The sequence below is a fragment of the Pseudomonas sp. S30 genome, assembly GCF_016518545.1.
Classification (GTDB): domain Bacteria; phylum Pseudomonadota; class Gammaproteobacteria; order Pseudomonadales; family Pseudomonadaceae; genus Aquipseudomonas.
This window is the reverse complement of sequence record NZ_JACVTO010000026.1, coordinates 1-55,896: the sequence shown is the minus strand read 5'-3', so window position 1 is coordinate 55,896 and position 55,896 is coordinate 1. Positions and strand designations below refer to the sequence as shown.

Annotated in this window: 56 protein-coding genes and 1 pseudogene (1 of these 57 only partly in view); 27 read left to right on the top strand and 30 right to left on the bottom strand. The window is 64.2% G+C overall.

The window, feature by feature from the left end:
* A protein-coding gene (fahA, locus tag IAE34_RS22225; protein ID WP_200141108.1) for a fumarylacetoacetase crosses the window boundary here: on the bottom strand, positions 1-557 show its beginning. Its footprint begins 736 nt before the window's first position; only the first 557 of its 1,293 coding nucleotides appear in the window; it begins with the start codon at positions 555-557; its stop codon lies off the left edge, out of view.
* 3 nt (positions 558-560) lie between these two features.
* Complete coding sequence (gene hmgA / locus IAE34_RS22220) at positions 561-1,862, bottom strand: homogentisate 1,2-dioxygenase (RefSeq protein WP_200141118.1); 1,302 nt, start codon at positions 1,860-1,862, stop codon at positions 561-563.
* Positions 1,863-2,049: 187 nt separating this feature from the next.
* On the opposite strand from hmgA, the gene IAE34_RS22215 reads away from it, so the two are divergent.
* Positions 2,050-2,829: an IclR family transcriptional regulator gene (locus tag IAE34_RS22215; RefSeq protein ID WP_200141107.1), complete on the top strand. Its 780-nt coding sequence runs from the start codon at positions 2,050-2,052 to the stop codon at positions 2,827-2,829.
* A 6-nt stretch (positions 2,830-2,835) separates the two neighbouring features.
* Here the strand turns inward: IAE34_RS22215 and IAE34_RS22210 are convergent, their stop codons facing one another.
* The 5 genes from IAE34_RS22210 to IAE34_RS22190 all read right to left on the bottom strand — a co-directional run bounded on the left by IAE34_RS22210 (position 2,836) and on the right by IAE34_RS22190 (position 9,524).
* A complete protein-coding gene (locus tag IAE34_RS22210; RefSeq protein ID WP_200141106.1) occupies positions 2,836-6,066 on the bottom strand; it encodes a DUF6543 domain-containing protein in 3,231 nt (1,076 codons plus the stop codon).
* Between the two features lie 269 nt (positions 6,067-6,335).
* Entirely contained in the window at positions 6,336-7,256 is a 921-nt protein-coding gene (locus IAE34_RS22205; RefSeq protein WP_200141105.1) for an SDR family oxidoreductase, read from the bottom strand.
* Between the two features lie 115 nt (positions 7,257-7,371).
* On the bottom strand, positions 7,372-8,277 hold the full coding sequence (locus tag IAE34_RS22200; RefSeq protein ID WP_200141104.1) for an alpha/beta fold hydrolase: 906 nt from the start codon (positions 8,275-8,277) through the stop codon (positions 7,372-7,374).
* 184 nt (positions 8,278-8,461) lie between these two features.
* Entirely contained in the window at positions 8,462-9,148 is a 687-nt protein-coding gene (locus tag IAE34_RS22195; protein WP_200141103.1) for an LrgB family protein, read from the bottom strand.
* On the bottom strand, positions 9,138-9,524 hold the full coding sequence (locus IAE34_RS22190) for a CidA/LrgA family protein (protein WP_200141102.1): 387 nt from the start codon (positions 9,522-9,524) through the stop codon (positions 9,138-9,140). Before IAE34_RS22190 ends, IAE34_RS22195 begins: the two co-directional genes overlap by 11 nt.
* Before the next feature lie 96 nt (positions 9,525-9,620).
* Here IAE34_RS22190 and IAE34_RS22185 point away from each other — a divergent pair, with 96 nt between their 5' ends.
* Positions 9,621-10,514 (top strand): LysR family transcriptional regulator, encoded by an 894-nt coding sequence (locus IAE34_RS22185; RefSeq protein WP_200141101.1) that lies wholly within the window; start codon positions 9,621-9,623, stop codon positions 10,512-10,514.
* Positions 10,515-10,517: 3 nt separating this feature from the next.
* Here IAE34_RS22185 and IAE34_RS22180 read toward each other — a convergent pair whose 3' ends face one another.
* Positions 10,518-10,973, bottom strand: a complete 456-nt coding sequence (locus tag IAE34_RS22180) for a flavodoxin (RefSeq protein ID WP_200141100.1) — start codon at positions 10,971-10,973, stop codon at positions 10,518-10,520.
* 122 nt (positions 10,974-11,095) lie between these two features.
* On the opposite strand from IAE34_RS22180, the gene IAE34_RS22175 reads away from it, so the two are divergent.
* Positions 11,096-11,512 carry a PAS domain-containing protein gene (locus IAE34_RS22175; RefSeq protein WP_200141099.1) on the top strand — a complete coding sequence of 139 codons (417 nt, stop codon included), beginning with the start codon at positions 11,096-11,098 and terminating at the stop codon, positions 11,510-11,512.
* Positions 11,513-11,600: 88 nt separating this feature from the next.
* Complete coding sequence (locus IAE34_RS22170; RefSeq protein WP_200141098.1) at positions 11,601-12,215, top strand: hypothetical protein; 615 nt, start codon at positions 11,601-11,603, stop codon at positions 12,213-12,215.
* Positions 12,216-12,266: 51 nt separating this feature from the next.
* Here IAE34_RS22170 and IAE34_RS22165 read toward each other — a convergent pair whose 3' ends face one another.
* Positions 12,267-13,217, bottom strand: a complete 951-nt coding sequence (locus tag IAE34_RS22165) for a MerR family transcriptional regulator (RefSeq protein WP_200141097.1) — start codon at positions 13,215-13,217, stop codon at positions 12,267-12,269.
* 194 nt (positions 13,218-13,411) lie between these two features.
* Here IAE34_RS22165 and folM point away from each other — a divergent pair, with 194 nt between their 5' ends.
* From folM to IAE34_RS22150, 3 genes are read left to right on the top strand one after another with little or no spacing between them, the layout of a single operon-like run.
* Positions 13,412-14,104: a dihydromonapterin reductase gene (gene folM, locus IAE34_RS22160; RefSeq protein WP_200141096.1), complete on the top strand. Its 693-nt coding sequence runs from the start codon at positions 13,412-13,414 to the stop codon at positions 14,102-14,104.
* A gap of 9 nt (positions 14,105-14,113) precedes the next feature.
* Positions 14,114-14,410, top strand: a complete 297-nt coding sequence (locus IAE34_RS22155; protein ID WP_200141095.1) for a DUF1244 domain-containing protein — start codon at positions 14,114-14,116, stop codon at positions 14,408-14,410.
* Complete coding sequence (locus tag IAE34_RS22150; protein WP_200141094.1) at positions 14,403-14,744, top strand: HopJ type III effector protein; 342 nt, start codon at positions 14,403-14,405, stop codon at positions 14,742-14,744. The genes IAE34_RS22155 and IAE34_RS22150 overlap by 8 nt, the downstream gene beginning before the upstream one ends.
* Positions 14,745-14,767: 23 nt before the next feature.
* On the opposite strand, the gene IAE34_RS22145 is transcribed toward IAE34_RS22150, so the two are convergent.
* The 5 genes from IAE34_RS22145 to IAE34_RS22125 all read right to left on the bottom strand — a co-directional run bounded on the left by IAE34_RS22145 (position 14,768) and on the right by IAE34_RS22125 (position 19,450).
* Positions 14,768-15,448 (bottom strand): N-acetyltransferase, encoded by a 681-nt coding sequence (locus tag IAE34_RS22145; protein ID WP_200141093.1) that lies wholly within the window; start codon positions 15,446-15,448, stop codon positions 14,768-14,770.
* 160 nt (positions 15,449-15,608) lie between these two features.
* The gene (gene fabV, locus IAE34_RS22140) at positions 15,609-16,820 is read right to left on the bottom strand and encodes an enoyl-ACP reductase FabV (protein WP_200141092.1); all 1,212 of its coding nucleotides are present in this window, start codon (positions 16,818-16,820) and stop codon (positions 15,609-15,611) included.
* A gap of 136 nt (positions 16,821-16,956) precedes the next feature.
* On the bottom strand, positions 16,957-18,633 hold the full coding sequence (locus IAE34_RS22135) for a phosphoethanolamine transferase (protein ID WP_200141091.1): 1,677 nt from the start codon (positions 18,631-18,633) through the stop codon (positions 16,957-16,959).
* A 14-nt stretch (positions 18,634-18,647) separates the two neighbouring features.
* On the bottom strand, positions 18,648-19,184 hold the full coding sequence (locus tag IAE34_RS22130; protein ID WP_200141090.1) for a cytochrome b/b6 domain-containing protein: 537 nt from the start codon (positions 19,182-19,184) through the stop codon (positions 18,648-18,650).
* Positions 19,184-19,450, bottom strand: a complete 267-nt coding sequence (locus tag IAE34_RS22125; protein WP_200141089.1) for a PepSY domain-containing protein — start codon at positions 19,448-19,450, stop codon at positions 19,184-19,186. Before IAE34_RS22125 ends, IAE34_RS22130 begins: the two co-directional genes overlap by 1 nt.
* Before the next feature lie 144 nt (positions 19,451-19,594).
* Here IAE34_RS22125 and IAE34_RS22120 point away from each other — a divergent pair, with 144 nt between their 5' ends.
* The 6 genes from IAE34_RS22120 to IAE34_RS22095 all read left to right on the top strand — a co-directional run bounded on the left by IAE34_RS22120 (position 19,595) and on the right by IAE34_RS22095 (position 28,180).
* Complete coding sequence (locus IAE34_RS22120) at positions 19,595-20,260, top strand: response regulator (RefSeq protein ID WP_200141088.1); 666 nt, start codon at positions 19,595-19,597, stop codon at positions 20,258-20,260.
* Positions 20,257-21,606 (top strand): ATP-binding protein, encoded by a 1,350-nt coding sequence (locus IAE34_RS22115; RefSeq protein ID WP_200141087.1) that lies wholly within the window; start codon positions 20,257-20,259, stop codon positions 21,604-21,606. The genes IAE34_RS22120 and IAE34_RS22115 overlap by 4 nt, the downstream gene beginning before the upstream one ends.
* A gap of 101 nt (positions 21,607-21,707) precedes the next feature.
* Positions 21,708-22,886: an acetyl-CoA C-acetyltransferase gene (locus tag IAE34_RS22110; protein ID WP_200141086.1), complete on the top strand. Its 1,179-nt coding sequence runs from the start codon at positions 21,708-21,710 to the stop codon at positions 22,884-22,886.
* A gap of 139 nt (positions 22,887-23,025) precedes the next feature.
* Positions 23,026-24,519, top strand: coding sequence for a methylenetetrahydrofolate reductase C-terminal domain-containing protein (locus tag IAE34_RS22105; protein ID WP_200141085.1), 1,494 nt, complete (start codon positions 23,026-23,028; stop codon positions 24,517-24,519).
* Positions 24,520-24,612: 93 nt separating this feature from the next.
* Positions 24,613-25,566, top strand: coding sequence for an arsenic resistance protein (locus IAE34_RS22100; protein WP_200141084.1), 954 nt, complete (start codon positions 24,613-24,615; stop codon positions 25,564-25,566).
* A gap of 115 nt (positions 25,567-25,681) precedes the next feature.
* Positions 25,682-28,180 (top strand): PAS domain-containing protein, encoded by a 2,499-nt coding sequence (locus IAE34_RS22095; protein ID WP_442793241.1) that lies wholly within the window; start codon positions 25,682-25,684, stop codon positions 28,178-28,180.
* Here the strand turns inward: IAE34_RS22095 and IAE34_RS22090 are convergent.
* Entirely contained in the window at positions 28,177-28,506 is a 330-nt protein-coding gene (locus IAE34_RS22090) for a hypothetical protein (RefSeq protein WP_200141083.1), read from the bottom strand. The two genes, IAE34_RS22095 and IAE34_RS22090, sit on opposite strands and share 4 nt — an antisense overlap.
* Positions 28,507-28,510: 4 nt before the next feature.
* On the opposite strand from IAE34_RS22090, the gene IAE34_RS22085 reads away from it, so the two are divergent.
* Both IAE34_RS22085 and IAE34_RS22080 read left to right on the top strand, forming a co-directional pair.
* Positions 28,511-29,056: a hypothetical protein gene (locus IAE34_RS22085; RefSeq protein WP_233631302.1), complete on the top strand. Its 546-nt coding sequence runs from the start codon at positions 28,511-28,513 to the stop codon at positions 29,054-29,056.
* Positions 29,057-29,198: 142 nt separating this feature from the next.
* Positions 29,199-29,984, top strand: coding sequence for an EAL domain-containing protein (locus tag IAE34_RS22080; RefSeq protein WP_200141082.1), 786 nt, complete (start codon positions 29,199-29,201; stop codon positions 29,982-29,984).
* Positions 29,985-29,994: 10 nt separating this feature from the next.
* On the opposite strand, the gene IAE34_RS22075 is transcribed toward IAE34_RS22080, so the two are convergent.
* Both IAE34_RS22075 and IAE34_RS22070 read right to left on the bottom strand, forming a co-directional pair.
* The gene (locus IAE34_RS22075; protein ID WP_200141081.1) at positions 29,995-30,330 is read right to left on the bottom strand and encodes a DUF7716 domain-containing protein; all 336 of its coding nucleotides are present in this window, start codon (positions 30,328-30,330) and stop codon (positions 29,995-29,997) included.
* A gap of 22 nt (positions 30,331-30,352) precedes the next feature.
* A complete protein-coding gene (locus IAE34_RS22070; RefSeq protein WP_200141080.1) occupies positions 30,353-30,706 on the bottom strand; it encodes a hypothetical protein in 354 nt (117 codons plus the stop codon).
* A 321-nt stretch (positions 30,707-31,027) separates the two neighbouring features.
* Here IAE34_RS22070 and IAE34_RS22060 point away from each other — a divergent pair, with 321 nt between their 5' ends.
* From IAE34_RS22060 to IAE34_RS22025, 7 genes and pseudogenes are all read left to right on the top strand, one after another.
* Entirely contained in the window at positions 31,028-31,678 is a 651-nt protein-coding gene (locus IAE34_RS22060; protein ID WP_200141078.1) for a class I SAM-dependent methyltransferase, read from the top strand.
* Between the two features lie 142 nt (positions 31,679-31,820).
* On the top strand, positions 31,821-32,555 hold the full coding sequence (locus IAE34_RS22055) for a hypothetical protein (protein WP_200141077.1): 735 nt from the start codon (positions 31,821-31,823) through the stop codon (positions 32,553-32,555).
* Between the two features lie 52 nt (positions 32,556-32,607).
* Positions 32,608-33,594: an ABC transporter ATP-binding protein gene (locus IAE34_RS22050; RefSeq protein WP_200141076.1), complete on the top strand. Its 987-nt coding sequence runs from the start codon at positions 32,608-32,610 to the stop codon at positions 33,592-33,594.
* Positions 33,591-34,397 (top strand): ABC transporter permease, encoded by an 807-nt coding sequence (locus tag IAE34_RS22045; protein WP_233631301.1) that lies wholly within the window; start codon positions 33,591-33,593, stop codon positions 34,395-34,397. Before IAE34_RS22050 ends, IAE34_RS22045 begins: the two co-directional genes overlap by 4 nt.
* Positions 34,319-35,182 (top strand): annotated as a pseudogene (locus IAE34_RS24400) (ABC transporter permease). Before IAE34_RS22045 ends, IAE34_RS24400 begins: the two are co-directional and overlap by 79 nt.
* A gap of 65 nt (positions 35,183-35,247) precedes the next feature.
* A complete protein-coding gene (locus IAE34_RS22030) occupies positions 35,248-36,021 on the top strand; it encodes an amidohydrolase family protein (protein WP_200141073.1) in 774 nt (257 codons plus the stop codon).
* A 216-nt stretch (positions 36,022-36,237) separates the two neighbouring features.
* A complete protein-coding gene (locus tag IAE34_RS22025; RefSeq protein ID WP_200141072.1) occupies positions 36,238-37,647 on the top strand; it encodes a M28 family peptidase in 1,410 nt (469 codons plus the stop codon).
* Positions 37,648-37,825: 178 nt separating this feature from the next.
* On the opposite strand, the gene IAE34_RS22020 is transcribed toward IAE34_RS22025, so the two are convergent.
* The gene (locus IAE34_RS22020; protein ID WP_200141071.1) at positions 37,826-39,799 is read right to left on the bottom strand and encodes a methyl-accepting chemotaxis protein; all 1,974 of its coding nucleotides are present in this window, start codon (positions 39,797-39,799) and stop codon (positions 37,826-37,828) included.
* A 249-nt stretch (positions 39,800-40,048) separates the two neighbouring features.
* On the opposite strand from IAE34_RS22020, the gene IAE34_RS22015 reads away from it, so the two are divergent.
* A complete protein-coding gene (locus IAE34_RS22015) occupies positions 40,049-40,279 on the top strand; it encodes a hypothetical protein (RefSeq protein WP_200141070.1) in 231 nt (76 codons plus the stop codon).
* Between the two features lie 156 nt (positions 40,280-40,435).
* Here the strand turns inward: IAE34_RS22015 and accC are convergent, their stop codons facing one another.
* The 7 genes from accC to IAE34_RS21980 form a co-directional block, all read right to left on the bottom strand.
* Entirely contained in the window at positions 40,436-41,797 is a 1,362-nt protein-coding gene (gene accC, locus IAE34_RS22010) for an acetyl-CoA carboxylase biotin carboxylase subunit (RefSeq protein WP_200141069.1), read from the bottom strand.
* Positions 41,798-41,806: 9 nt separating this feature from the next.
* Complete coding sequence (gene accB, locus IAE34_RS22005; protein WP_200141068.1) at positions 41,807-42,241, bottom strand: acetyl-CoA carboxylase biotin carboxyl carrier protein; 435 nt, start codon at positions 42,239-42,241, stop codon at positions 41,807-41,809.
* A 34-nt stretch (positions 42,242-42,275) separates the two neighbouring features.
* Positions 42,276-43,040 carry a LamB/YcsF family protein gene (locus IAE34_RS22000; protein ID WP_200141067.1) on the bottom strand — a complete coding sequence of 255 codons (765 nt, stop codon included), beginning with the start codon at positions 43,038-43,040 and terminating at the stop codon, positions 42,276-42,278.
* Positions 43,033-43,977, bottom strand: coding sequence for a biotin-dependent carboxyltransferase family protein (locus tag IAE34_RS21995; RefSeq protein WP_200141066.1), 945 nt, complete (start codon positions 43,975-43,977; stop codon positions 43,033-43,035). The genes IAE34_RS22000 and IAE34_RS21995 overlap by 8 nt, the downstream gene beginning before the upstream one ends.
* Entirely contained in the window at positions 43,974-44,744 is a 771-nt protein-coding gene (pxpB, locus tag IAE34_RS21990; protein WP_200141065.1) for a 5-oxoprolinase subunit PxpB, read from the bottom strand. Before pxpB ends, IAE34_RS21995 begins: the two co-directional genes overlap by 4 nt.
* 22 nt (positions 44,745-44,766) lie before the next feature.
* The gene (locus IAE34_RS21985) at positions 44,767-46,077 is read right to left on the bottom strand and encodes an MFS transporter (RefSeq protein ID WP_325101007.1); all 1,311 of its coding nucleotides are present in this window, start codon (positions 46,075-46,077) and stop codon (positions 44,767-44,769) included.
* A 385-nt stretch (positions 46,078-46,462) separates the two neighbouring features.
* Positions 46,463-46,888, bottom strand: coding sequence for a VOC family protein (locus IAE34_RS21980; RefSeq protein WP_200141063.1), 426 nt, complete (start codon positions 46,886-46,888; stop codon positions 46,463-46,465).
* Positions 46,889-47,032: 144 nt separating this feature from the next.
* Here IAE34_RS21980 and IAE34_RS21975 point away from each other — a divergent pair, with 144 nt between their 5' ends.
* Positions 47,033-47,926, top strand: coding sequence for a LysR family transcriptional regulator (locus tag IAE34_RS21975; protein WP_200141062.1), 894 nt, complete (start codon positions 47,033-47,035; stop codon positions 47,924-47,926).
* 42 nt (positions 47,927-47,968) lie between these two features.
* Positions 47,969-48,436, top strand: a complete 468-nt coding sequence (locus tag IAE34_RS21970; protein ID WP_200141061.1) for a GNAT family N-acetyltransferase — start codon at positions 47,969-47,971, stop codon at positions 48,434-48,436.
* A gap of 129 nt (positions 48,437-48,565) precedes the next feature.
* Here the strand turns inward: IAE34_RS21970 and IAE34_RS21965 are convergent, their stop codons facing one another.
* Positions 48,566-48,994 (bottom strand): helix-turn-helix domain-containing protein, encoded by a 429-nt coding sequence (locus IAE34_RS21965; RefSeq protein ID WP_200141060.1) that lies wholly within the window; start codon positions 48,992-48,994, stop codon positions 48,566-48,568.
* An 81-nt stretch (positions 48,995-49,075) separates the two neighbouring features.
* Here IAE34_RS21965 and IAE34_RS21960 point away from each other — a divergent pair, with 81 nt between their 5' ends.
* Positions 49,076-49,579 (top strand): DUF2938 domain-containing protein, encoded by a 504-nt coding sequence (locus IAE34_RS21960; RefSeq protein WP_200141059.1) that lies wholly within the window; start codon positions 49,076-49,078, stop codon positions 49,577-49,579.
* Positions 49,580-49,796: 217 nt separating this feature from the next.
* On the opposite strand, the gene IAE34_RS21955 is transcribed toward IAE34_RS21960, so the two are convergent.
* The 4 genes from IAE34_RS21955 to IAE34_RS21940 form a co-directional block, all read right to left on the bottom strand.
* Complete coding sequence (locus IAE34_RS21955; RefSeq protein ID WP_200141058.1) at positions 49,797-50,021, bottom strand: hypothetical protein; 225 nt, start codon at positions 50,019-50,021, stop codon at positions 49,797-49,799.
* A 1,157-nt stretch (positions 50,022-51,178) separates the two neighbouring features.
* Positions 51,179-51,568: a hypothetical protein gene (locus IAE34_RS21950; RefSeq protein WP_200141057.1), complete on the bottom strand. Its 390-nt coding sequence runs from the start codon at positions 51,566-51,568 to the stop codon at positions 51,179-51,181.
* Positions 51,561-52,961, bottom strand: a complete 1,401-nt coding sequence (locus IAE34_RS21945) for a PAAR domain-containing protein (RefSeq protein ID WP_200141056.1) — start codon at positions 52,959-52,961, stop codon at positions 51,561-51,563. The genes IAE34_RS21950 and IAE34_RS21945 overlap by 8 nt, the downstream gene beginning before the upstream one ends.
* A gap of 556 nt (positions 52,962-53,517) precedes the next feature.
* Positions 53,518-54,411 (bottom strand): LysR family transcriptional regulator, encoded by an 894-nt coding sequence (locus IAE34_RS21940; protein ID WP_200141055.1) that lies wholly within the window; start codon positions 54,409-54,411, stop codon positions 53,518-53,520.
* A 94-nt stretch (positions 54,412-54,505) separates the two neighbouring features.
* Between IAE34_RS21940 and IAE34_RS21935 the strand changes: the two genes are divergently transcribed.
* On the top strand, positions 54,506-55,672 hold the full coding sequence (locus IAE34_RS21935; RefSeq protein ID WP_200141054.1) for an MFS transporter: 1,167 nt from the start codon (positions 54,506-54,508) through the stop codon (positions 55,670-55,672).
* Positions 55,673-55,896: the final 224 nt, after the last annotated feature.

Genomic DNA, 55,896 nt, shown 5'->3' with positions numbered 1-55,896 from the left:
GCCGGCAACGTCTGGCCCTTGGGCCGGCGCACCTCGGTTCCCGAAGGGCGCAAGGTGGAGGCGCGGCCGTGGTAGGCGATGGGCACGTGCTTGTAGTTGGGCAGCAGCGGGTTGTCGGGGCGGAATAACTTGCCGACGTTCTTCGCATGTTCGATGCCGACGTAGAAATCGGTGTAGTCGCCCACCTTGGCTGGCAGGTGCATCTGGCACTCGCTGGCCGGGTACAGCGCCGCCTGCAACTCGCCGCGGTGCTCGCCAGGCTCGCCCAGCAGCTCGAGCAGACGCTCGCGCAGGGCCACGCGGGCCGCGGTGCCGAGCGCGAAGAAGGCATTCAGGGCACCACCACGGGTGGCCTCGACGGCAGTCCTGGCCAGGCCGTCGAACAGCCCCAGCTCCAGCACCCGCTGCAGGTCGAGGATGGCGTCGCCGATGGCCACGCCACAGCGCGGCGCCTGGCTCTGGCGACTGAAGATGCCCAGTGGCAGGTTCTGCAAGGGGAAGTCGCGGTGGCCATTGGCATGTTCGACCCAGCTACGGGCCATGGCGCTATCGTTCATCGATCATCTCCGGTTCGGATTGAAGGTGCTCGGCAGGCTTGCCCAGCAGCTGTCGTAATCGGCCTGCAGGTAGGGGCTGTCGAGGGCCTGCCGGCTCGGGCGCAGCACCTGGCTGGTTTCGAACATGAAGGCCATGGTCTGCTCGATACGGTGAGGCGCCAGTTGCGCGGCGATGGCTTTCTCGCAGGTCTCGGCATCCGGACCGTGGGCACTCATCACCCCGTGCAGGGACGCCCCGCCGGGCAGGAAGCCGTCGGCCTTGGCATCGTAGACGCCGTCGATCAGGCCCATGAATTCGTTCATCAGGTTGCGGTGGAACCAGGGCGGGCGGAACGTGTTTTGCGCCACCATCCAGCGCGGCGGGAAAATCACGAAGTCCATGTTGGCCAGGCCCGGCACGCTGCTGGGCGAGGTCAGCACGGTGAAAATGGACGGGTCCGGGTGGTCGAAGCTCACCGTGCCCAGGGTGTTGAAGCGGCGCAGGTCGTAGCAGTAAGGCACGTTGCTGCCATGCCAGGCCACCACGTCGAGGGGGGAATGCTGCAACTCGCAGCCCCAGTGCTCGCCGAGAAATTTCTGCACCAGTTGCACCGGGCCCTGGGTGTCCTCGTAGTGCGCCACGGGGGTGAGGAAGTCACGCGGGTTGGCCAGGCCGTTGCTACCGATTGGCCCCAGGTCGGGCAGGCGCAGGGGCGCACCATGGTTTTCGGCGATGTAGCCACGCGCCTCGCCGTCCGGCAGCTCGACGCGAAATTTCATCCCGCGGGGAATCACCGCGATCTGCTGCGGCTCGACCTGCAGCACGCCCAGCTCGGTGGCAATGCGCAAGCGGCCCTGCTGCGGCACCAGCAGCAGCTCGCCGTCGGCATCGAAGAACACCCGCTGCATCGAGCGGTTGGCGCCGTAAAGGTAGATGCTCACGCCAGCGGGCCGATCGGCCGGCGCGTTGGCCACCATGGGCTGCCAGCCGTCGATGAAATCGGTGGGCTCGCCGGGAATGGGCCGAGGATTCCACCGCAGGCGATTGGGGTTGGCCGCCGCCAACCCACCCGCCAGCGGCTGCTGGGCCAGGCGCTCGAAGCGCGGATGCAGGGCCGAAGGTCGGATGCGGTACAGCCAGCTGCGCCGCAGCTCGTGACGCGGCATGGTGAAGGCGGTACCTGACAACAGCTCGGCGTACAGCCCGTAGGGCGCCCGCTGTGGGGAGTTCTGGCCGACCGGTAGCGCACCGGGCAGCGCCTCGCTGGCGAACTCGTTGCCAAAGCCGCTGAGGTAAGTGGGTTCGCAGAGGGTGTCGCAGGTCATCGGGGCCTCCGGGCTCGAGGAGCCTTGGCTGCCGATACGGGCACGGCTCGCGGCTGGCGAGGACAGTGAGCCGAAGGCAGCGTTGGACATTGTATTTTTCGTAATCCAATTACGCATAACGTAATTTGCTCCGTCGCAGGCGTCAAGCTATAAAGGCGCCACGATGATCCCCCGGACCCACCCCGCGATGTCCAAAGACAAGCCCACTCCTGACCACAACAAACAGAAAGTCCGCTCGGCCGAGGTCGGGACCGACATTCTCAAGGCTCTGGCCGAACTGTCGCCCTCCACTTCCCTGTCGCGTCTGGCCGAACATGTACAGATGCCCGCAAGCAAGGTGCACCGTTACCTGCAGGCACTGATCGCCAGCGGCTTCGCCGAACAGGACGCGGCCACCAATCACTACGGCCTGGGCCGCGAGGCCTTGCGGGTGGGACTGGCGGCGCTGGGCAGCATCGACGTGCTCAAGGTCGCCGCCCTGCCGCTGTCCGAACTGCGCGATGCGCTGAACGAGACCTGCTTCATCGCGGTATGGGGCAATCGGGGCGCGACGGTGGTGAGCATCGAGCCTGCGGTGCGCGCGGTCACCGTGGTCACGCAGATCGGCTCGGTGCTGCCACTGCTCAGTTCGTCCACCGGGCTGGTGTTCGCCGCGCACCTGCCCGAGCGCGAAATCCATGAGCTGCGTGACCAGGAACTGGCTGCGCGCGGGCAGGCGAGCGAAGACTACGCGCCCGTACTGGCGCACATCCGCGAACGCGGCCTGCACCATGTCCATGGCTTGCTGATGCCGGGTGTGGATGCGCTGTCCGCCCCGGTGTTCAACGCCCTGGGCCAGGTCGCCGCGGTGATGACCGTCGTCGGCCCGACCTCGATGTTCCACGCCGACACATCGGGCCCGGCCGCAGAGCGACTGCTGGAGGCCAGCCAAGCCGTGAGCCGACGAATGGGCTGGGACTCGCGCTGACGCACCTCAGCGCCAGGTGCGGTGCTCGATCAGCCGCAACAGCTGCGTATCGAATCCTTCGTAGAGTGCGGGAAACATTTCCGAGGCGGCGTCGAAGCCGATCTCGTCGGCCAGCTGCTTCATCCACTTGGCCACCGTCATCTTCTCCATCGCCACCGCCTGCACGGCCTGGCGCACACCCAGCAGCTGCCTGGCCGACTGCAACGCCTTGCTCAGCACGCGCCCCAGTGCGCCGCTGGAGGCGAACACGCCGAGCGCGCCCGTGGCGAACTGGGTCATGGCACTGGTGCGGTCACCGTCTCTCCATGCCTGGCCGGCATTGACGAACGACCTGACCGCACAGCCAATGCCGATCAGCATGTTCGCTGGCGGAATCGGAATGGTCAGAAGACTCGCTACCACGATCACCCACTCGACCACCACCGAAGACACCCGCTCAGCCACGCTCACGGCCTGCCGGTCGGCATCGGCGATCAGACGCTGTACGCGCGGCGGCAGGTCGTCGGCAAGGTCCGTCAGCGGCTGGTCCTTGTAGGGTTGCAGGGCCGCCATCGCCAGCGCGGCGCCGCCCTCGCCCGCGTCGACGATGCGTTTGTGCAACGAGCCGAGGCGGGGCTGGTTGTTCCAGGACGCACGCCGGTAGAAATAATCGCCCAGGCCGTCATCGCCCCAGCTGTCGGCCACCTGCGCTCGGGAGCGATAGGCCGGCCCTCGCGGGACGTCCGGCAGATAGATCGCCTCACCGGCCTGAGGTCTGGAACGGCGATACAGTCTGTAGGCGCCCTCGATTCGAACGCCGTCCACACGCAGGTCGACCACCGCGAAATCCTCCAGGACGTTTGGGCCGGCAAGGCTCTCGACACCTGCCAGCATCCAGGCGGCGACGCGTTTCGGCACTTGGCCCTGCATGAGCTGGCTGAGTAGATCGCGACGCATCTTCAGTGAGATCAGCAGCCGGTGCAGCTCGCGTTGAGCCGCGTGGCCAGGAAACGAAGGATCGAGGAAGGTGCTCTGCAGCCGCTCGATGTAGCGCTCACCGAGCCTGGCGCTGCGGATGTAGCTGGCCAGCACCTCACGGCTCAGGTGCGAGACGTCCTGCCCGTCGACACTGTCGATACGCGCGAACTGGGCGAAGTTGAACGACGCGGCGTAGCCCTCGATCACCGCCTGGGTCAAGGTTCGGCGCTCCGAGTCGCTGATGTCCACCATCACCTTGTCCGGATCGATCGGCCCGCCGCGATTGCCAGGCACTGCATTGATGTAGTCGGCGACCTGTTGACGGGCGTAGTCGTCCAACCCCATCAGGGGTGCCGCCACGCTGTAGAGCGCCGACACCTGCTCCAGTTCCTGGTCGACGTCGCCGAGCGCCTGGCGCAACTGCGCCGGCGCATCGATGTACCACTGTGGCGTGGAGGCCAGCAGGTCGTCACGCATGGCACTGCAACGCCGCGCGCCCAGTGCGTGCAGGACATCGCTCCAGGCCTGCGACTCGATCCACTGCACCCTGAGATCATCAGGCGACCATCGGTCCGGCAGGCGCCTGGCTTGCTCGAGCTGGCGCTGCACGCCTTCGCGATCGGCCAATGCCGACTGCTCGACCAGAAACTCCACCCCTTGTTCGTCGGCGGCCCAGCCAATGATCGCCTCGTTCATGGCGATCGTGCTGGGATAAACCAGGAAATCACCGTCGGGCGCGCCGGGGGCATAGAGCAGATGGATGCTGGCGTCGCTCAGGTACAACAGATGCTTGAGCACGGCTCGCTCCTGGCCAAGCCCGATCAGCCCGGCCTTGATGCCTCGGGCCTGCATCTGGTCGGCCATCGCCGCCTCGACCAGTTCGCAGGCCGCTTTGGCCGCGCCCTGATGGCGCGCGGCGCGAACGGACAACGCCAGACGTGCAGCGATGCAGTCCACGACGCCTTGGCGCATGTCGTCGCGCTGATAGCGCTGGGTCACGGCCTCGATGTAGCTGCGCCGCAGGTCCAACGCGTCGATCATGTCCTGCACCGCCTCGGCAGCCAGCGACGTGCCCAGCACCTTGACCGCCAACCGCTGGCCGCGGTAACCGCCGCGCAGCGCCCAGCGCAGCAGGGTCGCATCACTGGGTTCAGGCTTGGAGACGTCCAGGGCGAACCGGTGCTCGATGCGCACGGTCACCTCGTTGGGGTCCAGCGCCAAGTCCAGGCGATCCTTCAGATAGTTCGAAATGGCGTGCTTGGCGTAGTCTTCGAGGCTACTGAGGTGACCCAGCAAATCCTCGCTGTGCTTCGTGGCCTTCTGCACCTGCGCTTCCAGGGCCTGATAGCCTTGCAGCTCATCACCGGTCAGGAAGCGCCGCCACGCCGGCAGCAGGCTGTCCAGGTACGCGGCGCTGCTGCGCGCCGAGTAGCGTTCTGCCTGGTACACGAAAGGCTCCAGGTGGGCAGCGGCCTGAAGCGTCGTCACGATCTTCACAGGATCGTCCCCGTCCTGCATCGCATGCGCCATGAGTACCTCCTGCAGCTGCTGGAGGTCCTTGAGCAGCCCTTTGAACATCGAGCGTTCGAGCGGCACGAACGCCAGATCGCATTCGACGTCCTGTTCCAGGCTCAGGCGCTGAGCCTCACTCAACAGCGTGGCCCAGATGCAGTCCTGGCGCAGACGCGCGCGCAGCGCCTTGGCGACCCGCCGTGGTTCGCGATCGAACCAGATACCGGTGGTCACGCAGTGAACCAGCACATCGCCGGTGCGCGGCCGCTCCTGGGCTTCGTCTTCGTCCTGGTCAGGGAGGCTGGCATAGGTTCCTGGCAGCCGAATGCGCTCATCGCCCACTACCAGGCACACCTCGTGCGGCTGGCCGGTTTCACCGCGAGTCAGCAGCAGGTCGCGGATCGCCGAACGCTGCTCGTGGTGGGCATTGAGAAAGGTCAGGCCCTCCAGGTCCATAAGCCGCATCAGGTGTGAACTCAGCAGTGTGCCGTCGAGCCTCAGAACGCTCTGGATCGACCACCACTGCTCTCGGCGTGCGCTGACCTCGTCCAGGGCAGGCTGCAGGCGCAGCCTGAATGCGTCCCACGGCTCATCGGCGAGTGGCTGCAGCGACGCGTCGAGCGCTGGCGCCGCCATCAGGCACTGGCGCAGATACACCACGCAATCGGCCAGGGCCTGCAGTTGATCGGCCTGGGAGGCATCGGGGTTGACCCCACGCCCGGGGTTCTTGGGATCTGATGAGAGGTCGAAACCGAACAGATCGATCATGATCGATACTCCGCCATGCAAAGACGATATGGTCGGCAGCACCGGTTCGAATGTCAGTCAGGAATTGCTCCCCCGACTTTTACCCCGGAGGTAAAGGTGAATGTCGCCAAACACTATTTTTCCCGCAGGATCAGCTGCTTATGCTGTGTGGACTGAGTGGCGCGCCGGACTTCCCCTCCGTGGCGCGCGGCCCTCAGGTTCATCGACGTGGATTTTGAAGCTCCTTGATCCAACGTCCCGATTGGCCGCTGCCTGTGCAGCGGCTTTTTTTATGGCGCGCTGCGAGGGTAGCGTTGCAGGTTGGCCATCATCTGCGCCAAGGCCTGCACGTTGTCTTCGGGATGCACGGCATCGGTGAAATCGCCGACCTGCGACCAGTGCGCGGCCACCTGCTCGGGGGTGAAGCCGGCCTCGGGGTCGAAGCCCACGCCAAGGCTTCGCTGCCAACGCACCTGGCCGATCCAGCCACCGCCCACTTCGTACAGCTGCCCGCTGTCCTGGCATTGATCGCTACCCAGGTACACCACCAAGGGGCTGACCAGCTCGGGCCTCAGCCGCTCGAACACCTGCGGTGGAATCAGCCCTTCGGTCATGCGGGTAGCGCCCGTCGGTGCAATGGCATTGACCAGGACGCCATGCCTGCGCCCCTCCAACGCCAGGGTGCGGGTGAGCCCGTACAGGCCGAGCTTGGCCATGCCATAGTTGGCCTGGCCGAAGTTGCCGTAAATGCCCGAGGTGGAGGCGGTGAAGATCACTCGCCCCCAGTTCTGTTCGCGCAGGTGCGGCCAGGCGGCATGGGTGACCTTGTAGGCGCCTTCGACGTGCACGCGATAGACCGCATCCCAATCGGCGGCCTCCATCTTGTGAAAGGACTTGTCGCGCAGGATACCGGCATTGTTCACCACCACATCCACGCGACCGAAGCAGTCCAGAGCCTGCTCGACCAGGCGGGCGCCATCGCTGACCGAGTCATGGTTGGCCACCGCCTGGCCGCCGGCCGCGCGAATCGCCTGCACCACCTGGTCGGCCGCCGAGGCACTGGCGCCTTCGCCTTGGGTCGAGCCACCCAGGTCGTTGACCACCACCCGCGCGCCACGGGCCGCGAAGAGCAACGCGTGGGACCGCCCCAGGCCGCCGCCCGCTCCGGTGACGATGACCACGCGATCGTCCAGCGACAGGGTTTCGTTCATGTTCAAGGCTCCAGGCACGATGGTTGGAGTTGGAGTCTCCGTCGCCGCAAAGCACTGGGCAATCAAGCGGCGGCGCCCTGAATGGCGCGCGATAACATTGGCCGATGACGTCTTCTCAGGACCACACCATGCGCTGCGGCAGGCTTGTGAGCGGCTGCTGCCTGAAGGCCAGGTAATGACCCAACACCTGCACCGGCGCTTCGGTATGAGGATAGTGGCCGATACCCGGCAACAGCACGGTATCGGCCTGCGGCAGCAGTTGCCGATGACGCTCCACCCAGTGTGCGCCCAACAGCGGATCGACTGCCCCCTGGATCAGCGCCAGGGGCACCTCGCCGGCTTGCAGGGCGTCGAGCCAGCGCTGGCGATGGCGATTGCGCTCCGGCACCCAGGTCATGAGTTTGTGCAGGATGCGGGTGCCGCGGTTGGATAACACCAGGCTCCAGCAATCGTCCAGTACGCTCTCGCTGGGGTGAGTGGCCGGCCCGTAGACCTGGCTGACCGTGCTCACCAGGTCATGGCGCCCGAACGAACGCGCCACCAGCCAGCCCAGCGGGCTGAGCAGCAGCCTGTGCACCAGCGGCAAGGGGCACAGCTCTGGAAGCAGCGGAGTGTTCAGCAGCACACAGCTGGCGATGTCGACGCGCGCTTCACGGTGACGCGCCAACAATTCCTGGGCCACGCAGGCGCCGTAGTCGTGCGCCAACAGGTGCACAGGCTGGACGATGTGCAGATGCGCCAGCAACGCCTGCTGCAGATCGGCCTGCTCGACCAGGCTGTAGTGGTGATCGGTCGGTTTCGCCGAGTCGCCGAAGCCCAGCATGTCGCACGCCACCAGGCGAAAGCGCTGCGACAGAGGGGCCCACAGGTAGTGCCAGTCCCAGCTGGCGGTCGGAAAACCGTGCAGCAACAGCAAGGGCGCCCCCTGCCCGGCTGTCCAGTAGCGGATGTTCTGGTCCCGAAAGGTGAAACTGCGCCCGCGGGTCCGCCAGACGCACAATGGAATTTCGGCCAGTGGCATCGCGAAGGTCCCGCTGATCAGGAAATGACGGCGTAGGTGGGGAAGTACGACAGGGCTGCGTTCATTGCACTGCACCTCGGCACTTGCTTGTGCTCTCTGTGTCGAGAGTCTAGTCACGCGCTCGGATGGCGAAACTCGCCTTGGCAGCCAGCTTGATGACCGTGCGGGACAGCGGCACGAACGGTCATAGCAGGTGCACCAGCAGCGGCGCGGCGAACAGGTTGAGCAAGCCGGTAAGGACCATCACCAGGCCGGCCACCGAACCTTCTTCGCCGCCCACTTCATGGGCGCGGCTGACCCCGGCGCCATGGGCGCCGACGCCGAACAGCGCACCCCGGGCCAGGGGGGTGCGCAGTGGCAGGTACTTGAGCAGCACGCCGCCGAACAACGCGCCGAGCACCCCGGTGAACAGCACGAACACCGCGGTCAGTTCCGGTACGCCACCCAGGTCGTGAGCCATCGGCATGGCGAATGGCGTGGTGATCGAGCGCGGCACCAGCGAACGGCTGACCGCATCGTCCAGCGCCAGCAGGTGCGCCAGGCCCCAGGAGCTGGCGATCGAAGCCAGGCTGCCGGCGAGCATGCCCAGCGACAGCGCAGGCCAGTGCCTGGCCAGCATGGCACGCTGTTGCCAGATCGGCACGGCGAACGCCACGGTCACCGGGCCGAGCACGCCGATCAGCCACTGGGTGTCTCGGGCGTACTCGGCATAGGCGGTATGCAAGGGCACGGCCACCGCCAGCAGCAGCGCTGGCACCAGCACCAGCGGCGACAGCAGGTAGCGCCCGGTGCGCGCATAGAGCCAGCGGCTGAACAGGTAGGCCAGCAGGGTCAGCGCCAGCCAGAACAGCGCCATGGGTTCAAGGCTCATGACGCAGGCTCCAGCGGCATACCCACTCCACCGTCGCGGCGGTGACCAGCATCACCACCAGGGTGCTCAAGGCGATCACCAGCAGGATCCGCCAACCGTCGCTGCGCAGCAGGCTGCCATAGTCCAGCAGGCTCATCAGCGCGGGAATGAAGAACAGCAGCATCTGCGCCATCAACCAGCCCGCACCGCGCTGGAGCGCACCAGGCTGCACCACACCGCTGGCGAACAGCAGCAACAACAGCGCCATGCCCATCACGCCGGGCGGGATCGGCCAGCCAAGCCGGGCCACCAGCCAGCCACCGATCAGGTACAGGACGAACAGCACGGCGACCTCGCCGACGAAGCGTAACCAGGGGGTGCAGCGCGCGACGATCATGATGGACTCCTCGACAGGCGCCCAGTGTAAAAAGCCGCTGCCCAGGCCAGAAGCGAATTGTTAGACTGCACACCATTCCATAATGGAATCCGGCACATGGAATTCAAGCAGTTGCGCAGCTTCATCGAGGTGGTCCACCGCGGTGGCTTTACCCAGGCCGCCTATACCTTGCATATCAGCCAATCGGCCGTCAGCAAGCAGGTGGCCCAACTGGAAGACGACCTGGGCCAGCCTCTGCTGGAGCGTCAGGGCTCGCAGCTGCACCTGACCGCCGCCGGCCGCATCGTGCTCGAACGCGGCGAGGCACTGCTGCGCCAGCGCCAGGAGTTGCTCACCGAGCTCGACGACCTCAGCCAACTGGCGCGGGGCGAATTGTGTCTGGGTCTGCCGGTGATCGGCGGCGAAGCCTTGTTCGCCGAGTTGTTCGCCGACTACCGGCGCCGCTACCCGAACATCCGCATTCAGCTGATCGAAGGGGGCAGCCGCATCATCGAGCAGGCAGTGCGCAGTGGCGAGCTGGAACTGGGGGGCTGCGTCACGCCGAGCGATCCGGCCTTCGCCTTCCAGCCGTTCTGCAACGAGCCGCTGGACGTCCTGCTGCCGCTCGATCACCCCTTGGCCAGCGGCCAGGGCGTCACGCTCCAGGCCCTGGCCGACACGCCATTCCTGCTGTACGAGCGCAGCTTCATGCTCAACGACAAACTGATCGCGGCCTGCCGGCAGGCCGGTTTCACGCCCAGGGAAGCGGGCCGCAGCGGCCAGGCGGATTTCCTCGCCGCCTTGGTGGCGGCAGGCCAGGGCGTGGTGCTGCTGCCCAGCGTGGTCGCCAGAGGCCTGCAACGCCCGGGCGTGGTGCGTCTGCCGCTGCTGGCTGCGGATGCTCTGCGCTGGGACATCGCCTTCATCTGGCGGCGCGAGGCCTACCTGTCACGGGCGGCCCAGGCCTGGCTGGCACTGGTGAAGGCATATGGACCTTCGCCGCCGGCCTGAGGCTCAGCCTTTGAGCCGCGCGGCCAGTTCCGCCAGCCAGGGCTCGGCATCGGTTTCAGGCGTCACCGTTTCGCTGGCGTCCAGGCGCAGCATCGGCTGCACCTCCCGCACGCCCAGCTCGGCGAACAGCTCGCGCATCTGCTCGCCGCCATCGCAGTAGGTGTCCCCGTAGCTGGCATCGCCCAGGGCGATCACCGCACCGGGCAGGCCGCGCCACTCACCCGGCAGCACATCACGGATACTCGCGTACAGCGGCATGAGGTTGTCCGGCAGCTCGCCCATGCCGGTGGTCGAGGTGACGACCAGCAGGGCCTGGGGGGCGAAGCCGCGCACATCGTCCAGGCTGGCCCGATCGGCGTACCAGGCCTCGAAACCTGCCGCCTGGAGCAGGGCGCGGGCATGACGTGCGACTTCTTCGGCGGTGCCGTACACCGAACCGGAAATGATGGCGATTTTCATCAGGAAGATTCCGAAACCGAGTAAAAGCGTAGGATACTAGCATCCTGCGCGCGCGTTCGACCGGGCGTTCGGCGCAGATAGGTAGATAGACAGCCTGTCTTGCCAAGCTAATGGATGGATTCATGATCAATGCGCAATTGCTGCTCGCCGTCATCGATGCATCCAACGATGGCATCGTGGTGGCCGAGCAAGAGGGCGAGGACACCATCCTCATCTACGTGAACGCTGCCTTCGAGCGCCTCACCGGCTATCCCCGGGAAGAGATCCTCTACCAGGACTGCCGGTTCCTCCAGGGTCAGGACCGCGACCAGCTCGCCCGCACCCGCGTGCGCAAGGCCATCGCCGAAGGCCGTGCCTGTCGCGAGGTGCTGCGCAACTACCGCAAGGACGGCAGCGCGTTCTGGAACGAGTTGTCCATTACGCCGGTGTACAACGAAGCGGACAGCCGCACCTACTTCATTGGCATTCAGAAAGACGTCAGTCGTCAGGTGGAACTGGAGCACGAGTTGGCCAGCCTGCGGGCTCGATTGGCCAAATGACCGTCCGTCCAGCTCTTTGAACCAAGTATTCTCGAACATGTCCATATCATGGGAAATTTTTCCAGAGACCTCCGAATCGAGCCAGTGCATGCAAGCCGACGCCCTCCTCACTCAGGATGAGCTGGATTTCATCCAGGACATGCAGCATGTCCCGCAACTGAACCAGGCCGATCCCAATGCGGTGCTGCAGGTCAATGGCGACCCGCGGCTGCAGCAATTGCTCACTCGTCTGGTCGCCAGCGAACAGGTCACGTTGCAGGCGCAGCTGGAGAATCAGCAGATCAGCATCCCGCTGCAACTGGTCGAGGACGAGTTCCACGCCGTGCACCTGCAACTGGGCTCACCGGAAATCTATGAAGAAGGCCCCAGGTTGCGGCCCTGGCGCTTTTCGATGGAGCAGCCGTCAGCGCTGCTCGACGCACAGGGTGAGCAGAGCGAGCTCTGGGTGCGCGACATTTCCTTCAGAGGGGTGCTGCTGGAAGTTCGCGACGAGCGGCCGCCGCCGGCACGCTTCGAGCTGTTCTTCGCCCCCGACGGGATCCAGCCGATCGCCCTGACCGGCACGTTGCGCCGCTGCATCGACACGCAACTGGCCGCCTACGACCTGGGCCGCAGCGCCATGGATGAAATCGACCGCCTGCGCGAATACATTCTCCAGGCCCATCCCCAGCTCAGGACTGCAGCCCCCAACGCCAGACCGTGAGGCCTGCGAGCGCGCCGCGGCAGCCCGCTGCAAGATCGTCGGCGCGCCACCTCAGCATTGCGTGAGATCGATCTGCCCGGCCAGGCCTTGCAGCAGACGCTGGCGCATCACCGGCCCTTCGCTGGCCAGCCAACCGATTGGCACGGCTGCCAGCCGATCTTGCGCCACATGTACGACCTCCCCGGCCAGCAACACTGGTCCCTCGATACGCTGCGCCAAGCGCGTCAGCCGCTTGCCCAGATCGCCATCGGGATAATGATTGTCGAACAGCACCAGCGCCTGTGCGCCCAGCCGTTCGCACACCAGAGCCAGCTCCTGCAGGGGTTGCCCGATCGCCAGTTGGGTGACCTGCACCTCGGCGCATTGCAGCGACAGGCCGGCCACCAGCAACTCCAGTTCCATGCAATGTGCCGACAACGGCGCCAGCACGATGTGCCAACGCGCAGGATGGCTGGGGGGCTGACGGCAGGCCAGCACCCGCAGGCGCAGGAACTGGTCGAAAAACAGCCACTCGCTATGTTCTCCATACCTGGCCTGGTGCAGACGCAGGGTGCGCCACAGCGGCAGCAGGACACGACCGAAGGCCTGCTCCACGCTCAGGCTGGCCGACAGTCGCTCCCACAGCCGCTCCAACGCCGCAACGTCGAACTGACGCACCGCCTCGCGCAGCGGCGGCCACCAGAGCGAAAGCTCGGCCGCGCCAGCGCCCACCCACGGCTGGGCGCCGGCGGCCTCGCGGCGAGCGATGAGGCTGCCGACCTTGCTCACCGACACCCCTCGGCCTATCCAGTCGAGAATGCAGGCGACGGTGTCGATGTCGGCTTGCGAATACAGGCGATGGCCACTGGCGGTACGAACCGGCTGGATGAGGCCGTAGCGGCGCTCCCAGGCGCGCAGGGTCACGGGGTTGACCCCTGTCAGGCGGGACACTTCACGGATCGGGAACAGCTGCCGATGAGCAGGCTCCAGGTCACTCGGCAGGCGGTCGGGCAGTGCGTTCATTCGCGTGACAACCTAGATCCTGGGTTCGAGCCTGGCATTCTACGCCTCGCGCGCCCTGTCGGGGGCGAGCCTCGACGACCGCCTGGCCGGAACTGCGCCTGGCGGGCTGGCCGCACGCCAGCAGGATGGCTCGCAAGCCGACGCAGTTCGGGTATGCTGGGCCCCGAACGAAGCGACGAACAGACTGCCCGCACATGAACAGCCCCATCCTCATCACCGGCGCCAGCCAGCGCGTCGGGCTGGCCCTGGCCCTGGCGCTGGCCGAGGCCGGCCATCTGGTCGTCAGCGCCAGCCGCAGCCTGCCCGTGCACACGCCGCACCCCAACATCCATCCGTTTCAGGCCGACCTCACCCGCGAGGCCGACCGCCAGGCCCTGATCGAGCACCTGCAGCAGCGCTACGATGGCCTGCGGGCGATCATCCACAACGCCTCGCTGTGGCTGGACGACAGCCTGGCCAACCTCGACACGCTGTTCCGCCTGCACGTCGAGGCGCCCTACCACCTCAACCTGGCACTGGGCGAACACCTGGCCCGGCTGGACAAGGCCGACATCATCCACATCTGCGACGAAACCTCCTCGCGCGGCAGCAAGAGCCACATCGGCTACGCCGCCACCAAGGCCGCCTTGCAGAACATGGTGCTGTCGTTCGCCGAAAAGTACGCGCCCCGGGTGCGCGTCAACGGTATCCTGCCCGGCCTGCTGATCCTCAAGGAAGGGGGTGACGAACGCTACCGCCAGCAGACCCTGAGCAAAGCCCTGCTGGAATTCGAACCCGGCGCCCAGCCGCTGATCGAGGCGGTGATGTTCCTGCTCGACAGCCAGTACAGCACCGGCAGCCAGGTGGTCATCAATGGTGGCCGCCATCTGAAGAACCGCATGATCTGAGGCCAGTCCATGACCGAGCAACAACAGCTTGAACTCCAGGCCGCCGCCTTCCGGCGCCTGGTCGATCATCTGCAGCAGCGCACCGACGTGCAGAACATCGACCTGATGAACCTCTCCGGCTTCTGCCGCAACTGCCTGTCCAAGTGGTACAAGGCCGCCGCCGACGAGCGCCAGCTCGACCTGAGCCTGGACGACGCCCGCGAGGCGGTCTACGGCATGCCCTATGCCGAGTGGAAGAGCCGCTACCAGAAAGACGCCAGCGCCGCGCAGCAAGCGGCGTTCGAACAAGGAAAACCCCGTGACTGACCTGAACACCCTGCGCCGCAGCCTCGCCAGCGGCGAACACGCCTTCGCCGACACCTTGGCCTTCATCGCGGCCCACTACCGCTACGCACCCCAGGCCTTCAGCAACGGCGGCGTGGAAAACGCCGCCGGACAGAACGAAGGCTCATGCAAGACCCTGGGCCTGGCTCTTCTTGAAGGCTTCAGCGACCAGGAAGCCCTGCTGGCTTTCGGCGAGCACTACCGCAGCGTGGTCGCTACCCCCGAGGGCAGCGACCACGGCAACATCCGCGCGCTCATCGCCCATGGCCTGCCCGGGGTGAGCTTCGCCGCACAGCCGCTGACCCGCCTCGCCTGAGTAACCCGGCCGCGGCGCTCGGTTCACGGCCGTGGCCGCGCCACTCCAGGGGTGCGCAGCGCGTCCAGGCGCGCCCCCTGGTAGCGCGTTTGCCGTGAGAACTTCCAGCGACCGAACAGCCCGTAGATATGCGTGACCCGCCCCTGCTCGCGGTAGCCCATGCGCACATGCATCTTCATGGCTGCAACGTTGTGCGTCTCCACCACGTCCACCAGGCTGCGGTAGCCCTTGGCGTGCATGAGCCGCCACATGTCCTCCTGCGCCGTAACCGACAGCTCGCTGCCGAAATAGCGCCGGGTCATCTCGCCACCGAACTGGAAATACTCGCCCGGCCCGACGGCGAAAGTGCAGCCGTAGTAATGGCGGTCGTGGTAGTCGCCGGTACTGGCCCAGACGAACGCCACGGCGTCCCCTCGTGCATCGAGGTACATCAGCCCGAGATGACCGTCGCGGGCCAGCTCGGCCATGGTCTGCACGCGATCGCCGAAGTAGGTGGCGAACGCCTGGACGTTGTCGGCCGTGATCAGAGTCCGGGTGACCGGGGGGTGCGCTCGCAGCCTGTGGGGCGGGGAAGGTGTGGTGAGGTCGCGCTCGGTCCAGAGCAGTTCCCAGTGAAAGAACACATGGCGCTCGAACAGTGTCCTGCACACGCGCTTGAAGCCTTTCTGGCGGATTCGCTGTTTTAGTCGTGCAAGTACACCCATGCCCACTCCATCGGCCACCTCAAGGTGAGCGGCCAGTAGCGGGTGTATAAATCAGGTGAGGGCAGGAAAGAATGGGTATGGCGAGGAAGTTGTTACAAATTATTGCTGATTGGACCGAAGGTCGCGCCACCCTGTTGCACGGCGGCGCGACCTGTCGCGTTTACAGCTCGACGCAGTCGAAGCGCACGTCGGTCGCCACATCCTGGTCGTAGTCGACATCGGCGCGTTCGAAACCGAACAGGTTGAGGAACTGCTTCTTGTAGCCGGCGTAGTCGGTCAGCTCGAACAGGTTCTCGGTGGTCACCTGCGGCCACATGGCCTTGCAGGCGTCCTGCACGTCATCGCGCAGTTCCCAGTCGTCCAGGCGCAGGCGCGCCTTCTCGTCGACCTCGGCCGGCGCGCCGTCGGCGCGGTACAGACGGTCACGGAACAGACGATCGAGCTGGTCCTGGGTGCCTTCGTGGACGCCCTTTTCCTGCATGATCTTGAACACCATCGACAGGTACAGCGGCATGACCGGGATGGCCGAGCTGGCCTGGGTCACCACCGACTTGAGCACCGCCACGTTGGCGCCACCCTTGACGTCTTCGGCCAGTTTGCGGTCCAGGCGCAGTGCGGTCTGGTCCAGGTCCTGCTTGGCCTGGCCCAGGGCGCCATGCCAGTAGATCGGCCAGGTGATCTCGGTACCGATGTAGCTGAAGGCCACGGTGCGGGCGCCTTCGGCCAGCACGTCGGCCTGGCCCAGGGCGTCCATCCACAGCTGCCAGTCCTGGCCGCCCATGACGGTGACGGTGTCGGCGATTTCCTGCTCGGTGGCCGGCTCGATGCTGGCCTCGATGATGGTGTCCTTGTTGGTGTCGATGGCGGTCGACTTGTACGGCTGGCCGATCGGCTTGAGCGCCGAACGCACCAGCTCACCGGTCTGCGGCAGCTTGCGCACCGGCGAGGCCAGGGAGTAGATGACCAGGTCGACCTTGCCGCCCATTTCGTTCTTGATCAGCTCGATGACCTTGGCCCGCGCTTCGTCGGAGAAGGCGTCACCGTTGATGGACTTGCTGTACAGGCCGTCGGCCTTGGCGAATTTGTCGAACGCGGCGGCGTTGTACCAGCCGGCGGTGCCGGCCTTGGTCTCGCTGCCCGGCTTTTCGAAGAACACGCCCAGGGTGTCGGCCTTGAAGCCGAAGGCGGCGGTGATGCGCGCGGCCAGGCCGTAGCCGCTGGAAGCGCCGATCACCAGGACTTTCTTGGGACCATCCTCGCGCACGCCCAGTTTGCGGGTGGCTTCGATCTGGTCACGGACGTTGAGCTCGCAGCCCTTGGGATGAGTCGTGGTGCAGATGAAACCGCGTACCTTGGGATGAATGATGGCCAATGTCTGTACCTCGTCAGGTTTATGCTGGGGAAGCGCCGTCGAGGGCGATTCCGTTCGATCAGGGGATGAGACTATCCCCGCAGGTCATCCGACACATATTACGGAGTGCCTGCGCGAGATGCCATGCTCGCCCCCTTCAGGAACCGCAGCCCTGGAGATGCCCGCGGCTCAGCCATTGGCTCAGTTGCAGGGGTGGCAGGTGCACCAGCCCGGCCTCGGTTTCGCACACCGGCTGGATGAAGTTGTCGCTGAACAACAGCTTGCCGTGCACGAAATGCTCGTTTTCGCGCAGGTTGGGATTGTCGATGCGCGTGCCCAGCCGGGCGGCCAGCCACTTGCCGATTTGGTAATGACTGATCCAGCGCTGCGGCGCCAGCGAGTCCAGCGGCTGCGCCGGCGCATCGCGGCTGATGACGATCATCGGCACATCGCTGACCTCGGGCACCAGGTCGTTGTGGCCCCATTTGCCGTCCTCTCCCAGGCGCTGGCCGTGGTCGCCAGTGATCACCAGGTAGCGCTCGCCTTCGAGTCGCTCGAACCGCGCGATCAGCTCTTCGAGCAACCCGTCCAGGTAGTGGATGGAGTTGTCGTAGGCGTTGGCCTGCGCCTGGGCGCCGGTATCTGGCCAGGGCCTGTCGCCGCTCTGACGTGCGTAGTTCTGGGCGTAGGGCAGGTGCGCGGTGCGCAGGTTGAGGACGACGAAATTGCGCTCGGCGAACCGCTGCCGGTCGAGGATCTCCAGCAGGGCGTGGTCCTGGCGCTTGAGAAACCGTAAGGGGTGATCCTCACGGGTGATCGAGACGTCCAGGTAGCGGCTGCCCAGATGCGTCAGCAAGCGTGACTCCTGGGAGGAAATCCAGTGCGTGCGCATGCCGGCCTGGCGGGCGAAGCGGAACAGGTTGATCTGTCCCTCGCGCAGCAGGTGGTCCTGGCCCGGCTCGCGGATCGGGTTGAGCAGGTAGGGCAGGCTCACGTCGGTGGCCACGCCCGCCGCCACGCCAGGGCGCACCAGCGCACTGGGATGCTCGCGCAAATAGGCCTGCAGCCTGGGCGTGGTCTGCCGCGCATAGCCATACACGCCCATGCGCTCGCTGCGCAGCGAGTCGGCCACCACCAGCCAGACATGCCGGGCGCTGCTGGGAATCGGGCTCAGGGCGTAGGGTGCGAACGGCGCCTGCGGCAGGCGCTTTTCGCTGCGCAGGGCCAGGCGCACGGCCCAGGCCGAATAGGCGTTGAGGCTGTTGTGCAGGCTGCTGCGCGAGGGCCCCGGGGTGAAGGAGTCGAGGTTGCGGTAGGTGGCCCGGTACGGCTTGGCCAGCAGCACCAGGGCGATGAGCACCAGCGCCCAGCGGCTGGCAGGCAGGCTCACCCGCCCAGGGAGACGCCAGTGCAAGGCGATCAGCAGACTGTAGGGCAGCAGCACGCTGAATGCGGCGTGCCAGTGTTCGCCCAGGCTGTGCCAGGCCGTCTGCGCCACCTCGCCCGGCTCGCGCAGCAGGCTGCGGATGTCAATGGCGCTCAGCGGCTCGCCGAAGAAGCTGATATTGGCCAGTTGCAGCAATTGCATGCCGGCGAACAGACCCAGAATCGCCACCACCAGCGCCCGTACGTTGCACAGCCACAGCGCCAGGCAGAACGCCCACAGGCCGATCACCCAGCCCGCCTCCAGCTCGGCGCGGTTCTGGGCGCCGAACTGTTGCTGGATGAAATCGTCGGCCAGCAGCAACACGCAACTCAGGCTGGCCAAGGCCAGCAGGCGCAGCCAGGCGGCGACGCGGTCGTCGCGGCGCAGGAAGGTCAGGAACATCGGCATGGCAGGTCTCGCGATCAGGAGTCTTCAGGCAGGCGGCGGCGCCCGGTGAGCATGGACAGCGGCAGGTTCTCGCGCAGGCGCAGGCTCTCGACGACGGCGGCCAGCAGGTGCACGCCGACCAGTACCAGCAGCCCGTCGGCCAGCCAGGCATGCAGCGTCTGCGGCCAATCCTCGCCCCACAGGGCGTCCACTTCGCGCATCAGAAAACCGCTGAGGCCAAGGCCGCCGATGCAGCCGAGCATCAGCAGCATCACCAGCGCCCCGATCGGCGAATGGCCCAGGCGGTGATGGGGCTGGCCTCGGACCAGCGCCCTGGCATGCGCTGCCAGGCGAGCGGGTGTCGGCCAGAAATCGGTCCAGCGCGCACTGCGTGGGCCGATGAAGCCCCAGACCAGCCGCAGCACCAGGCAGCCGAGCACGTAATAACCCAGCCAGCGGTGCCAGCGCTCGCCCGCCTCGGTGAAGAAGTAATTGGCGAAGAACACCGTGGCGAACGACAGGTGGCACAGGCGCAGCAACGGGTCCCACAAACGCACGCTGGCCGCGGACATCAGTCCTGGATCTCGGTCTTCACCGCCTGGCCGGACACCGGATCGTGGTAGATCTCGACCTTGCGCCCGTCCTTGTCGAACCCGTAGATCTCGTAGCAGTTGCCCTGGGTGACCTTGAACTTGCTGATCCTGTAGCCTTGCGCCTTCAACTGGCTCTGGAAGGCGTCGGGGTCCTGCCAGGTGGACTTGTCGGCGGTGGTGCACTGGGTGGCGGCGAAGGTGGCGCTGCTGCCCAGCAGCAGGGCGAGGGCGAGGAAGGTACGCATGGCATCGAGCTCCGTTCGGGAAAGTGAACGGCACGATGGCGGACCAAGCTTAATGCCAGCTTAGGATGTCATCAGCGGTTACATTTCACTGAATCAAACCCCGTGCACAAGCCCCATCATGGCGCCCTACCTGGAGACCCTGGCATGCGAGTCCTACTCGTCGAAGACGATCAGTCCCTGGCGCACGGCATTCGCAGCGCCTTGCGCGGTGAAGGCTATACCCTCGACTGGCTGGCCGACGGCCTGAGCGCCGCCACCGCCCTGCGCAGCGAGCGCTTCGACCTGGTGCTGCTGGACCTGGGCCTGCCGCGCTGCGATGGTCTGAGCCTGTTGCGAGAGCTGCGCGCGCGTGCCGATGGCGATGTACCGGTGCTGATCCTCACCGTCCGGGACGCGACCGCCGACCGCATCCTGGGCCTGGATGCCGGCGCCGACGACTACCTGGTCAAGCCCATCGACGTCGACGAACTCAAGGCGCGCATCCGCGCGTTGCTGCGCCGCAGCCAGGGTCGGGCGCAGCCACTGATCGAGCATGCCGGGGTGAGCCTGGACCCGGCGCGGCGCACGGTGCACTACCACAACGCACCGGTGGTGCTGACGCCGATGGAGTTCCAGTTGCTGCACCAGTTGCTGGCCCGTCCCGGCACGGTGATGACCCGCGAGCGGCTGGCCGACGGGCTGTATGGCTGGCAGCCCGGGGGGCCGGGCAACACCCTGGAAGTGCTGGTGCACAACCTGCGACGCAAGCTCGACGCCAGCGTGATCCGCACGGTGCGCGGGGTCGGCTACCTGATCGAGGGCACGCCATGATCGCGATGCGCACACGCATCCTGCTGCCCACCCTGCTGCTGGTGGTCATCGGCAGCCTCGGGCTGGTGCTCAGCGTGCTGCGGGACAACCACCGGGAAATCGAGAACGTCTATGACGCGCAACTGGTGCAGGCCGCACGGGTGCTCCAGGGCCTGCTTGGGCAGATGCCGGCCGAGGCGCACTGGCCGGACATCCGTCAGGCCCTGGACCAGGCCATGGACCAGTCCGGCGAGGCGTTGCTCAGCCACCCGTACGAGATCAACCTGGCATTCCAGGTGTGGCGCAGCGACGGCGCGCTGCTGATGCGCTCGGCCGACGCCCCGGTGCTGGAAACGCCACCCGCACCAGGCATCCATGACCTGCTGTACCAGGGCCAGGACTGGTGCGGCGTGCTGCTCCAGGACCGCGAGCGCGGCCTGTCGATCTGGGTGGGCGAGCGCGACGACCTGCGCCAGGGCCTGATCCAGCGCATCGCCGACCAGGCCCTGGCCCCGGCGCTGATCGGCATTCCGACCCTCGCTCTGCTCATCTGGCTGCTGCTGGGCTGGGGACTCTCGCCGCTGCGCCGCCTGACCCGCCACCTGCGCGCGCGGCCGCTGGACAGCCTCGATCCCTTGCCCAGCGCCGAGCTGCCCCCCGAACTGGCGCCCATGGCACGGGCCTTGAACCACCAGTTGCTGCAACTCACCCGCCTGCTCGAACGCGAACGCCGGTTCATCGCCGACGCCGCCCACGAATTACGCACGCCGCTGGCGGTGCTGGCGATCCATGCCAGCAATGCCCGCCGTGCGCCGGACGCCCCTGCCCGCGACGAGGCCCTGGGGTTGCTCGAACAAGGCGTGACCCGCGCTACTCGGCTGGCCAGCCAGTTGCTGACCATGGCGCGCCTGGAGCCGCTGACTCAGACCCGCCAGCCCCTGCTTCTGGATGCCCTGGCTCGTGAAGAACTGGCCGAGCTGACGCCCCTGGCGCTGCGCCGTCAAGTGGAACTGGTATTGGACGAAGAGGGGCCGAGTCCGATCCACGCCGACCCCACGGCCATGACCGTGATGCTGCAGAACCTGGTGGGCAACGCCCTGCAGTTCAGCCCGCCCGGCAGCGAGGTCACCGTGATCCTGCGCCACGAGGACAGCTGCACGGTGTTGCAGGTGCTGGATCAGGGCCCAGGCGTGCAGCCCGGCGCGCTGGCACGGCTCAGCGACCGGTTCTACAGTGCCGGCAATCCTTCGGGCGCTGGCCTGGGGCTGGCAATCGTGGCGCTGGTCGTCGATCAGTTGGGCGGTGCACTGGAATTCTTCAACCGCACGGAGGGCGGATTCGGCGTGCGGGTGCAGGTGCCCCGCTGATTCATTTGCAAAGCCGATCAATCCTGAAGAAAAACAAACTTCTCAAATCAGCGCCCGCCAGGGATGCTGTGCCGATCGCTCACCTCTTGCGGAGAACAACAATGAACGAAGTCGCCATCGTCGCCGCCACCCGCACCGCCATCGGCGGTTTCCAGGGGGCCCTCGCCAGCGTCTCGGCCGTCGACCTGGGCGCTGCAGTGATCGCTCGCCTGCTGGCGCAGACCGGGCTGGACCCGGCGCAGGTCGACGAGGTGATTCTCGGCCAGGTGCTCACCGCGGGCGCCGGGCAGAACCCGGCCCGCCAGGCCGCCGTGAAAGCGGGCCTGCCCCATGCAGTGCCGGCGCTGACCCTGAACAAGGTCTGCGGCTCGGGCCTGAAGGCGGTGCACCTGGCGGCCCAGGCCATCCGCTGCGGCGACGCCGAGGTGGTGATCGCCGGCGGGCAGGAGAGCATGAGCCTGGCGCCCTATGTGCTGCCGTCGGCGCGCAGCGGCCAGCGCATGGGCCATGGCCAACTGGTCGACAGCATGATCACCGACGGCCTGTGGGACGCCTTCAACGACTACCACATGGGCATCACGGCCGAGAACCTGGTGGATAAGTACGCCATCTCCCGCCAGGCCCAGGACGCCTTCGCCGCCGAGTCCCAGCGCAAGGCGGTGGCGGCCATCGAGGCCGGGCGCTTCAAGGACGAGATCACCCCCATCCAGATTCCCCAGCGCAAGGGCGAGCCCCAGGTGTTCGATACCGACGAGCAGCCGCGCGCCGGCACCACCGCCGAATCCCTGGGCAAGCTGCGCGCGGCGTTCAAGGCCGACGGCAGCGTCACCGCCGGCAACGCGTCGAGCCTCAACGACGGCGCTGCGGCGGTGCTGCTGATGAGCGTGGCCAAGGCCCAGGCCCTGGGCCTGCCGGTGCTGGCCAGGATCAGCGGCTACGCCAGCGCGGGCGTGGATCCGGCGATCATGGGCATCGGCCCGGTTTCGGCCACCCGCCGCTGCCTGGACAAGGCCGGCTGGCAGCTGGCCGACCTGGACCTGATCGAAGCCAACGAGGCCTTCGCGGCCCAGGCGCTGGCCGTGGGCCATGAACTGGGCTGGGACACGCAGAAGGTCAACGTCAACGGCGGCGCCATCGCCCTGGGCCACCCGATCGGCGCCTCGGGTTGCCGGGTGCTGGTGACCCTGCTGCACGAGATGATCAGGCGCGATGCACACAAAGGGCTGGCCACCTTGTGCATCGGCGGGGGCCAGGGCGTGGCGCTGGCGATCGAGCGCTGAGCGGCGCACCACGCGCGATCGGCCAGCCGCCACCCGGCCACGGACGTGTCTGTTCCAGAGTGATGGCGTACGCATCCAGACAAGCCGCCGGGCGCGCGCTCGGCGACACTGTCGGCCTGCCCGCCCCCGGTGATGCCCCATGACCCTGCTCAGACACGCCCTGCACGACCGCACCTTCGTCTGCGTCATGGAGTTCGTGCCCAAGCCTTCCGCCCAGCGCTTCGCCGCCCTGGCCAGCATCATGGCGCGTGAGCGGCTGTGCGACTGGCCGCTGGCGGTATCGATCGGCGACCGGGTCGCCAGTGCGCTGGACATGTCGCCGCTGGAGGCGTGCCAGAGCTTCGAGACGCCGGTGCCGACCTTGCTGCACTTCTCCGGCAAGGATCGCGAGCGCACGGAATTGCTCGCCCAGTTGCAGCGCATGGACGCTGCCGGCCTGGACCAACTGCTGGTGCTGACCGGCGACCGACTGCCAGGCCATACCCCTGGGCAGCGTCCGGTGCGTTACCTGGAGTCGGTCGCGGCCTTGCAGATCGTGCGCCAGGCGCGCCCGGAGTGGCTGCTCGGCGCGGCGCTCAATCCCTTCAAGTACTGCGAGGAAGAAGGTGGCGCCCAGTACTTCAAGGCCGAAAAGAAGCTCGCCGCTGGGGCCGACTTCTTCATCCTGCAACTGGGCTTCGATTTTCAGAAGTACCGCGAGGCCATGGCCTGGATGCAGCGCCAGCCCGCCCCCCGGCCCATGCTCGCCTGCATCATGGCCCTGACCGATGGCCGCGCCGCCATGCTCGAGCATGTCGCCGGGGTGACCGTGAGCCCGGCCATGCGCGCGGTACTCGCCGCCGAGGCCGCAGTGTCCAAGGCATTCGCCCACCAGCGTGGCCTGGACCGTCTGGCCTTGCAGATCATCGGCCTGCGCCTGCTGGGGTACGCCGGCATCAACCTGTCCGGGGTGCACACCCTGGAGCAGTTCCTGGCCCTGGAGCAGGCCCTGCACGTCTGGTCGCCGCGCGTGCAGTCGCTCGCGCAGTGGCAGTCGGCCTGGGAGCAGGCCTGGCAGATGGACGGTGTGGCACCGGTGAGCTTTCATCCGCCGGCCCACCATTGGCAGTACGGCCAGCGGGAGGTGCAGGCGTCATTCGCCGAGCAGGCGCGCTATCGTCTGTTGTCGGCGGTGCACCACCGGTTGTTCGACCGCAAGACGCTGCTGAGCAAGATGTTCGGCTGGAGCGTGCGTCGGCCGCTGTGGTCGACGCCAGCGGCGGCGCGCCTGCTACACGCCGTGGAGCGCAGCCTGAAGCGACCGGTGGTCGGCTGCGACACTTGCGGACAATGCCGCCTCGAAGACACCTTGTACCACTGCCCCGAAACCTGCCCCAAGGGCCTGGCCAACGGCCCCTGCGGCGGAACGCAGTTGAACCGCTGCGAGTTCGGCGACCGCGAATGCATTCATAGCCGCAAGTACCGCACGGCCGTGACGGTCAATCAGACCGAGGCGCTGCGCGACCGGCTGATTCCCTGCGTGGAGGTCGGTAACCGCCACCGCAGTTCCTGGCCGCAATGGTTCGACGAGACGGCTGTCGATCAGTCAGGCAGCCTGGCGCCGCAGCGAGCGCTGACCAAGGTGCAGTCCTGAGTGCCCGCGGCACGCTGAACCCTCCCGCCCTGGCACCACAGCTGTCATCATCGTCCCTCACTCTGCCTCTGCCATCGCTCCCAGGACGCCCGCGTGACCCGTGATCAACTCGAAACCCGGCAAATCCCCCTGTACCTCGTCACGGTCGTGGCGGCCATCGCTCTTGGCCTGCTCGCCCCACGCGTCGGCGACCGCCTGGAAACACTGGTCACCCCCGCCATCGCCGTGCTGATGTACGCCATGTTCCTGCAGATTCCTTTTCTCGACCTGCGCCAGAGCCTCGCCAATCGACGCTTCATCGCCGCCTTACTGCTGGCCAACTTCGTGCTGGTGCCGCTGCTGGTGTGGGCCATCACTCGTCCGCTGACGGCGCACCCGGCACTGCTGATCGGCGCGCTGCTGGTGCTGCTCACCCCTTGCATCGACTACGTGGTGGTGTTCACCCACCTGGGCCGAGGCGACGCACGGTCGACCCTGGCCGCCACTCCGCTGCTGCTGGTGTTGCAACTGCTCTTGCTGCCACTCTATCTGTCGCTGATGCTCGACGATGGCCATGACGTGGCACTTTCTGTCGCGCCGTTCGTCGAAGCCTTCGTGCTGCTGATCGTCCTGCCGCTGGCCCTGGCCGTGCTCAGTCACCTGGGCGCACGCCGGGCAAGGCCGATCGAGCGCTGGTGCACGGCCTGGGGCTGGATGCCCGTGCCAGCGATGGCACTGGTGCTGCTGGCCGTGATCGGCTCGCAGATCGCCACGCTGGCCCAGGACGCCGCGCGCCTGCTGCCGCTGCTGCCGGTGTACCTCGGCTTCATGCTGATCGCGCCCTGCCTGGGCTGGGGCTGCGCCCGGCTGTTGCAGCTGCCGGTCGAGGCGTCGCGCTCGGTGAGCTTCAGCGCCGCCACTCGCAACTCGCTGGTGGTGCTGCCGCTGGCCCTGGCGCTGCCCGAGGAGCTGCGGGCGCTCGCCGCAGCAGCCGTGATCTGCCAGACGCTGGTCGAGCTGCTCGGCGAACTGATCTACATACGCCTGATCCCCACGCTGGTGCGCTAGGCCGCACCGAGTCGCAAGGCCGGGCAAACTGCTATCATCGATGAGCCTGCCGTGAGTGCTTCAAGTGAAAACCACCGTGAACGATCTGACCCGCGAACAACTTGAAGCCGAGGTGCTGCGCCTGCGCGAGGCCCTGGCCACGGCCGGCATGGACATCGAGCACCTGGACGAGACCAAGGAGCGTTATCGCCTGGCGGCCAAGGCCACCAACGACGCGATCTGGGACTGGGACCTGGTGTGCAATCACGTGCAGTGGAACGACGCCCTCGAACAGGCCTACGGCCATTCGCCGGCGCAGATCTTGGCCACCGGCGAGTGGTGGTTCGAGCATATCCACCCCGATGACCGGGCAAGGGTTCACACCTCCATCCATGCCGTGATCGACGGCGAGGGCAGCGCCTGGAGCGACGAGTACCGCTTCCTGCGTGCAGACGGCTCCTTTTCCGACGTCCTCGACCGCGGTCATGTCATCCGTAACGCCCAGGGTCAGGCGGTGCGCATGATCGGCGCCATGCTCGACCTCACCCACACCCGTTCCGCCGCCACCGCCCTGCGCAAGAGCGAGGAGCGCTTTCGCACCATCGTCGAAACCATCGAGACGGCCTTCGCCATCGTCGAAGTGAAGTTCGACGAACAGGACGAACCGGTCGACTATCGCTTCATCGAGGTCAACCCGGCGTTCGAGCGCGAATCGGGGGTGAACCTGCGCGGCAAGTGGGTCACCGAGTACGCGCCAGACCTGGAGAGCTTCTGGTTCCAGACCTACGGCCGCGTCGCCAAGACCCGCGAGCCTGCCAACTTCGAGAACTACGCCGAAGCCTTCGGCCGCTGGTTCGACGTGCGCGCCGTGCCCGTCGGCGATCCGAGCGAACGGCAGATCGGCATCTTCTTCAACGACGTCACCGCACGGCGCAGCGCCCAGGAACGGTTGCGCGAAAGCGAGGAGCTGGCGCGCTCGAACATCGAGCGGGTGCAACTGGCCCTGGCGGCCGGGGCGATCATCGGCACCTGGCACTGGGACCTGCCCAGCGACTGTTTCACCGTCGACACGGCCTTCGCCCAGGCGTTCGGCCTGGACCCGACGCTGGGGCGCACCGGTCTCAGCCTGGAGCAGGTGATCACCACCGTGCACCCGGACGACCGCGCCGGGCTGATCGCCGCCATCGACGATGCCATCGGTCGCGGCGGCGCCTACGCCCACCAGTATCGAGTGCGCCGTGCCAACGGCTGCTACTACTGGCTGGAGGCCAACGGCCGGGTCGACTACGCCGACGGCAAGCCCAAGGACTTCCCCGGCGTGCTCATCGACGTGGAAGACCGCCGCACCCTGGAGGCCGAGCGCGACCGCGCCACCTCTGCCTTGCGTGCACTCAACGACACCCTGGAACAGCGCGTGGCCGAGCGCACCGCCGAGCTGATGCAGGCGGAAGAGAAACTGCGTCAGTCGCAGAAGATGGAGGCCGTGGGGCAGCTCACCGGCGGCCTGGCCCACGACTTCAACAACCTGCTCACTGGCATCTCCGGCTCTCTGGAGTTCATGAGCACGCGTCTGGCCCAGGGTCGCCTCACCGATCTGGACAAGTACATCGGTGCGGCCCAGGGCGCCGCCCGGCGCGCCGCCGCCCTCACCCACCGGCTGCTGGCCTTCTCCCGGCGCCAGACGCTCGACCCGCAGCCCACCGACGTGAATGCGTTGATCATGGGCATGACCGACCTGATCCAGCGCACCGTCGGCCCGGCCATCAGCATCGAGACCCACGGTGCCAGCCTCTGCTGGCCAGCACGGGTGGACCCCAGCCAGCTGGAAAACGCCCTGCTCAACCTGTGCATCAACGCTCGCGACGCCATGCCCGATGGCGGTCGCATGCGCATCGAAACCGCCAACCGCTGGATCGACCAGGCCACCGCGCGCACCCTGGACCTGGTCGAGGGGCAGTACCTGTCGCTCAGCGTGAGCGACACCGGCACCGGCATGAGCCCGGACGTGGTGGCCAAGGCTTTCGATCCGTTCTTCACCACCAAACCCCTCGGCCAGGGCACCGGGCTTGGCCTGTCGATGATCTACGGGTTCGCCAAGCAGTCGGGCGGCCAGGTGCGCATGCAGTCGCAGGTGGGCATCGGCACCGAGGTGTGCATCTTCCTACCGCGCCATGTGGGCGGCGTCGACGATCAGCCGGCCCACGACGAACAGCCCCATGACGTTGCCTCCCGCGCGGGCCAGACGATCCTCATCGTCGACGACGAACCGACCATCCGCATGCTGCTCACCGACGTGCTCCGGGACCAGGGTTACGCGGTGATCGAGGCGGCCGACAGTGTCGCCGGGCTCAAGGTGCTGCGCTCGGACGTGCACATCGACCTGCTGATCACCGACGTCGGCCTGCCCGGCGGCATGAATGGCCGGCAGATGGCCGACGCCGGCCGCGAGATTCGCCCCGGCCTGGGCATCCTGTTCATCACCGGTTACGCCGAGAGCGCGGCCATTGGCGACGGCCAGCTGGAGGCCGGCATGCAGGTGCTGACCAAGCCCTTCGCCGTCGACGACCTGGCAGCACGGGTGCGCACGGCGCTGGGCGAAGCAGACGACGCTCCGGCCGGCACGGACGTCGCCTAGAGCCGGGCCACCAGCGCAGCCTCCAGCCCGGCCAGCGGCACCGCTGGCCCCTCTTCGATGCGTGCCTGGGCGCTGGCGCAATCGACCCACACCTGGAACTGCGCCGGTCGATGATCGCCCGGATACCGGCGCAAGCGCAGGTGCACCTGGGTCGCATCGAGCCAGTGGGCCTGGTCGAGCGACCAGCGTGGATCGGCGAAGCTCAGCAGCACCGCCAGCGACTGCCGTTGCACCACACTGGGCGTATGCACCCACTGCGAAGCGCGCGCTTCCCACACCGTCAGTTGGATGAAATAGGCGCCAGTCGGTGAATCGATGGTTTCCATCGGTATGCTCCTGTCGTTACTCTCGGTACTCTTCATTCTTCGAGCCCCTGCGATGCGCCGCTTCTTCATTCCGCTGCTGCTGACCCTGGCCAGCACGCTGGCCCAGGCCGACACTCCGCTTCCCGCTGCCTGGACCCTCAAGGACCAGTTCGACGCGCCCTACACCCTCGACCCGGCCACTCGCGTGGTCCTGGTCGCCCGCAGCCACGCCACGGCGAACCTGGTGAACAGTGCCGTGGAGCATACCCAGCCAGGCTACCTGGAGGCACGCGGCGTGGTCTTCGTCGCCGATATCGCCCGTGTGCCGGGCCTGATACTCACGTTCCTGGTGCCGAACATGCGCTCGGCCAACTACCGCATCCTGCTGGACCGTGACGGTCAGGTGGCCGAGCGCTATGCGGGCGATCGCGAAACCGTGCAGTGGCTGGACATGGACCAGGGCCAGGTGGTCGGCGAACGTCACTTCCAGGACCTGGCCACCCTGCGTCAGGCGCTGGCCTCGCTGGTGCCGCCCGTGGGTGCCCAGGCGCGTGCCGTAACGCACCCATGAAGGCTATTGTTCAGTCGAACCCGGCACGTCTTCGACGAGCGATGGTCCAACCAACGACCGAGATCGATCCCGCCCTTGGCGCCGCTGGCGCCGGGCGCCACCCGAGCGGCCGACATTCGAGCACTCACCCGGAGGAGGCGCCATGAGCCAGCCTGTATTCCCCCAACCCTTCGAGGCCATCGGCTGTTCCCAGTGCCGTAATCTGCAGAGCCTGGATTTCGAGATCACCATGGCCTTCCAACCCATCGTCCACGTGCCCACCGGCAAGCCGTTCGCCTATGAGGCGCTGGTGCGCGGGGTGAACGGTGAAGGCGCCGGCGAGATCCTGGCCAAGGTCTCGGCCGACAACATGTACCGTTTCGATCAGGCCTGCCGGGTCAAGGCCATCGAGCAGGCGTCCGCCCTGGGCCTGAACCGCCTGGACGACTGCAAGCTGAGCATCAACTTCCTGCCCAACGCCGTGTACCGCGCCAGCACTTGCATCCGCGCCACCCTGGAGGCCACCCGCACCTTCGATTTCCCTGCCGACAAGCTGATCTTCGAAGTCACCGAGGGCGAACGCATCGACGACCCCGAGCACCTCAAGTCGATCTTCGCCGAGTACAGCCGCCAGGGTTTCAGCACCGCCATCGACGACTTCGGCTCGGGCTATTCGGGCCTGAACCTGCTGGCCGAATTCCAGCCCGATGTGCTCAAGCTGGACATGGCCCTCACCCGTCGCATCAGCAAGGATCCGGTGCGCCAGGCCATAGTCGCCGGCATCGTTCTGGTGGCCCTGCGCCTGGGCATCACCCTGGTGGCCGAGGGCATCGAGACCCAGGCCGAGTGCGATGCCCTGTCCGGGCTTGGCGTAGAGCTGATGCAGGGGTATCTGTTCGCGCGACCGCAGGTGAATGCCTTGCCCCTGGTCGAGCGGCTGCGCGGTTGAGTCGCCTCGCCTAGATCTCGAGGAACGTGTCGTGATGCTGATAGTGGTTCAGCGCCCTGACGTAGTCCTCAGGCCGTGCATCGGGCTTGCGCTGCGCCAGCACCCAGACCACATCGGCCAATTGCTGACCTGAATACAGGTAACTCAAACCCTCGCGCTGCACAGCGGCGGGATACACCTCACTGTCATCCTCGACGTCCGGATAAGCCGCGATGAAATAGCGCCGCGCAAGGTCCAGGTCGCTCTCGTCATCGCCATACAGGCAGAAGTGGTCACCCTGCTCCATCTGCGTGCGAATTTCATCGATGAGCTCGGCCAAGCCGTAGTACTGGTTCAGATTCAGCATGGGATTGCTCCTCGGGCGCTTGTCATGATCGATGTGCAGAGACGATCAGCGAATTGTCGTCGACCGAAAACGCACTCGCCTGCAACGCCTGGCAAAGCCTCGCCAGCCGTGCCTGTATCTCGTCGAAGGCATCATCGGACCAGGCCTGGCCGAATCGCAACGCCAGATGAAGCGAGGTCACCGGATCGCCTGCCAGGCTGGCTTCGAGGGTGAAGATTTCGCCATGGGCGAAAAAACCGTCCAGGCAACCGGGAAACACATCGCTCAACGCGGCGGCGACGAACGCCTCGCTGCCCATGTCGAGCACTTCGTCGAGGTTTTGAAGATCTTCGACGTCCAAGGAGGCGGGCTTGAGAAGGATGATGTCATGGCTCATGCAAATGAGGTCCTGCAATGCTCGCTTCTGCGATAGGAATATGAAAGTCGGCCAGCGCGGACGGGGACGGCAATAGGCATCTGCGGCCTCTGCAGGGGCTGACGCGAACCGAAAAACGATCGCGAGGCGGCCATGTCGGCCCGTCACGTTGGCACAACACAGCGGTAAAGTGCTCTGGCAACTTGCACGGGAAGGAGGATTTCATTCCTCACCTTTGCTCACGGACGACGGTTATCTGGTAATAGGCTCACATCGCAATGCCGTCCACGTCTACCAATGGCTGCCAGAGCCAGAATGAATGCTTGCGAGCAGGAGAATGAAATGAGTCACCAACTGGAAGTCGAAGCGCTCTTCGATGAATGGGCAGTAGAAGATGGCGCTGTGGATATGGCTCGTGAACATTGGGCGCGGGTCGAGCCGGTCCTTTCCACGATAGCGGTCAGCGACGGTCGTTATCTGGAAATTGGCCCGGGCAACGGTTATGCGCTCGAGTATATGGCCAGGTCGAAGTTTTCCAGTGGTCATGTCTGCGCCGTGGAGCTCAGCCGGGAGATGGCCAGCATCAGTGCCAGGAGGGTGCAGGATCTGGACAATGTCGTGATCGACATCGGTAGCTTTCAGGCATGGCAAGCACCCGATGGCATGAAGTTCGAGCTGATCTTCTCCATGGAGGTGTTCTACTATTTTCAGGACATCAGCGCTGCCATACAGAAAGCCGCCGACCTACTGACGCCGGCCGGTGAGTTGATCGTCATGGTGGACTATTACGAGGAAAGCGAGGCATCACGCGACTGGTCACAGGAGTTGGGCGTGACGCTCACGCGCTGGCCACAGGGCCGCTATCTCGAGGCATTCAAAGCAGCAGGCTTGCATCAGGTGACACAGCAGATCCAATACGGCGGCGTCCAGGAACATGGCCTGACCTTGTGTACGCGAGGGAAGAAAGGCCAGCCGGAACAGGTGGGTGTGTAGCCGAGCACATGACGTATGCCTTGATCAGCCATCTTGAATCAGCGAGGAATCGGTAGTGATATCGCGCTTGGATCATATCGTCTCTCGGATATCGACCAACCAGCACGCTGACACCATGGAACGGTTGACACGCGCAGGATTCATGAAGCACATCCGATGCGTCGAGCATGTCGACGGCCGAGTCAGCACGTTCTTCAGGCTCTGCGGGGGCTACCTGGAATTGTGCACGGACGATGAACACCCAGCGGATCCTTGCTCGATCTGGCTATGTTCAACTGATTTACCCAGAGCCCTCCAATGCGCCCAGGTTGTGGGCGGTGAGCCGCTACATATAGTGGAGCAAGCGCCAACAGGAGACGATGAACCCGCCTGGCTGATCGCTCACTTGCCGACTTTTCGCCAAGACGGAGCAAGCGTATCACTGATCCAGTATCTGCGAGGCACCGGAGCAGACCTGTCGCCGCGCATGCCGCAAAACGGCTTGTTTGCGATCATCGGCGTCTCGCTTCGTACAGAACAGCCAGAGCAGGAACGACTTCACTACCTCTCCAGTCTCGGCACGCTGGAAGGAATCACGCCATCGGATCACGGCAGATTTTTCATCGGCCATCAATGGCTGGATTTCTCAGGCCACCTCGGACTCGACTACGATGGGCCATTGCGCCTGGACCGAGCGTGCTGCCAGGTGCACATGGCAACGGTCGACCTGGATCGAACAGTATCGATGCTAACGGATGCGGAATTCGTGGTGGATAGGGTCCCGGGCATGGGTGTAGTCGCCCAACTGCAATGCGTACCCACTCTATGCCTTGTGCTGCGCACGGGCCTGGACCCGGCATGGCATCGGTTACAGCTGCTGGCGCGCAATCGGTTGTGAATGTCCGCCCTACCCATTCGAAGTGATGGAACGCACATGTTCAGGGAGAACCATGTCGAAAGCGATCGAGCTCCATGATATCAGCAAGATTTACGAGGTCTATCGCCCCCGTAATGCGAATTCGCGCAATGTGCTCGCCTATTTTCGACGCGAGAAAATGTCCATTCCCGCTGTGCGGGATGTATCGTTTTCCATCGACGCTGGAGAGATCGTAGGCTTTCTCGGCAGCAACGGCGCCGGTAAGACAACCACCCTCAAGATGCTCTCGGGCATCGTACGACCCAGTAGCGGGCAGGTCTCTGTGTTGGGCCATGAACCCTTTCGCCGACGGGCGGAGTTCCTCAAGTCGATTGCGCTGGTCATGGGACAGAAGCAGCAATTGACCTGGGACCTGCCTGCGTTGGAGTCCTTTCACCTGCAGGGCGCTCTCTATGACATAGGGGCTGGCGAGTGCAGACGGCGAATCGATCAGTTATGCACGCTGCTGTCCGCAGAAGATATTGTGCGCCGGCCCGTGAGAAAGCTGTCGCTGGGTGAAAGAATGAAGTGTGAGCTCATCCTGTCGTTGCTTCACCGACCCCAGGTTCTTTTCCTCGACGAACCGACGATCGGTTTGGACATAGCAATGCAGCTGGCCATTCGCGAGTTCCTGAAGCTCTACAATCAAGAGTTTGGCGCCACCATCGTTCTCACCTCGCACTACATGGCAGATATAGAGGCGCTGGCCAATCGAGTGATCGTGCTCGATCAAGGTCGTGTCGTCTTCGACGGTGCCCGCGACGCATTGGTAAAAGCGCATGTGAATGAACGGCATGTCACTATCCGTTTGTCGCGCGCGGTGGCAGCCGATGAACTCTCGACCTATGGCAAGCTGATCCAGCTTGAAGGCGACAGTGCCGAAATCCTGGTCGCCCAGGAGCAAGTGGCCAACACGCTGGCGCAACTGCTGGCCCATTTACCGGTCACCGATATTTCCATGCAGGCGCCCTCTCTGGAGCAGGCTTTCCCGCGCTTGATATCGCCCAAGGAGCATGCATGATGGTAGCGCTGGCTGCTTGGGCAAGTGTCGCCAAATATCTCATCCGCACCAGCGTGCTGGTGACCATTGTCTACCGCGCCCAATTGGTCGTCTGGCTGATCAGCGGCGTAGCACCGCTCTTCATGATGATGATCTGGTGGGAGCTTTCCAGAGACAAGGTCATCGGCGGCTATTCCACAAGCGATTTCATCGCCTACTTCCTAGGCATCTATCTGGTGCGGCAGCTGACCGCGGTTTGGGTGATCTTCGTTCTGAACGACGAAATACGCCAAGGCACATTGTCAGGGCGGCTCCTCAAGCCTGTTGCACCTTTCTGGTTTCACGTGGCGGAACACGTGGGTCATGTGTTGGTGCGAGCGCCCATCGTAGTCACCGTGTTTTGCCTGGGAAGTGTCTTGTTCACGATCACCTTGCCCGACGAGTTTTGGCGATTTCCGAGTTTCCTGGTTTCGCTGATACTCGCGTGGACCATCATCTTCCACATCTATTACTGCGTCGGACTGCTGGCGTTCTGGATGGCCAACTCCATTGCGCTCGACGCCATGGTCTGGTCGATGTACACCGTCCTGGGAGGCATGCTGATTCCGGTCGACTTGTTCCCCGAAGCGACTCGATGGCTCGTGGCGATGCTGCCGTTTTCTGCATCGCTGGATTTCCCGGTCAAGCTGCTGATCGGCAAGGCGGTCGGTATCGAGGTGGTCTCCGGCATCGCGCTTCAAGTGGTATGGGTGGCGATCTTGGTGATGTGCCGTCGTGCCTTGTGGCGGCGTGGCCTCGAGCGCTTCTCTGGAGCAGGCATATGAGACTCAGGACAGTCAGGATACTGGTGGCACTGGTCCGGCACTCGATGCTGGCGGAGTTGGAATTTCGTGTAAACGCTTTGACCAATGCGCTCAACACACTGGTGGGCATACTGTTGGCGCTGTACTTTCTGGATGCGATGTTCAGTGAAGTCGTGACGCTCGGCGGCTGGAATCAAGAGCAGGTGCTGGCGCTATTCGGGGTTGCCTTGATACTGGAAGGCCTGCTCGAGGTCTGGCTGTTTCCAAGCCTGCACACGTTGTCCGAAAAAGTGCGGACCGGGGATCTGGATTACCTGCTGGTGCGTCCGGTGGATAGCCAGTTCTTGGTCTCGTGCTCCAAGATCAGCCTTTGAGAGCTGCCTCGGGTGTTGATCGGTGGAGCAGTCGTTTTTTATGCCATGTACAGCCAAGATGCGCTGAGCCTGAGCAATGTCATGGCCTTCCTGGGGTTCATGACAGCCGGGATCGCCATTTTCTATTCGCTGTTCCTGATCACATGCACCTTGTCCATTTGGTTTGTGAAAGTCGGTGACGTGTGGATCATCAGTTATACCTTGATGGAGATTGCGCGCTTTCCGGTGACCGCTTTTCCACCGGCCATCCGCACACTGCTGACCTTCATTATTCCAGTCTATTTCGTTTCCAACATACCGGTCGCCGCTGCCATGGGGCTGGTGGAAGGGGGAGCTGTGCTGGAAGCCCTGTTGTTCGCGGCACTGTTCATCGCCCTCTCCAGAGTCTTCTGGCTGTTCGCCCTCAGGTCTTATAGCAGCGCCAGCAGTTAGCTAGAGGACGAAGGCAACCCACGGTTGAATGGTCTCGGTGATGGTCGATTTACAAGGATGCTCCGATGAACACTTACACTGGCCCGATCTTCGATGCACATATTCACACTGAGTTTGCTTCCCCAAGTGACCTTGCGCTGTTCACGGCATTGAAATCGCGCTTCGACATCCGTGCCTCGATGACCGATTCAACCACACCGGGATGCAGCGCACAGATGTTACGAAGCCTGGGCGTTAGCCGATGCGCAGTGATCACTGAGCCTCAGTGGTGTGCGCAAGCGTTGGAGCAAGGACTGCGTGATGGACTGTATACGGCCATCAAGATCAACGTGGGATTCATGCCGGTGAGCGTCGACGATCCCCGGCTTCTACATCTCTATACCCTCGCGCAGGCGTTCGATGTGCCCGTCCTCCTGCATACGGGTGATACAGGATGGGACCGGGCCAAGCTAAAGTATGCCCACCCTTTGAGTATGGACGAGGTCATCACCGACCATCCCCACGTGAAATTCCTGCTGGTTCACAGCGGCAATCCCTGGTTCACGGATGCTGCAGTGGTGGCTGCCAAGAACAAGAATGTCTGGCTCGACACCAGTTCGATCATCGAAGGCAGTCTGTGCCAGATGTCATCTGCGAAACTGCGCAAGTTACTGATCGAACCGATCAGCTGGATGTTCGATTACATCGGCAAGCCGGACAGGCTCGTTTTTGGCTCTGGCTGGCCATCCGTCGATTATCCGAATTACCTCGCCGCCTGTGCTCAAGCCATCGAACCTGAGTACCACCTTCAGGTGTTTTTCGAAAACGCTCGTCATTTGTTCAACCTTGCAGAATTGTAGGAGGCCTGCATGCGTCGCTCGCCACCTGGCAGGATCAGACAGAGAAACGAGTCAGCAGCGAATTGGCGCGGCTTTCTGAAGCACAAGGCACAGGCCAGTGAGTTGGCGCTTCATTGTCGGACGCTCTCCAGCGCTGTCTATGCAGGACGCGGTGCCGGTGAGCCAGGCGGACGGCGGGCATCGGGGTGGATAGCACAGAAAGCGAAAGAGCTCGGGTTGGTCGCCTGGCATGGGCGAAGACACTTCTTCCAACCAGTGCCGTTGGGTTACTCGCTTGTCAAAGCGCAATCGAGCAACCTGATGGCGATCAGGATAGGGGATCGTTCGCGGCAAGACCTGTCGGTTCAGGACGAACTGCTGGTGCGCTCTCAGCAGACCAGCGTCGAGCTCGATGGCACGGCTTTAGTGTTCGTCGGCTACGGTATCGTTGCGCCGCAATTCAACTGGAACGACTACTCGGGGCTTGATGTTTCAGGCAAGGTCGTGGTGATTTTGCCCAACGATCCTGGGGGCGAGCGTTTCCTGGGTGAGCGCATGACTTACTACGGTCGTTGGGAGTACAAGTATGAAGAAGCTGCCCGACAGGGCGCTGTAGGTGCAGTCATTGTCCACACCGATGAGTTGTTTGGCAGCCCCTTCACGCTGGTCATCAACGAAATGCGTCGAGCATTGCGATTTCTGCCGGGTACACCGCGTAGTCGCTTGCAATTCGAGGGTATTTGCAGCGAGCGGTTTGGGCGGGAAGTGTTGTCATCGTCGGGAGTAGATCTCGACGCCTTCCTCGTGGCTCCCCGCCCAATGGGTCGTCACGCCGATCGATTGCGGGCCTCTCTGCACATGCACCTGAGCTTCGAGGTAACGGTCAGACGTTGCAGAAATGTACTGGCAATGAGAAAAGGCAAACTGTTCCCTCGCCAATGCATATTGCTGTGCGCGCATTGGGACCATCTTGGTCAGACGTCGGACCCTGCACAGCCCAGAGGCTATTACCCAGGGGCCGTCGACAATGCAGTGGGCGTCTCGGTACTACTGGATCTCGCCAAGCGATTGACCCAGGCCTCGCCACTGTGTCGAACGGTCTTGTTCGCGTGGACGTCAGCAGAGGAGGTCGGCATGCTGGGTTCAGCACGCGCGGCGCAATGGATAAGAGATACCGGACTGGACGTGGTCGCTGCGTTCAACGTTGACGGATTCGTACCGATCGGGAAAACCAGGGATCTCAATGTGGTCGATGGTGATCAATCAGACCTTCCTACTACCCTGATGCACGCCGCGACGGCGTTCGAACGGTTCATTACGCTGGATGATGACCCGCGGGCAGGCTACTTCTATCGATCCGACCAAGCGAGTTTCGCCAAGATAGGCATACCCTCGCTACAGGTGAGCACAGGCGCCGATCTGATGAAGGGTGGGGTACAAGAAGGTGCCAAGCGTCATGACTTCTACGACACCCACAACTATCACCGAACCAGCGACACCTTCAATCGATACTGGGACTTTACGAGCATCTGCGCTGACATCGATGTCATCCATGAGGCGCTGCTATTGCTTGGGAACTCCTCGCGCCGGCCCAAGCTACGCTCGCACGGGGAAGGACATGGACAGGCAACACAAGATGCCCGCTGATCTACCGGCCACATTGGCATCGGCCCGAGCCACGCGGGCGCAGCATCCTGATCCCGGTGGCGAACGATGGGCAACAGTCGCCTGCGGACCGCCAAGCTCGTGCCGGTCCAACCACCCATAGCCTCCCAGGGGCACCACCATATTGCCGTGCCACCCCTGCCCTTGCGACCAGTACCGATCAACCCACCTTGAACCGCCCCACCAGGCGCTGCTGCTGCTCGGCCAGGCGCGCCAGTTCGCGGCTGGTGGAGGCGGTCTGCTCGGCGCCAGCGCTCACCTGGATCACCAGCAGGCTGATGTCGTTGACGTTACGGTGAATTTCCTCGGCCACCTGGCTCTGCTGTTCGGTCGCCGATGCCACCTGGATGTTGCTGTCGCTGATATTGGCCATGCCCTCGGTGATCGCTTCGAGCAGCTCCCCTGCCCGCACGATGTTCCTCGCGCCTTCCTGGGCCTTGCCCAAGGTCTCCTGCATGGACGACGCTGCCCGCTCGGAACCCGATTGCAGGTTGGCGATCATGCTCTGGATGCTGACGGTGGAATCCTGGGTCTTCTGCGCCAGGTTGCGTACTTCGTCGGCCACCACGGCAAAGCCGCGGCCCTGCTCACCCGCACGCGCCGCCTCGATCGCGGCGTTCAAGGCCAGCAGGTTGGTCTGCTCGGCCACGCCACGGATCACATCCAGCACCGAGGAGATCGAATCGCTTTCGCCCTTGAGTTCATCGATGATGGTCGCGGTCTGCGCCGCCTGCACTTCCAGCCCCTTGATCAGGCTGATGGTGTTGCCGATTTCGGTCTTGCCCTGCACGGTACTGGCGTTGACCTGCTGCGACATGCTGGCGGCGTCTGTGGTGCTGCGGGCCACGTCCTTGACCGTCGAGCTCATCTCGCTGATGGCGGTGACCACCTGATCGGTGCCCTGGCGCTGCTGCGCCACGTTGTTGCTGGTCTGCAGCGCCACCGCCGACGACTGTTCGGCGGCCGTGGCGACCTGCGCCGTGGCACTGCCGATCTCGGCGATCACCTCACTGATCTGCATGACCATGTTGTCCAGATTGCGCGCGATCTCGCCGAACTCGTCCTTGCCGGTGTACTGCGTACGCGCGGTCAGGTCACGGGTGGCCAGCGCCACCAGCGTGCGGTTCACGTCCACCACCGCCACGCGGATGTTGCGAATGATCAGTGCCGCCAGCCACAGCACCGTGATCAGCATCAGCACCACCATGGCGCTGGCCAGGTACAGGCCGCGCTCGGCATCGCTGCGCTGCGCGTCGGCCAGACTCACCACGGCCTGGCCCAGCTCGGCCTCGACCTTGGCCATCATGTCGATGCGGCTGGTAGCGAGGTTGAACCAGTCTTCGGGCTTGATGTTCAGCGCCTCGCCCAGAGGTGTGTCGAAGCCCAGCTTCTGCAGGCGCGCCACTTCCAGCGAGGCGGGTTGTTGCAGGACGTCCTCGAGCTTGGCCTTGAATTCAGCCGGCGCCCAACGCTGGAATGCCTCGAAGTACCCGGAAAACTCGCCCATGTTGCGGCTGAAGCGCGACAGCAGCGGCGCATCGAAGCGGTTCTGGTTGAACGCCAGGCCGAGCAGCACCCGCTCGCGCCCTGAGCGCTCCTTCATGTCCGCGAACTGGTTGAGCGAACTCAGGGCGCGCAGGATCTCCGGATCTTCGATACTGGTTTCCAGAGTGTAGGAAAAACCGATCAGGTTCTTGATCAGGTCGGTGAAGCGCGCACCGGACTCCACGTTGTTGATGGCCAGGGTGTCGACGCTGCGACGCAGGTCGGCCAGGTCGTTCAGCGCACGCAGCATTTTGTCGGGCGTCGGCAGCCCCGCCAGCGACTGGGCGCGCATCGCGCTCACCGCCTGATCGGTTTCACCCCGCAGGCTGTGCAGCTTGTCCTGCATGCTCTTGCCGCCACTGCCCAGAAACACGCCGCTGGCGCCGCGCTCACGCTGCATGGTGGTCACCACATCGCTCAGTTTCCTGGCCGCGTTGGTGGCGTTCACGGCGCGGTTCATCGCACTCAGGGTTTCACGCTTGTCCGCGACGTAGATGCCCGCGAAGGCGAGGAAGCCCAATAGGGGAAATACCAGGATCAATAATAACTTTGCACTCAAAGGAGCATTCTTCAGCACGGCAGGCCTCATCAATTCATACGGTGGGTACAGCGATCTCGGGCGCACGTTCTGGAGAATCGACGTTCGATGGACCGAAGTATTTTATAGAGGCCTGCCATGGCCGTTGGGATGTGTCCGTGTGAAGGCTTTCGGCTGCGAGGAGTCAAGCTTGATGGGGCAGGTGTAACTTTATTTTGCTCTGAGGCGAATAGTCGAAAACTTGGAGGCAGATCCACGAGCCTCAACTGCCGTGGTGTCGAAACGCGACATCGGAACTGAATGATCGTTCTCGAAATTTCGACATTTTTTGCGCCTGACTCAGCAGCGCCGTCCGCCGCAGCCGAGTTCGACGAGGCGTTCAGGAGAAAACCTGCAGGGCGTTGCGATCGTCATGAACAGAGCGTCGAATACTTTAATCCGAGAGGCCTGCTTCAGTTGAAACTTTCCATGGACATGTCGAACTTGTCGAAAGGCGCAAAACGTTCATGCGTGTCTGGGTCGAGCTATTGACGATGGTCGCCTAACTTTGACCGAGTCTAGAAGTTAAATTTTTAACAGTTGCACATATGGATCAGCGTGAGTGGAAATATCCTGTTTCCACGCAGAACACGAGTCGACTTGCACAGGCAGGACCGCTGCCCGAACAGCGACCCCGCTTGGCCTGACCTACGCCTTGTCCTCAGCCAACAGCTGCTCCAGGTAATGAATGTTCACCGCACCCGCCTGGAAGCCGCTGTCGCGCGTCAGTCGGCGGTGCAGGGGCAGGTTGGTCCTGATGCCCTCGACCGCCATTTCGTCCAGGGCATTGCGCATCCGCGCCATGGCGACCTCGCGTGTCGGCGCATGGCTGATGACCTTGCCGATCAGCGAGTCGTAGTTCGGTGGCACGGCGTAGCCGCTGTAGAGGTGGGAATCGACCCGAATGCCGTGGCCGCCCGGTGGATGGAAATGCGTCACCGTGCCGGGCGACGGCATGAAGGTGTCCGGGTCTTCGGCGTTGATCCGACATTCCAGGGCATGGCCGAGCACCCTCACCTGCTGCTGGGTGATCGACAGCGGGTTGCCCGCCGCGATGGCGAGCATCTCGCGGACGATGTCCACCCCGGTGATCATCTCGGTGACCGGGTGCTCCACCTGCACCCGCGTGTTCATCTCGATGAAGTAGAAGCGGCCGTCCTCGTACAGGAACTCGAACGTGCCCGCACCGCGATAGCCGATCTCGATGCACGCCTGCACGCAGCGCTGCAGTACCTCCTGCCGTGCCTGTTCGTCCAGGTGCGGCGCCGGCGCTTCTTCCAGGACCTTCTGGTGACGACGCTGCAACGAGCAGTCGCGGTCGTACAGGTGCACGGCATGGCCCTGACCGTCGGACAGCACCTGCACTTCCACATGCCGGGGGTTGCCGAGGAATTTCTCCAGGTACACCGTGGGGTTGCCGAACGCCGCGCCGGCCTCGGTGCGGGTGAGCTTGGCCGCCTTGATCAGGTCGGCCTCCTGCTGCACCACGCGCATGCCGCGCCCTCCGCCGCCTCCGGCCGCCTTGATGATCACCGGATAGCCGACCTCGCGGGCGATGGCCAGGGCCGTCTGCTCGTCTTCGGGCAGCGGGCCGTCGGAGCCGGGCACCGTCGGCACCCCGGCGCGGCGCATGGCCTGCTTGGCCGACACCTTGTCGCCCATCAGGCGAATGGTCTCGGCCCTGGGGCCGATGAAGACGAAGCCCGAGCGCTCCACCTGCTCGGCGAAGTCGGCGTTCTCGGCGAGAAAACCGTAGCCTGGATGGATGGCCGTGGCCCCGGTCACCTCGGCCGCCGCGATGATCGCCGGCACGTTGAGGTAGGAGCTGGCCGCAGCCGCAGGACCGATGCACACCGTCTCGTCGGCCAGCCCCAGGTGCATCGACGCGCTGTCGGCGGTGGAATACACGGCCACGGTCCGGATGCCCATTTCCTTGCAGGCGCGCAGGATGCGCAGGGCGATCTCACCGCGATTGGCGATGAGCACCTTGTTGAGCGTTGCAGTGGACATGGGTCTACCTCAGACGATGGAGAACAGCGGCTGGTTGAATTCCACCGGCTGCCCATCCTGCACCAGGATCGACTCGACGATGCCGCCATGGGGCGCCTCGATGGCGTTCATCATCTTCATCGCCTCGATGATGCACAGGGTGTCGCCCTGCTTCACCGCCTGGCCAACCTCGACGAACACCTGCGCCTCGGGCGCATCCTTGCGGTAGAAGGTGCCGACCATCGGCGCCAGCACCGTCCTGCCCTGCAATTGCGGATGAGCAGGCTCGGGCGCCGGGGCGGACGGCGTCACGCTGACGGCGCCCACCTGACTGTGGACATGCTGGATGGGGGTGCGGTTGTGGCGGCTGACGCGCATCGCGTTGTCGCCTTCCTTGATTTCGACTTCGTCGACACTGGAGCGCTCGAGCAGCGCGATCAGGGTACTGAGCTTCTGGATATCCATGGTTTGGTTCTTGTAAAGGATTCGAGGAAAGGGGTCAGGCGAGCTGCGCGGCGCGCACGTCGACGCCGTCCTGCAGCAGGGCCTGGCGGATGGCACGGGCGAAGTCGGCGGCCCCCGGCTGGTCGCCGTGGATGCACAGGGTGTCGGGGCGTACCGGCACCGGGGTGCCGTCCACCGCCAGCACGTGGCCGTGATGCAGCATGCTGCGCACCTGCACCAGCGCCTGGTCCACGTTTGTGATCATCGCGCCGGCCTGCCCACGCGGGGTCAGCGAGCCGTCAGGCTGATAGGTGCGGTCGGCGAACACCTCGTGCCGCACGGCCAGGCCCAGGGCCTCGGCCGCGGCGGTCAGGGCGCTGTTGGCCAGGCCGTACAGGTACAGGCTGGGGTCGAAATCGCGCACCGCCTCGCAGATCGCATTGGCCAGCACCGGGTCCGCTGCCGCCTGGTTGTAGAGCGCGCCATGGGGCTTGACGTGGTGCAGCAAGGTGCCCTCGGCCGCCGCGAAGGCGCTCAGCGCGCCGATCTGGTACAGCACGCATTCGTAGGCTTGGTCGGCGCTGAGCGCCACCTTGCGCCGGCCGAAGCCTTGCAGGTCGGCGAAGCCCGGGTGCGCCCCCACCGCCACGCCGTTGCGCACGGCGGCCGCCACGGTGCGACGCATGATCGCCGGGTCGCCGGCGTGAAAGCCACAGGCGATGTTGGCGGAGGTGATCTGCGCCAGCACGGCCTCGTCGTCACCCACGCGATACAGCCCGAAGCCTTCGCCCAGGTCGCTGTTGAAATCGATCTCAAGCATGTTCACGCTCCAATTGCAGCAGCAGTCGCGCCCGCTGCACGGCCAGGCGCTGGGCGTCCTGCAGGGTGGTGAGCTGAAAGCGCACCGCCTCCCCCGGCAGGCGCTGGGCCAGCAGCGGCAGGTCCGCGCTGATGACATTGGCGATGCGCGGATAGCCTCCGGTGGTCTGTCGGTCGGCCATCAGCACGATGGGTTGCCCGCTCGGCGGCACCTGCACGGTGCCGAAGGTCACGGCCTCCGAGAGCAGTTCCAGCGGCGTGCGCAGCGCCAGCTCGGCGCCTTCCAGGCGATAGCCCATGCGCTCGGAGTCGTTGCCGATGCGGTATTCGCTGCCGAGCAGATGCTGCTGCGCCTGCTCGCCGAACGCGGCCCATTCGGCGCCAGGCAGAATGCGAATCGCGCGGTCGGCCTCACGCTCTATGCTCCGCTTCAAGGCCGACGGCAGCACCAGGCGCGGCGCATTGCGAAAGCACGAGGCGAAGCCGAGCCGGTCACCGGCCACCAGCGCGCGGCCCAGCACGCCTGGGTAGCCCCCGCGGCGGTTGCTGCTGACGCTGCCCAGTAACGCGCCGAGGTGGAAACCACCCGCCACCGCCAGGTACGCCCGGGCCCCGCACCGACGCTGGCCGAACGTCAGGATCGCCCCCGGCTTGACTCGCACCGCCTGGTTCGGCGGCAACGCCTGCCCCTCCAGCAGCGCGCCAAGGTCGGCACCGGCCAGGGCGATGAGCGCGCCTGCGTCGAAGCGCAGGGTCGGCCCTTGCAGGGTGATCTCCAGCGCTCCCTGGTCCAGCCGATTGCCCACCAGCAGGTTGGCCATCTGCAAGGCCTGGGCATCCATCGCCCCGTTCACCGGCACGCCGATCTGCTGATGGCCGGTGCGCCCGGCATCCTGCAACGTGGTGCACAGCCCGGGCCTGAGCACTTCCAGGCTCATGACGCACGCTCCTGTCGCTCCAGGGCATCGAAGGTCTGGGCATCGACGGGCACGAAGCGAATCCGGTCGCCGCTGCGCAGCAGACACGGCTCGGGTCGCTCGGCGTCGAACAGCGTCAGCGGCGTGCGCCCGATCAGGTTCCAGCCGCCGGGCAGTTCCAGCGGGTAGATCACTGACTGCCGATTGGCCAGGCCGATGCTGCCCTCAGCGACCCGGGTGCGCGGCGTCGCCCGGCGCGGGGGAGAAAGGCGCTCGTCCAGCACGCCGATGTAGGGATGCCCCGGCGCGAAGCCGAGCATCAGCACATCCACCGGCTCGCCGCTGTGTAGGGCGATCAGCGCGTCAGGCGTCAGGCCGAGCGTGTCCGCCACTTCCAGCAGATCCGGCCCGTGCTCGCCGCCGTAGCACACCGGAATCTCCACCAGGCGCGGCTCGACCACAGGCCCCGACGAGGCCCGGCGCAACACAGCTTCGATCTGCCCCATGAGCACCTCGAAGGGGCATCGATCATCGCCGCAGTCGAGCAGCTCCGGACGGTAATGCACACCAATGGAAATCATCGCCGGCACGATGTCCGTCACACCCACCACCTCACCGCTGCGCACCGCCTCGCCCAGCTGGATCGCGCACTGGGCGGCCAGGCGATTGCTGGCGGTGCTCAACACCTCACCGAATTTCACCACCAGGCAGGCATCGCCCGCCGGCGTTATCACCCACGGCTGGGCAGCGGTGCCGCCCAGCGTTTCGATCGATTTCAACACAGTCATCTCCATCACCTCGTCACCGCGCTCAGCGCTCCAGCGCCCGCCCGGCCGTTTCCTTCAGGAACAGCAGCGACAGCAGGCTGAGCGCGGCAGCCCCGGCCAGGAAGAAGCCCGGCATCAGCAGGTTGCCAGTTGCGCCGATCAGCGCCGAGGACATGAACGGCGCCAAGCCGCCACCCATGATCGCCCCGAGGTTGATGGCGATCGCCATGCCGGTGTAGCGCACTCGCGTGGGGAACTGCTCGGCGTAGGTGGGGTAGCCCACCGACTGGATGATCGGCATCGGCAGCGTGGCCACCAGCAGCGCCAGCGCCGCCAGCCAGATCGACGCGCCGTTCATCAGCGCCATCATCGGGATCACCAGCACCATGTAGCCGACGAAGCCCACGGCCAGGGTGCGACGACGCCCCACCCGGTCCGACACCGCGCCCCAGAACGGCATCATCGCCGCGACAATGAAGCTGATGCTGGCGATGGTCCAGTACACATGGGACTTGTCGAACTTCAGGTAGGTGGTCAGGTAGATGTTCATGAACACGATGCCGATGAAGTAGCCCACGTTCTGCCCGAACGCCAGCGCCACCACCCGCACCACGCTGCCCAGGTGCTTGCGCAGCACCTCACGCACCGGCGCGGCGGGCGGCGTGTCCTTCTTCAGGAAGGCCTGGTACTCAGGGGTTTCCTCGACGTTGTGGCGCATCTTGCAGGACAGCAGCACCAGCGGCACGCAGAGGAAGAACGGCACCCGCCAGCCCCAGGCCGCCAGGGCCTCGGGCGTGAGCAGCAGGGTCACCACGCCGCACACACAGGCTGCGGTGCCGCCGCCGATGGCCACGCCCACCGGGGTGAAGGCACCGAAGAAGCCACGCCGATGGGCCGGCGCGGACTCGGCCACGAACGCCGCCGCGCCGACCACTTCGGCCCCGGCGAAGAAGCCCTGGGCCAGGCGGATGAGCACCAGCAGGATAGGCGCGAGGATGCCCACCTGGGCTGTGGTCGGCAGAAAGCCGATCAACGCCGTGGACAGGCCCATGCCGATCACCGTGGTGAGCAGCACGCCACGCCGCCCGATGCGATCGCCCAGGCGGCCGAGGATGATGCCGCCCAGCGGACGCGTGAGAAAGGCGCTGCCGAACACCGCCAGCGACGCCAGCAAGGCCGCTGCCGGGTTGTCGCTGGGGAAGAACAAAGGCGCGATGATCGCCGCCATGTAGCCGTAGATGCCGAACTCATAGTATTCGACGGCCGTGCCGGTCGAGGCGGCGATGGCCGCGCGTCGGCTGACGCTGGCGCGGTCGCAGGGACGGGATGCAGAAACGGGAGCGGCGGCGGACACGGAGGCGTCCACCCCCTCTGGGGCTAATACGCGAGACATAGGTCACCATTCACGAAACCAACGGATTGTTAGCCAGGCGTGCACAAGCGCCTGTTTTTATATGCCTGCCGGAAGCAGGCCGGTTGTGATGGGCAGTAACGGTGAAGCGGGGAAATCCCTGTCAGCGGGTCAGGCTTGGAAGCTGCGCCTGTAGGCGCAGGCTTCACTGGAAGTGGGTTGTGCAGGAGCGGTGGTTCGCCGCTGCGTGGTGCACGCGATGGGCTGCAATCAGCCCCTCCCTCTCGTCACCCTTCCAGTCCTTGTGTGGACGACGCCGGCCATGCCGGCCATCGCCCATGAACCCGGTCCTGCGAGCACTCTTGTTATGGTCGAGGCAACACGCGCCTCACTTGGCGAACAGCTGGCTCATGTCCTTGAACGCCTTGAATTCCAGCGCATTGCCGCACGGGTCGAACAGGAACATGGTGGCCTGCTCGCCCACCTGCCCCTTGAAGCGCACGTAGGGCTCGATCACGAACTGGGTTTGCCGCGCGGTGAGCCGGTCGGCCAGCGCCTCCCACTCGTCCCAGCTGAGGATGATGCCGAAGTGCGGCACCGGCACGTCGTGCCCGTCCACGGCGTTGGTGTGCGCCGACTCCTGGCTCGCGGTCTTGGGATGCTCGTGGATCACCAACTGGTGCCCATAGAAGTCGAAGTCCACCCAGGCCGCCGCCGAGCGCCCCTCGGCCAGGCCGAAGGTCTCCCCGTAGAAAGCCCGCGCCGCTGGAAGGTCGTAAACAGGAATTGCCAGGTGGAAAGGAGAAAGGCTCATCGGAAGGCTCCACGCTTGTCGTTATGTTGGACGCTCGGGGCAGGCCGCCACGGCCTTTGCCCTACGCCTGGAATTCATCATAGGGCTAGCCGACAGACAAAAAAAACAATATATATTTGTCATTTCCACAAAGAATTTTTATCAATGATCCGCGAGCTCAAGACCCTGATCGCCGTCGCCCGCGAAGGCACCTTCGCCGCCGCCGCACAGAAGATCGGCCTCACCCAGGCCGCCGTCAGCGCCCAGATCGCCCGACTGGAAGCCGAGCTGGGCCTGGACCTGTTCGACCGCACCGGCCGCAGCGCACACCTCACCGCCCTCGGCTACCAGACCCTGCAGCAGGCCCAGGAACTGATCCGCCTGTACCACAACCTCGGCTCACCAGCCCCCGAAGCCCAGGCCCCGCAACTGGTCACCCTCGGCGTGATCGCCTCCATCCAGCGCATGCTGCTGCCCAGCGCCCTGGCTCGCTTTCACCAGCAGCGACCCAATTCCCGTACAAGAATCCTGCCAGGGCTGTCGATGGAGCTGCTGGACCAGGTGGATGCCGGCGAAGTGGACCTGGCGGTGATCATCCACCCCCCCTTCGCACTGCCGACCGACCTGAAATGGGTGCCCCTGGTCAGCGAGCCCTATCGCCTGCTGGTGCCCGAAGACACCCCCCACGACGACTGGCACGACCTGCTCGCCTCCCAGCCCTTCATCCGCTACGACCGCGCCTCGTTCGGCGGCCGGCAGGTGGACCGCTTCCTGCGCAAGATGCACTTCTCGCCCCATGAACGCGTGGAGTTGGACGAGCTGGAGGCCATTGTCAAGCTGGTAGCCCATGGCGTGGGCATCGCCCTGGTGCCGGAAACCCTCGGGCACCAGGCATGGCCGCCGGGGGTGCGCGCGGTGGATCTGGGGCAGCAGGGATTCAACCGGGACATCGGCTTGATTCACCATGGCAACCGCAATGCGAACGAGCCGGTGATGGTGCTGGCGGGGTTGCTGGAGGCACTGGCGCGGGAGATGGGGCGCTCGGGCTCACAGTCCTGAACGGTGGGCTAGTCTTTGCTGTTCGAACAGGGAGGTTTGAACATGGAGTGGCACATTCGCCCCGCCACGCACCACGATGCAGCAGCGATCAGCCGCGTGATCCTGGCCGCCCTGCGCGAGTCCAATACCAAGGACTATCCACCCGATGTGATCGCCCAGATCGAACGAGCCTTCACCCCTGAAGCCGTCGCCATGCGGCTTGGGCAACGTCAGGTGCTGGTGGCATTGCAGGATGACACCGTCATCGGCACCGCGAGCCTGGAGGCGGATGTGGTGCGCAGTGTGTTCATGGACCCGGCGCATCAGAAACGTGGGATCGGGCGGCACCTGATGGAGGTGATTCATGCCACCGCCGTGCGGGATGGGATTGCGGTTCTGCGGGTGCAATCGTCGGTTACGGCTGAACGGTTTTATGCGCTGTTGGGCTATCGGAAAATTCGGGATGAAGTGAATGATGCCGAGCGCGTGCTGGTGATGGAGAAGCGGCTTCAACCGCTCGCTTCATACTAACGGCGCCAGGCTGCACTGAGCGCATGTTCATCGATACTCCGGGGTCATGTGCACGGCGGCTATCTTCGCCCCTGATCGTCCCAAGAGAAGGATTTTCGAGAGCACTTACTCGATTCCATTCTCACGGTCTCAGGCGTTCCTCAAGATCGCAAGCCTACCCAGTTCGGACTTGCTTTTGACCCAATATCCCGCCGCCGCGATATGCAGGATGCGCTGGAATTTCGGACAACTCAGGTGATGTTTCTCAGGGCACTGCGCGGCGTGGCGGAGCCCTTTGCTCATGGCTTGCAGGCGTTTGATGCGTGCGTCGAGTTCGTCTGCCTTGGCGAGCAACTTGTTTCGGTCGACCTGCTCGTCTACCAGCATTGCGCCCACTTCCTCTAGCGAGAAACCTGCCGCCTGGCCCAAGGCGATGAGCGCCAGCCGGTCGATCACATCTACAGCGAACTGCCGCCGCTGGCCAGGCGGGGCGGATGACCTGAGCAAGCCTTTCTTATCGTAGTAACGCAAGGTCGAAGCGGGCACGCCGGTGCGCTTGGCTACGTCTGCGATGTCCATTTCTGCCTCTTGAGTTGAAGTCGACTTCAACTTTTATCCTGCGGGGTGTGAGGGTTTAGGTCAATGGGATGAGAGGCTGGGATGACGATGTCAGATCTGTTGTTTGCGGGAGTGGTGATTGGGGTTGGCGGTACTGCGGTCATGGATGCTTGGGGTTTGATGTTGAGACGGTTGGGTGTCGCTACGCTTGATTTTGCATTGGTCGGCCGTTGGGTTGGGCATCTGGCTAAGGGGCGTGTGATGCACCAGGCGATTGGACAGGCGGAGCCGGTGCGGCATGAGCGGGTGTTGGGCTGGGGAGTGCATTATGGGATCGGCATCGTCTTTGCGATGGTGCTGGTTGGGATCGTGGGTGACGACTGGCTCTCGGCGCCTTCGTTATGGCCAGCACTGCTGGTTGGAGTGGCTACCGTCATTGCACCGCTGTGCGTGATGCAGCCTGCGATGGGTGCAGGGTTCTTTGCATCGAAGACTGCCAAGCCTGTGGCGAACTGCATCAAGAGCCTGGTTACGCACATGGTGTTTGGTTGTGGGCTTTATCTCAGTGCCGAGTTGATGGCCGGGCTGATGCGGTTGAACAGTTGAGTGAATCGTTGGCGGGGGGCATTGGTGATGGCTGCCCTCCCCGTTTGCCTTCGGCTTTGCATGCGAAGGCTAGCGTGTGGCTGCGTGGCATGTGCCCGACTTTTGACTGTGACCAGCGGCTGATGCGAAACCTGTGCACCAGCGCGCTGGTTTCCATGGCAATGGCGAGGGGCAATCTCTGAGCGGTCCGGCTCGTCAGATCCTGCGCTGTCCTCGCTTACCGATGATGCGGGTCGGCTTCTTGAAGCAGCAGCCCGCATTGCTCGGCCATCAGGCGGCTGATGATACGGATCGCCTGATGAACACCAGCCTGAGTGCGCACACTGACGTTGGGGTTGTGCTCGCACTCCAGGAGATCATCGTACTGAGCGAGCGCTTCGCCCAGCAATTCGAGGGTCCAGGCGTAGGATTGGATGGTCGAAAGGCGGGTGCGGTCAGTCATGGGGCACCTGCCGGGGCTGTGGTCTGGACGCCGTGTGGATCGGGTAAAAACGCGGCTGACGCGCTGCGGCTGCAACCTGTCGGCGGAGAGCGGATGCGAGGATCCTGCGAGGGATAGCGGTGAACATGCATGAGGTCCTTTTCAGTTGAAGCACCACGTCAATCGTCGCCAAACGATTGGGTGGCAGCTGTACGCAGGTTGGCGAACCGAGGAAAAGGAACCCGGCAGACCCGAAGGTCTCCCACGCACAGCCGCCATGGCACGACACTGCGGACACAGAAAAAGCGCCTGCAATCGTGGTCGGGGCGCCGATGCGCCTTTTTCGTTCGAGTCGCCAAACCCGGTCGCGGAGGTTGCCGCGACGGGGGAAGGTTAGGCTGATCTGGGGGATGGTGCAAGGTGGGGTGGGGATGGGTGGCTTGGCTGGGTGTGCGCAGGTTTGAGCGATGCTGGTACTTCAGGGTGTCGCCGTGCTGATCGCCCACCGCGCTGACGATCTTGTGGGTCCGCTCGTGAGACTCGATGGCCGAGAAGCGGGTGCAGTCAGTATTGCGACAGCTGCTTGAACTTGGTATCGGTCGCGCCTGGAACATGAGCGGGATCAGAGAAGCGCGGTGTCTGATTGAACGGCGGTGGAGAGCGGATGCGAGGGGCCTCGCAGAAAGCGCGGTAGTCATGCATGAGTTCCTTTCGTGGTGGAACTGCCACCGCTCGCGGCCAAGCAAGTGGAGGTGGCAGCAGTACGCGGGTTGGCCGACCGGGACGAAAGGGGCCCGGCACACCCGAAGGTGTCCCGCGCACCACTGCCATGACTCGACGTCACAGACGAACAAGCGCCTGCGATGACGACTTGGCGCTGATGCGCTTTTGATTCCGACCGGGCAAGGTCGCGTCGCCGATGCCTCGGCGCCGGGGGCGAGTTTAGCTGATTAGGGGGGCCAGCAAATTCACGAACGGGGTGGCAGGAGGCGGGTGCGAAGACAAACGGACGGTTGCTGGTCGTGAGGGACCGGTTTTTGCGGGCTGGACTTGGTGGATTTATAGACGTAGCTCATAGGGTATCCATAAACAAATCAGCCATTTTAAGGCTTATATTGGAATCGAATCGGGACGTGCGAAGGATCCAGTGAGAGCGACGACCGCCGTGCCATCAACGTTCACGCCTTGATGAATCCATAGGTCACCCACATCCAAACGAAGCCAAAGGCCGTCAGCCACGCGGATACCTGTAGAGCCAACTTAAGCTTTGCAGGGAAGTTTTCCAGTTCTTCAATGTCCAGATGCCCTCGGCGCATATGTACGCCAGGCCAAATGAGTATTCCACAAAGAAAGGTTATCAGCAGCCACCGAGCGCCAAAGCGCCGGGTGCCTAAATACAGTTTCATCTGCTCCAGGCCGGGATGACTTTGGATAGCCGAAGTTGCGACAGTGAAATTTCTTGTACCCGCGATCAATGCACTGACCGCACAACCGGCCAACCCGATCACGAATGGACACGCCAGCATTATCCACTTCAGCCACACGGGCCAACTCTCGAACTCAGTCATAATATGATTCGTAGATCAGCTCGCCCATTTGCTCACCGCCCTGCGCACCGGCGACGCTCCCAGCAAAAGACCCTCCCCCGACCAGCGCAATGCCACATACCGGCGCCCCGAAACCCGCGGTACCAGCAGAGAACACCCCACATACAGCGAGCGCAGTGATCCCAGCAATTTTGCCACTCACCATCCCTCCCGCCAGCCCCCCAGCGAAAGCACCTGCCTCAGACAAACGAATCTTCTTGCAGGCTTCGGTTTCCCCTGCACGGCAGGCCTCTTGGACTTTCAGATAGGAAGATGTACCCCCTAAGCCAATTCCGAAATGCCCACCATACCGAAGGTACTTACTAAGTCTCGCCACTTTGTCCAAGTATGTGGCGTACCCAGGAATCTGCCCTGGCCCACCGGCTTTCGACCAATGATGCACAAGACTCTTGGTCGAGATGTTCAAGCTTTTCTTCAGCCGCTCGTAGGCTCCTAGATTCAGATGCTTATTTAGAAAAGTCGCCCTCAGCTGACCATTTAGTTGTTCCAATAACATCCGCCGTTCGGCGAAGAACGATGGACTACTTAGATGGCCATGGCGCAGAAACTCTTGCTGATGCAAACGCTCGATGTTGCTAAGAGTGCTGCGAAGCTGCCGAAGGCCGTGGTCCATCATGTCCTTACCCACACCCATGGAGAGACTGGCGTCACTAAGCAGTCCGGCAATTTCAGCCTGATACTCCATCATGAAATCTGACTCGGCAAAATCGAGTACAGCCAAGGAACGTCGGGCGCGCTCGGCGGCTGCCATGAGTTGACCCTCCTCCTGGGTGCAGGCATGACCGTTATCCGGATCGCCGATGACGAAGATTTCCCCTGCCTTGAAGCCCTGCTCGAAAGTCGGGTTCAGGCGTTGCAGGTAAGAAATGGGCAATGTCGAATCATGGCTAGTCAGCTCCAACAGAATCTGCGGGAACGACATGCTCCGGGGCACCACATAGAATCCCGGCTGCATCTGCCCAGGCAACCCGCCAACCATGGCGGGCGAAGTCCCTGCCAAAGCGCCAGGGCTCCCAGGGCCAGCGGGTCTGAGGCTAGTGCGTACTGCAACCGACAGCCGCGGCGGGGGCATTTCCCGTAAAGGCGCCACCACCCGGTTGCTACCCTCTGGGCAACCGCAATCAACTAACGCGCCATCCATCGCGACAGGCTGGCCATCCGAGATGAAGTGCCACACCCCTTCAACGACCTTTCCTTCCAGCCCGCAAAGTGGACAAGCCGTGGTGGGATCCCCCATCCTCAGTACCATTCGTCCCTCGTCGAGGTAACCTTTCCCGGTGGCGATGCAAATCGCACCAGTGGTGGTCACATCACCGTCTACTGCTTGGCCAAGCCCATCCAGACTGACGCGCACTTCAGAGTCCCTTGCGAACTGTAGGAGCGAAAAAACCTAGCAGCCTAGAAGGGGCAAATGAGGCCTCTAGAAGCTAAAGAGACGTTTCCTACGAGTAACGCGGATTCAGGACTAGGCACGTTCCTAGCGGTTCGGGAACTATAGCCCTCCTCCTTTTTGTTCACTCCCGAAAAAAAGGGCGACAGACCCGAATGGCACGTACTTAACATGCTTCGGGTGCCCAATTTTTTCTGACTTTTGCCCTTGCTGACCGACGTGGCTGAGTCAGCAATGGATAAGCCTGAGGTATTCGCTTTATGGTCCGAGATCGTATCCTGGGAAGTGGTGTAACTCGCCATGGCTTTGGCGACTGAGTTCGCCGTTTAGTTGATCACGGCCGACATCTTGGCCTGTGGATTATCGCTGGCTGCTTCATCCTCTTTCGCTCACAGGGCGCCTTCGGCTGGTTCAGTTACATCACTTCCCAGGACACGACCCTCTCTGTCGCATCAGTCAGCAAGGCCACACTACTGGAGGCAGCAATTCCCATCAAAACGAGCCACCCAACACGCTGGCCCTACATCCGATGATGCTCCACCAAAAAATCCACGAATAACCGCACTCGCGCCGGCATCGTCGGGCCGCCAATAAAAACTGCATGAATCGGTTCTCGGTCACCGGGGTTCCAGGCCTGCAGCAGCGATACAAGATCACCTCGCCGCAGGTCTTCTCTGACGGTGAACTCGCCGATTCGCGCAATGCCGGCGCCGACTCGCGCGAATTGGGCCAGCGTTTCTCCGCTGCTGCACTCGATGTTGCCGCTGACATTGAGGGAAAATGTCTTACCGGCGCGTGCAAACGGCCAGTTGGGTTCGGCACGTCGGAAGTTGAAGCGCATGCAGTTGTGCCGTAACAGGTCTTCGGGGTCCTGAGGGGTGCCGTGGCGCTGCAGGTATTCGGGCGATGCCACCACCACCTGACCCGTGTCGCCGATCCTGCGCGCGGTAAGCGGGCTGTCGGGCAGGTGACCAAAACGTATGGCCACATCAGCCTGGCCGCCGAGGATGTCGACCACTTCGTCACCCAAGGTGAGGTCCACGACGATGTTCGGGTATCGCTCGCTGAAGGCTGCGACCAGGGGAACGATGGACAGACGCCCATGGCCAAGGGCAGCGCTGACCCGCAATCGCCCCTTGGGCATGCCTTGGTCAGCAATGGATTCCTCCACCTCGTCCATGTCTGCCAAGATGCGCCGGGCGCCGCGCAGAAACGCTTCGCCCTCGGCAGTGAAGGTGATCGCCCGCGTGGTGCGTAACAACAGCCGGGTACCCAGCCGTTTTTCGGCTCGCGCGATGATTCGACTGACTGCCGAGGGCGTAAGCCCCAATGCACGTCCGGCGGCCGACAGACTGCCTTCTTTTGCCACGGCGGCGAACACAAACATTTCACCAGATCTACCGTTGAAATCCATTTGTGCCCCTTAGGCAAAGGTGATTACCAAAAACGCGGTCTACCGTCGTGAAGCGCCGGATCATAGCATTGAGGGCATAGATAAGGAGCCTGTCATGCGTATCAATCCTCCCCTTGTTGCACTCGCCGTGGGTGCCTTTGGCATCGGCGTAACCGAATTCGCCCCAATGGGCATGTTACCGGGCATCGCTGCGGACCTCGGCGTTTCGATTCCCGCCGCAGGCTTGCTGGTAAGCGCCTATGCCCTGGGCGTACTGCTGGGTGCGCCGCTAATGACCCTGACCACCGGCAAGATTCCCCGGCGTTATCTGCTGATAGGGCTCATGGCGATTTTCACCCTGGGCAACCTCATGTCCGCACTGGCGACCGAGTACTACAGCCTCATGATTGCCAGGGTGGTGACCTCACTGAACCACGGCGCATTCTTTGGCGTCGGCTCCATCGTCGCCGCCAGCGTGGTGGCCCCTGAAAAACGTGCTGGCGCGGTAGCAGCCATGTTCATGGGGCTCACCCTCGCCACCATTGGCGGTGTGCCGCTGGCCGCCTGGTTTGGCGAACTGTTCGGGTGGCGCACCGCTTTCTGGGGGATTACCGGCCTCGGCTTGGTGACCATGGCTGCATTGTGGTTCGCCCTGCCCGACCTCAAGGCTCCGCCAAGCGTCGGTGCCATGGCCGAAATCCGGGTAATGGGCAGTGCCCCCGTGTTGGGCGCGCTGGCCCTGACCGTCGTCGGCTCGAGCGCAATGTTCACCGTCTTCACTTACATCGCACCGATCCTCAGCAGCGAGACCCATGGCTCCCCGGCTTTCATCACTGCCATGCTGGTGCTGTTCGGTATCGGGCTGACATTGGGCAACATGTGGGGCGGCAAAGCCGCCGACCGCTCGATAGACCGCACCCTGATCATCTCGCTGAGCGTGCTCATCCTGGTGCTGCTGGCGTTTACCGTATTGATGCGCTGGCCGCTGCCGGCCGCCGCAGCCATTCTGATCTGGGGCGTCGCCAGCTTCGCCTTGGTGCCACCGCTGCAAATGCGCGTCATGGAAGCCGCCAAGGACGCACCTAATCTCGCCTCGGCGGTGAACATCGGTGCGTTCAACCTCGGTAACGCAATTGGCGCGGCGCTGGGGGGTGCGGTGATCAATGCAGGGCTGGGCTTTCCGGCGATTTCGCTAGCGGGGGCAGGGATGGCCGGGTTGGGGTTGTTGATGGTGTTGGGATTTGCTTGGCGGTCGAGGGTTTCGGAGGCGGTGGCGGTGTGAGTAGGGTCTGAGAGGCTCTTGGTCGTCATTTTTGAGTTTCGCTTAGCGGCCAGGAGCGGTCCGTGGTAGACGGGATAGTTGCCAAACGAGGTAAGCCCCTCTCGCCCATCCGGTTTCACATACCGGAAGGTATCGGAGGGGCCAGTCTCCGTTAAGGAAAAAGCCGCCCGAAGGCGTAATGCTGTTCACTTAAGCGGAGCAGCCTTACGATCCACCGGATACCG

Bases quoted from the DNA above. Each gene is read 5' to 3' on its own strand.
- hmgA (WP_200141118.1), bottom strand. From the start codon at position 1,862: ATGACCTGCGACACCCTCTGCGAACCCACTTACCTCAGCGGCTTTGGC.
- IAE34_RS22215 (WP_200141107.1), top strand. From the start codon at position 2,050: ATGTCCAAAGACAAGCCCACTCCTGACCACAACAAACAGAAAGTCCGC.
- IAE34_RS22210 (WP_200141106.1), bottom strand. From the start codon at position 6,066: ATGATCGATCTGTTCGGTTTCGACCTCTCATCAGATCCCAAGAACCCC.
- IAE34_RS22205 (WP_200141105.1), bottom strand. From the start codon at position 7,256: ATGAACGAAACCCTGTCGCTGGACGATCGCGTGGTCATCGTCACCGGA.
- IAE34_RS22200 (WP_200141104.1), bottom strand. From the start codon at position 8,277: ATGCCACTGGCCGAAATTCCATTGTGCGTCTGGCGGACCCGCGGGCGC.
- IAE34_RS22195 (WP_200141103.1), bottom strand. From the start codon at position 9,148: ATGAGCCTTGAACCCATGGCGCTGTTCTGGCTGGCGCTGACCCTGCTG.
- IAE34_RS22190 (WP_200141102.1), bottom strand. From the start codon at position 9,524: ATGATCGTCGCGCGCTGCACCCCCTGGTTACGCTTCGTCGGCGAGGTC.
- IAE34_RS22185 (WP_200141101.1), top strand. From the start codon at position 9,621: ATGGAATTCAAGCAGTTGCGCAGCTTCATCGAGGTGGTCCACCGCGGT.
- IAE34_RS22180 (WP_200141100.1), bottom strand. From the start codon at position 10,973: ATGAAAATCGCCATCATTTCCGGTTCGGTGTACGGCACCGCCGAAGAA.
- IAE34_RS22175 (WP_200141099.1), top strand. From the start codon at position 11,096: ATGATCAATGCGCAATTGCTGCTCGCCGTCATCGATGCATCCAACGAT.
- IAE34_RS22170 (WP_200141098.1), top strand. From the start codon at position 11,601: ATGCAAGCCGACGCCCTCCTCACTCAGGATGAGCTGGATTTCATCCAG.
- IAE34_RS22165 (WP_200141097.1), bottom strand. From the start codon at position 13,217: ATGAACGCACTGCCCGACCGCCTGCCGAGTGACCTGGAGCCTGCTCAT.
- folM (WP_200141096.1), top strand. From the start codon at position 13,412: ATGAACAGCCCCATCCTCATCACCGGCGCCAGCCAGCGCGTCGGGCTG.
- IAE34_RS22155 (WP_200141095.1), top strand. From the start codon at position 14,114: ATGACCGAGCAACAACAGCTTGAACTCCAGGCCGCCGCCTTCCGGCGC.
- IAE34_RS22145 (WP_200141093.1), bottom strand. From the start codon at position 15,448: ATGGGTGTACTTGCACGACTAAAACAGCGAATCCGCCAGAAAGGCTTC.
- IAE34_RS22135 (WP_200141091.1), bottom strand. From the start codon at position 18,633: ATGCCGATGTTCCTGACCTTCCTGCGCCGCGACGACCGCGTCGCCGCC.
- IAE34_RS22130 (WP_200141090.1), bottom strand. From the start codon at position 19,184: ATGTCCGCGGCCAGCGTGCGTTTGTGGGACCCGTTGCTGCGCCTGTGC.
- IAE34_RS22125 (WP_200141089.1), bottom strand. From the start codon at position 19,450: ATGCGTACCTTCCTCGCCCTCGCCCTGCTGCTGGGCAGCAGCGCCACC.
- IAE34_RS22120 (WP_200141088.1), top strand. From the start codon at position 19,595: ATGCGAGTCCTACTCGTCGAAGACGATCAGTCCCTGGCGCACGGCATT.
- IAE34_RS22115 (WP_200141087.1), top strand. From the start codon at position 20,257: ATGATCGCGATGCGCACACGCATCCTGCTGCCCACCCTGCTGCTGGTG.
- IAE34_RS22110 (WP_200141086.1), top strand. From the start codon at position 21,708: ATGAACGAAGTCGCCATCGTCGCCGCCACCCGCACCGCCATCGGCGGT.
- IAE34_RS22105 (WP_200141085.1), top strand. From the start codon at position 23,026: ATGACCCTGCTCAGACACGCCCTGCACGACCGCACCTTCGTCTGCGTC.
- IAE34_RS22090 (WP_200141083.1), bottom strand. From the start codon at position 28,506: ATGGAAACCATCGATTCACCGACTGGCGCCTATTTCATCCAACTGACG.
- IAE34_RS22085 (WP_233631302.1), top strand. From the start codon at position 28,511: ATGCTCCTGTCGTTACTCTCGGTACTCTTCATTCTTCGAGCCCCTGCG.
- IAE34_RS22080 (WP_200141082.1), top strand. From the start codon at position 29,199: ATGAGCCAGCCTGTATTCCCCCAACCCTTCGAGGCCATCGGCTGTTCC.
- IAE34_RS22075 (WP_200141081.1), bottom strand. From the start codon at position 30,330: ATGCTGAATCTGAACCAGTACTACGGCTTGGCCGAGCTCATCGATGAA.
- IAE34_RS22070 (WP_200141080.1), bottom strand. From the start codon at position 30,706: ATGAGCCATGACATCATCCTTCTCAAGCCCGCCTCCTTGGACGTCGAA.
- IAE34_RS22060 (WP_200141078.1), top strand. From the start codon at position 31,028: ATGAGTCACCAACTGGAAGTCGAAGCGCTCTTCGATGAATGGGCAGTA.
- IAE34_RS22055 (WP_200141077.1), top strand. From the start codon at position 31,821: ATGAAGCACATCCGATGCGTCGAGCATGTCGACGGCCGAGTCAGCACG.
- IAE34_RS22050 (WP_200141076.1), top strand. From the start codon at position 32,608: ATGTCGAAAGCGATCGAGCTCCATGATATCAGCAAGATTTACGAGGTC.
- IAE34_RS22045 (WP_233631301.1), top strand. From the start codon at position 33,591: ATGATGGTAGCGCTGGCTGCTTGGGCAAGTGTCGCCAAATATCTCATC.
- IAE34_RS22030 (WP_200141073.1), top strand. From the start codon at position 35,248: ATGAACACTTACACTGGCCCGATCTTCGATGCACATATTCACACTGAG.
- IAE34_RS22020 (WP_200141071.1), bottom strand. From the start codon at position 39,799: ATGAGGCCTGCCGTGCTGAAGAATGCTCCTTTGAGTGCAAAGTTATTA.
- IAE34_RS22015 (WP_200141070.1), top strand. From the start codon at position 40,049: ATGATCGTTCTCGAAATTTCGACATTTTTTGCGCCTGACTCAGCAGCG.
- accC (WP_200141069.1), bottom strand. From the start codon at position 41,797: ATGTCCACTGCAACGCTCAACAAGGTGCTCATCGCCAATCGCGGTGAG.
- accB (WP_200141068.1), bottom strand. From the start codon at position 42,241: ATGGATATCCAGAAGCTCAGTACCCTGATCGCGCTGCTCGAGCGCTCC.
- IAE34_RS22000 (WP_200141067.1), bottom strand. From the start codon at position 43,040: ATGCTTGAGATCGATTTCAACAGCGACCTGGGCGAAGGCTTCGGGCTG.
- IAE34_RS21995 (WP_200141066.1), bottom strand. From the start codon at position 43,977: ATGAGCCTGGAAGTGCTCAGGCCCGGGCTGTGCACCACGTTGCAGGAT.
- pxpB (WP_200141065.1), bottom strand. From the start codon at position 44,744: ATGACTGTGTTGAAATCGATCGAAACGCTGGGCGGCACCGCTGCCCAG.
- IAE34_RS21980 (WP_200141063.1), bottom strand. From the start codon at position 46,888: ATGAGCCTTTCTCCTTTCCACCTGGCAATTCCTGTTTACGACCTTCCA.
- IAE34_RS21975 (WP_200141062.1), top strand. From the start codon at position 47,033: ATGATCCGCGAGCTCAAGACCCTGATCGCCGTCGCCCGCGAAGGCACC.
- IAE34_RS21970 (WP_200141061.1), top strand. From the start codon at position 47,969: ATGGAGTGGCACATTCGCCCCGCCACGCACCACGATGCAGCAGCGATC.
- IAE34_RS21965 (WP_200141060.1), bottom strand. From the start codon at position 48,994: ATGGACATCGCAGACGTAGCCAAGCGCACCGGCGTGCCCGCTTCGACC.
- IAE34_RS21960 (WP_200141059.1), top strand. From the start codon at position 49,076: ATGACGATGTCAGATCTGTTGTTTGCGGGAGTGGTGATTGGGGTTGGC.
- IAE34_RS21955 (WP_200141058.1), bottom strand. From the start codon at position 50,021: ATGACTGACCGCACCCGCCTTTCGACCATCCAATCCTACGCCTGGACC.
- IAE34_RS21950 (WP_200141057.1), bottom strand. From the start codon at position 51,568: ATGACTGAGTTCGAGAGTTGGCCCGTGTGGCTGAAGTGGATAATGCTG.
- IAE34_RS21940 (WP_200141055.1), bottom strand. From the start codon at position 54,411: ATGGATTTCAACGGTAGATCTGGTGAAATGTTTGTGTTCGCCGCCGTG.
- IAE34_RS21935 (WP_200141054.1), top strand. From the start codon at position 54,506: ATGCGTATCAATCCTCCCCTTGTTGCACTCGCCGTGGGTGCCTTTGGC.